At 43.9% G+C, this 57,671-nt stretch carries 60 protein-coding genes and 1 other RNA gene (2 of these 61 only partly in view); 54 read left to right on the forward strand and 7 right to left on the reverse strand.

The window, feature by feature from the left end; all coding sequences use genetic code 11:
* The 22 genes from J2736_RS12320 to rnpB form a co-directional block, all read left to right on the forward strand.
* On the forward strand, nucleotides 1–335 hold the 3' portion of the coding sequence (locus J2736_RS12320; protein ID WP_057314579.1) for a GatB/YqeY domain-containing protein. The gene continues 109 nt to the left of window position 1, outside the view; 335 of the gene's 444 nt are visible here — the last part of the coding sequence; its start codon lies off the left edge, out of view; it ends in the stop codon at nucleotides 333–335.
* Nucleotides 336–495: 160 nt separating this feature from the next.
* Nucleotides 496–1,161, forward strand: a complete 666-nt coding sequence (locus J2736_RS12325; RefSeq protein ID WP_310226914.1) for an NfeD family protein — start codon at nucleotides 496–498, stop codon at nucleotides 1,159–1,161.
* A 13-nt stretch (nucleotides 1,162–1,174) separates the two neighbouring features.
* On the forward strand, nucleotides 1,175–2,164 hold the full coding sequence (gene floA / locus J2736_RS12330) for a flotillin-like protein FloA (RefSeq protein WP_310226916.1): 990 nt from the start codon (nucleotides 1,175–1,177) through the stop codon (nucleotides 2,162–2,164).
* A gap of 17 nt (nucleotides 2,165–2,181) precedes the next feature.
* The gene (locus J2736_RS12335) at nucleotides 2,182–2,649 is read left to right on the forward strand and encodes a hypothetical protein (protein WP_310226918.1); all 468 of its coding nucleotides are present in this window, start codon (nucleotides 2,182–2,184) and stop codon (nucleotides 2,647–2,649) included.
* Nucleotides 2,650–2,825: 176 nt separating this feature from the next.
* Nucleotides 2,826–3,104, forward strand: a complete 279-nt coding sequence (gene yqfC / locus J2736_RS12340) for a sporulation protein YqfC (protein ID WP_310226920.1) — start codon at nucleotides 2,826–2,828, stop codon at nucleotides 3,102–3,104.
* 41 nt (nucleotides 3,105–3,145) lie between these two features.
* Nucleotides 3,146–4,339 carry a sporulation protein YqfD gene (gene yqfD / locus J2736_RS12345; RefSeq protein ID WP_310226922.1) on the forward strand — a complete coding sequence of 398 codons (1,194 nt, stop codon included), beginning with the start codon at nucleotides 3,146–3,148 and terminating at the stop codon, nucleotides 4,337–4,339.
* Between the two features lie 6 nt (nucleotides 4,340–4,345).
* Nucleotides 4,346–5,311, forward strand: coding sequence for a PhoH family protein (locus tag J2736_RS12350; RefSeq protein ID WP_310226923.1), 966 nt, complete (start codon nucleotides 4,346–4,348; stop codon nucleotides 5,309–5,311).
* A 40-nt stretch (nucleotides 5,312–5,351) separates the two neighbouring features.
* The gene (locus J2736_RS12355; RefSeq protein ID WP_310226925.1) at nucleotides 5,352–7,598 is read left to right on the forward strand and encodes an HD family phosphohydrolase; all 2,247 of its coding nucleotides are present in this window, start codon (nucleotides 5,352–5,354) and stop codon (nucleotides 7,596–7,598) included.
* 8 nt (nucleotides 7,599–7,606) lie between these two features.
* The gene (gene ybeY / locus J2736_RS12360; protein ID WP_310499109.1) at nucleotides 7,607–8,134 is read left to right on the forward strand and encodes an rRNA maturation RNase YbeY; all 528 of its coding nucleotides are present in this window, start codon (nucleotides 7,607–7,609) and stop codon (nucleotides 8,132–8,134) included.
* Nucleotides 8,134–8,838 carry a diacylglycerol kinase gene (locus J2736_RS12365; protein WP_310226927.1) on the forward strand — a complete coding sequence of 235 codons (705 nt, stop codon included), beginning with the start codon at nucleotides 8,134–8,136 and terminating at the stop codon, nucleotides 8,836–8,838. Before ybeY ends, J2736_RS12365 begins: the two co-directional genes overlap by 1 nt.
* Before the next feature lie 42 nt (nucleotides 8,839–8,880).
* Nucleotides 8,881–9,294, forward strand: a complete 414-nt coding sequence (gene cdd / locus J2736_RS12370) for a cytidine deaminase (RefSeq protein ID WP_310226929.1) — start codon at nucleotides 8,881–8,883, stop codon at nucleotides 9,292–9,294.
* A 6-nt stretch (nucleotides 9,295–9,300) separates the two neighbouring features.
* Nucleotides 9,301–10,200: a GTPase Era gene (era, locus tag J2736_RS12375; RefSeq protein WP_310226931.1), complete on the forward strand. Its 900-nt coding sequence runs from the start codon at nucleotides 9,301–9,303 to the stop codon at nucleotides 10,198–10,200.
* A 95-nt stretch (nucleotides 10,201–10,295) separates the two neighbouring features.
* Nucleotides 10,296–10,448: a YqzL family protein gene (locus J2736_RS12380; protein WP_310226932.1), complete on the forward strand. Its 153-nt coding sequence runs from the start codon at nucleotides 10,296–10,298 to the stop codon at nucleotides 10,446–10,448.
* A 46-nt stretch (nucleotides 10,449–10,494) separates the two neighbouring features.
* Nucleotides 10,495–11,244, forward strand: coding sequence for a DNA repair protein RecO (gene recO / locus J2736_RS12385; protein ID WP_310226934.1), 750 nt, complete (start codon nucleotides 10,495–10,497; stop codon nucleotides 11,242–11,244).
* A 177-nt stretch (nucleotides 11,245–11,421) separates the two neighbouring features.
* Complete coding sequence (locus J2736_RS12390) at nucleotides 11,422–12,237, forward strand: pyruvate, water dikinase regulatory protein (RefSeq protein WP_310226936.1); 816 nt, start codon at nucleotides 11,422–11,424, stop codon at nucleotides 12,235–12,237.
* A gap of 89 nt (nucleotides 12,238–12,326) precedes the next feature.
* Nucleotides 12,327–12,791: a YaiI/YqxD family protein gene (locus tag J2736_RS12395; RefSeq protein WP_310226938.1), complete on the forward strand. Its 465-nt coding sequence runs from the start codon at nucleotides 12,327–12,329 to the stop codon at nucleotides 12,789–12,791.
* A gap of 48 nt (nucleotides 12,792–12,839) precedes the next feature.
* On the forward strand, nucleotides 12,840–14,687 hold the full coding sequence (gene dnaG, locus J2736_RS12400) for a DNA primase (RefSeq protein WP_310226939.1): 1,848 nt from the start codon (nucleotides 12,840–12,842) through the stop codon (nucleotides 14,685–14,687).
* Between the two features lie 37 nt (nucleotides 14,688–14,724).
* Nucleotides 14,725–15,840 (forward strand): RNA polymerase sigma factor RpoD, encoded by a 1,116-nt coding sequence (gene rpoD / locus J2736_RS12405; RefSeq protein WP_028558036.1) that lies wholly within the window; start codon nucleotides 14,725–14,727, stop codon nucleotides 15,838–15,840.
* Nucleotides 15,841–16,049: 209 nt separating this feature from the next.
* Entirely contained in the window at nucleotides 16,050–16,790 is a 741-nt protein-coding gene (locus J2736_RS12410; RefSeq protein WP_310226943.1) for a hypothetical protein, read from the forward strand.
* Nucleotides 16,791–16,793: 3 nt separating this feature from the next.
* Nucleotides 16,794–17,558 (forward strand): tRNA (adenine(22)-N(1))-methyltransferase, encoded by a 765-nt coding sequence (locus J2736_RS12415; RefSeq protein WP_310226945.1) that lies wholly within the window; start codon nucleotides 16,794–16,796, stop codon nucleotides 17,556–17,558.
* Complete coding sequence (locus J2736_RS12420) at nucleotides 17,534–18,643, forward strand: Nif3-like dinuclear metal center hexameric protein (RefSeq protein WP_310226947.1); 1,110 nt, start codon at nucleotides 17,534–17,536, stop codon at nucleotides 18,641–18,643. The genes J2736_RS12415 and J2736_RS12420 overlap by 25 nt, the downstream gene beginning before the upstream one ends.
* Before the next feature lie 88 nt (nucleotides 18,644–18,731).
* Nucleotides 18,732–19,146: RNase P RNA component class A (gene rnpB, locus J2736_RS12425), an RNA gene on the forward strand.
* A 108-nt stretch (nucleotides 19,147–19,254) separates the two neighbouring features.
* Here rnpB and J2736_RS12430 read toward each other — a convergent pair.
* Entirely contained in the window at nucleotides 19,255–21,174 is a 1,920-nt protein-coding gene (locus J2736_RS12430) for a S8 family peptidase (protein ID WP_310226949.1), read from the reverse strand.
* A 179-nt stretch (nucleotides 21,175–21,353) separates the two neighbouring features.
* Here J2736_RS12430 and J2736_RS12435 point away from each other — a divergent pair, with 179 nt between their 5' ends.
* The 9 genes from J2736_RS12435 to J2736_RS12475 all read left to right on the forward strand — a co-directional run bounded on the left by J2736_RS12435 (nucleotide 21,354) and on the right by J2736_RS12475 (nucleotide 29,479).
* Complete coding sequence (locus J2736_RS12435; RefSeq protein ID WP_028558040.1) at nucleotides 21,354–21,854, forward strand: YpuI family protein; 501 nt, start codon at nucleotides 21,354–21,356, stop codon at nucleotides 21,852–21,854.
* A 74-nt stretch (nucleotides 21,855–21,928) separates the two neighbouring features.
* Entirely contained in the window at nucleotides 21,929–23,023 is a 1,095-nt protein-coding gene (locus J2736_RS12440; RefSeq protein ID WP_310226952.1) for a glycoside hydrolase family 15 protein, read from the forward strand.
* Between the two features lie 44 nt (nucleotides 23,024–23,067).
* Nucleotides 23,068–23,289, forward strand: coding sequence for a DUF1540 domain-containing protein (locus tag J2736_RS12445; protein ID WP_397340570.1), 222 nt, complete (start codon nucleotides 23,068–23,070; stop codon nucleotides 23,287–23,289).
* A 22-nt stretch (nucleotides 23,290–23,311) separates the two neighbouring features.
* Nucleotides 23,312–23,713: a hypothetical protein gene (locus J2736_RS12450; protein WP_310226954.1), complete on the forward strand. Its 402-nt coding sequence runs from the start codon at nucleotides 23,312–23,314 to the stop codon at nucleotides 23,711–23,713.
* A 340-nt stretch (nucleotides 23,714–24,053) separates the two neighbouring features.
* Nucleotides 24,054–25,346 carry a hemolysin family protein gene (locus tag J2736_RS12455; RefSeq protein ID WP_310499111.1) on the forward strand — a complete coding sequence of 431 codons (1,293 nt, stop codon included), beginning with the start codon at nucleotides 24,054–24,056 and terminating at the stop codon, nucleotides 25,344–25,346.
* A gap of 121 nt (nucleotides 25,347–25,467) precedes the next feature.
* On the forward strand, nucleotides 25,468–26,178 hold the full coding sequence (locus tag J2736_RS12460; protein ID WP_310226956.1) for a lytic transglycosylase domain-containing protein: 711 nt from the start codon (nucleotides 25,468–25,470) through the stop codon (nucleotides 26,176–26,178).
* Nucleotides 26,179–26,343: 165 nt separating this feature from the next.
* Nucleotides 26,344–27,522: a cysteine desulfurase family protein gene (locus tag J2736_RS12465; protein WP_310226958.1), complete on the forward strand. Its 1,179-nt coding sequence runs from the start codon at nucleotides 26,344–26,346 to the stop codon at nucleotides 27,520–27,522.
* Nucleotides 27,519–28,727 (forward strand): tRNA uracil 4-sulfurtransferase ThiI, encoded by a 1,209-nt coding sequence (thiI, locus tag J2736_RS12470; RefSeq protein WP_310226960.1) that lies wholly within the window; start codon nucleotides 27,519–27,521, stop codon nucleotides 28,725–28,727. Before J2736_RS12465 ends, thiI begins: the two co-directional genes overlap by 4 nt.
* A gap of 71 nt (nucleotides 28,728–28,798) precedes the next feature.
* Nucleotides 28,799–29,479 (forward strand): TerC family protein, encoded by a 681-nt coding sequence (locus J2736_RS12475; RefSeq protein WP_310226961.1) that lies wholly within the window; start codon nucleotides 28,799–28,801, stop codon nucleotides 29,477–29,479.
* 23 nt (nucleotides 29,480–29,502) lie between these two features.
* On the opposite strand, the gene J2736_RS12480 is transcribed toward J2736_RS12475, so the two are convergent.
* Nucleotides 29,503–30,708, reverse strand: coding sequence for an MFS transporter (locus J2736_RS12480; protein ID WP_310226963.1), 1,206 nt, complete (start codon nucleotides 30,706–30,708; stop codon nucleotides 29,503–29,505).
* A 166-nt stretch (nucleotides 30,709–30,874) separates the two neighbouring features.
* On the opposite strand from J2736_RS12480, the gene J2736_RS12485 reads away from it, so the two are divergent.
* The 6 genes from J2736_RS12485 to J2736_RS12510 all read left to right on the forward strand — a co-directional run bounded on the left by J2736_RS12485 (nucleotide 30,875) and on the right by J2736_RS12510 (nucleotide 34,930).
* The gene (locus J2736_RS12485; RefSeq protein ID WP_310226965.1) at nucleotides 30,875–31,417 is read left to right on the forward strand and encodes a hypothetical protein; all 543 of its coding nucleotides are present in this window, start codon (nucleotides 30,875–30,877) and stop codon (nucleotides 31,415–31,417) included.
* Between the two features lie 164 nt (nucleotides 31,418–31,581).
* A complete protein-coding gene (typA, locus tag J2736_RS12490) occupies nucleotides 31,582–33,423 on the forward strand; it encodes a translational GTPase TypA (RefSeq protein WP_310226967.1) in 1,842 nt (613 codons plus the stop codon).
* Nucleotides 33,424–33,570: 147 nt separating this feature from the next.
* On the forward strand, nucleotides 33,571–33,849 hold the full coding sequence (locus J2736_RS12495) for a YlaH-like family protein (RefSeq protein WP_310499112.1): 279 nt from the start codon (nucleotides 33,571–33,573) through the stop codon (nucleotides 33,847–33,849).
* 16 nt (nucleotides 33,850–33,865) lie between these two features.
* A complete protein-coding gene (locus tag J2736_RS12500; protein ID WP_310226969.1) occupies nucleotides 33,866–34,309 on the forward strand; it encodes a hypothetical protein in 444 nt (147 codons plus the stop codon).
* Complete coding sequence (locus J2736_RS12505; protein WP_310226971.1) at nucleotides 34,306–34,587, forward strand: hypothetical protein; 282 nt, start codon at nucleotides 34,306–34,308, stop codon at nucleotides 34,585–34,587. The genes J2736_RS12500 and J2736_RS12505 overlap by 4 nt, the downstream gene beginning before the upstream one ends.
* 199 nt (nucleotides 34,588–34,786) lie before the next feature.
* On the forward strand, nucleotides 34,787–34,930 hold the full coding sequence (locus tag J2736_RS12510; RefSeq protein ID WP_310226973.1) for a hypothetical protein: 144 nt from the start codon (nucleotides 34,787–34,789) through the stop codon (nucleotides 34,928–34,930).
* A 40-nt stretch (nucleotides 34,931–34,970) separates the two neighbouring features.
* On the opposite strand, the gene J2736_RS12515 is transcribed toward J2736_RS12510, so the two are convergent.
* On the reverse strand, nucleotides 34,971–35,519 hold the full coding sequence (locus tag J2736_RS12515) for a YhcN/YlaJ family sporulation lipoprotein (RefSeq protein WP_397340575.1): 549 nt from the start codon (nucleotides 35,517–35,519) through the stop codon (nucleotides 34,971–34,973).
* Nucleotides 35,520–35,632: 113 nt separating this feature from the next.
* On the opposite strand from J2736_RS12515, the gene J2736_RS12520 reads away from it, so the two are divergent.
* Nucleotides 35,633–36,964: a PhoH family protein gene (locus tag J2736_RS12520; RefSeq protein ID WP_310226975.1), complete on the forward strand. Its 1,332-nt coding sequence runs from the start codon at nucleotides 35,633–35,635 to the stop codon at nucleotides 36,962–36,964.
* Nucleotides 36,965–37,007: 43 nt separating this feature from the next.
* Here the strand turns inward: J2736_RS12520 and J2736_RS12525 are convergent, their stop codons facing one another.
* The 3 genes from J2736_RS12525 to J2736_RS12535 form a co-directional block, all read right to left on the reverse strand.
* Complete coding sequence (locus J2736_RS12525) at nucleotides 37,008–37,511, reverse strand: hypothetical protein (RefSeq protein ID WP_310226976.1); 504 nt, start codon at nucleotides 37,509–37,511, stop codon at nucleotides 37,008–37,010.
* Nucleotides 37,512–37,536: 25 nt separating this feature from the next.
* Nucleotides 37,537–38,634: a hypothetical protein gene (locus J2736_RS12530; RefSeq protein WP_310226978.1), complete on the reverse strand. Its 1,098-nt coding sequence runs from the start codon at nucleotides 38,632–38,634 to the stop codon at nucleotides 37,537–37,539.
* 100 nt (nucleotides 38,635–38,734) lie between these two features.
* The gene (locus J2736_RS12535; RefSeq protein ID WP_310226979.1) at nucleotides 38,735–39,703 is read right to left on the reverse strand and encodes a hypothetical protein; all 969 of its coding nucleotides are present in this window, start codon (nucleotides 39,701–39,703) and stop codon (nucleotides 38,735–38,737) included.
* A gap of 91 nt (nucleotides 39,704–39,794) precedes the next feature.
* On the opposite strand from J2736_RS12535, the gene J2736_RS12540 reads away from it, so the two are divergent.
* Nucleotides 39,795–40,925: a class I SAM-dependent methyltransferase gene (locus tag J2736_RS12540; RefSeq protein WP_310226981.1), complete on the forward strand. Its 1,131-nt coding sequence runs from the start codon at nucleotides 39,795–39,797 to the stop codon at nucleotides 40,923–40,925.
* 32 nt (nucleotides 40,926–40,957) lie between these two features.
* Here J2736_RS12540 and J2736_RS12545 read toward each other — a convergent pair whose 3' ends face one another.
* Nucleotides 40,958–41,188 carry a DUF2626 domain-containing protein gene (locus J2736_RS12545; RefSeq protein ID WP_028558057.1) on the reverse strand — a complete coding sequence of 77 codons (231 nt, stop codon included), beginning with the start codon at nucleotides 41,186–41,188 and terminating at the stop codon, nucleotides 40,958–40,960.
* Nucleotides 41,189–41,578: 390 nt separating this feature from the next.
* Between J2736_RS12545 and J2736_RS12550 the strand changes: the two genes are divergently transcribed.
* The 15 genes from J2736_RS12550 to J2736_RS12620 form a co-directional block, all read left to right on the forward strand.
* Entirely contained in the window at nucleotides 41,579–42,232 is a 654-nt protein-coding gene (locus J2736_RS12550; protein WP_310226983.1) for an RsfA family transcriptional regulator, read from the forward strand.
* Nucleotides 42,233–42,322: 90 nt separating this feature from the next.
* Nucleotides 42,323–43,276, forward strand: coding sequence for a ketopantoate reductase family protein (locus J2736_RS12555; RefSeq protein WP_310226985.1), 954 nt, complete (start codon nucleotides 42,323–42,325; stop codon nucleotides 43,274–43,276).
* A 13-nt stretch (nucleotides 43,277–43,289) separates the two neighbouring features.
* Nucleotides 43,290–43,691, forward strand: a complete 402-nt coding sequence (locus J2736_RS12560) for a DUF3397 family protein (RefSeq protein WP_310226986.1) — start codon at nucleotides 43,290–43,292, stop codon at nucleotides 43,689–43,691.
* A gap of 399 nt (nucleotides 43,692–44,090) precedes the next feature.
* Nucleotides 44,091–45,779 (forward strand): peptide ABC transporter substrate-binding protein, encoded by a 1,689-nt coding sequence (locus tag J2736_RS12565; RefSeq protein WP_310226988.1) that lies wholly within the window; start codon nucleotides 44,091–44,093, stop codon nucleotides 45,777–45,779.
* Between the two features lie 95 nt (nucleotides 45,780–45,874).
* Nucleotides 45,875–46,807 carry an ABC transporter permease gene (locus tag J2736_RS12570; protein WP_310226990.1) on the forward strand — a complete coding sequence of 311 codons (933 nt, stop codon included), beginning with the start codon at nucleotides 45,875–45,877 and terminating at the stop codon, nucleotides 46,805–46,807.
* 3 nt (nucleotides 46,808–46,810) lie between these two features.
* Nucleotides 46,811–47,743: an ABC transporter permease gene (locus J2736_RS12575; RefSeq protein ID WP_310226991.1), complete on the forward strand. Its 933-nt coding sequence runs from the start codon at nucleotides 46,811–46,813 to the stop codon at nucleotides 47,741–47,743.
* Between the two features lie 13 nt (nucleotides 47,744–47,756).
* Complete coding sequence (locus J2736_RS12580; RefSeq protein ID WP_310226993.1) at nucleotides 47,757–48,794, forward strand: ABC transporter ATP-binding protein; 1,038 nt, start codon at nucleotides 47,757–47,759, stop codon at nucleotides 48,792–48,794.
* Entirely contained in the window at nucleotides 48,787–49,761 is a 975-nt protein-coding gene (locus J2736_RS12585; protein ID WP_310226995.1) for an ABC transporter ATP-binding protein, read from the forward strand. Before J2736_RS12580 ends, J2736_RS12585 begins: the two co-directional genes overlap by 8 nt.
* A gap of 156 nt (nucleotides 49,762–49,917) precedes the next feature.
* Nucleotides 49,918–51,552 carry a bacillithiol biosynthesis cysteine-adding enzyme BshC gene (gene bshC, locus J2736_RS12590; RefSeq protein ID WP_310226997.1) on the forward strand — a complete coding sequence of 545 codons (1,635 nt, stop codon included), beginning with the start codon at nucleotides 49,918–49,920 and terminating at the stop codon, nucleotides 51,550–51,552.
* Between the two features lie 11 nt (nucleotides 51,553–51,563).
* Nucleotides 51,564–52,826 carry an adenosylhomocysteinase gene (locus J2736_RS12595; RefSeq protein ID WP_310226999.1) on the forward strand — a complete coding sequence of 421 codons (1,263 nt, stop codon included), beginning with the start codon at nucleotides 51,564–51,566 and terminating at the stop codon, nucleotides 52,824–52,826.
* A 542-nt stretch (nucleotides 52,827–53,368) separates the two neighbouring features.
* Nucleotides 53,369–54,439: a DUF4349 domain-containing protein gene (locus J2736_RS12600; RefSeq protein WP_310227001.1), complete on the forward strand. Its 1,071-nt coding sequence runs from the start codon at nucleotides 53,369–53,371 to the stop codon at nucleotides 54,437–54,439.
* A 124-nt stretch (nucleotides 54,440–54,563) separates the two neighbouring features.
* Nucleotides 54,564–55,001: a division/cell wall cluster transcriptional repressor MraZ gene (mraZ, locus tag J2736_RS12605; RefSeq protein WP_056612672.1), complete on the forward strand. Its 438-nt coding sequence runs from the start codon at nucleotides 54,564–54,566 to the stop codon at nucleotides 54,999–55,001.
* Between the two features lie 69 nt (nucleotides 55,002–55,070).
* A complete protein-coding gene (gene rsmH / locus J2736_RS12610) occupies nucleotides 55,071–56,021 on the forward strand; it encodes a 16S rRNA (cytosine(1402)-N(4))-methyltransferase RsmH (RefSeq protein WP_310227005.1) in 951 nt (316 codons plus the stop codon).
* A 19-nt stretch (nucleotides 56,022–56,040) separates the two neighbouring features.
* Nucleotides 56,041–56,502, forward strand: a complete 462-nt coding sequence (locus tag J2736_RS12615) for a septum formation initiator family protein (protein ID WP_310227007.1) — start codon at nucleotides 56,041–56,043, stop codon at nucleotides 56,500–56,502.
* A 15-nt stretch (nucleotides 56,503–56,517) separates the two neighbouring features.
* Nucleotides 56,518–57,671, forward strand: partial view of a penicillin-binding transpeptidase domain-containing protein gene (locus J2736_RS12620; RefSeq protein WP_310227009.1) — the 5' portion only. It continues 1,135 nt past the right edge of the window; only the first 1,154 of its 2,289 coding nucleotides appear in the window; the start codon lies at nucleotides 56,518–56,520; its stop codon lies off the right edge, out of view.

Consider the following 57,671-nt stretch of genomic DNA (forward strand, 5'->3'; position numbering starts at 1 on the left):
AGATTGATCTGAAAAGACCCTTAGACGACAATGAAGTGCTTGATGTTCTAACTCGTGAGATCAAACAGCGTAAGGATTCCCTCCAAGAATTTACCAAGGCAGGTCGAGATGACCTAGCCGACAACCTGAGCGCGGAACTTGTTATTCTAGCTGAGTACATGCCGCAACAGCTTTCTGAGGAAGAAGTGAAAGCCATTGTACAGCAGACCATCCAGCAAATTGGTGCTTCTTCCAAAGCGGATATGGGCAAAGTGATGACGGCATTGATGCCTCAGGTTAAAGGACGCGCTGATGGTAAACTTATCAATCAGTTAGTTCAACAACTATTAGGTTAACACCAAATATGTTTTGTGAAGATCGAGTGGATTTTTCTGCTCGGTCTTTTTTCCATTTTATGGAGCAATATTAATTATTCTAATGAAATTCCGAAACAGTTCATAAACTAATACGTACATATCTATGGATAAGAAAGTTTAGGGGAAGGAGTGAACGACGATGTTTCTTGATAACTTATCTGAGTTTCTGACCCACCCTGTTACCGCAACCGTCTTACTGGTAGTTGGCATTATTGGTATTGCGCTTGAACTGTTATTTTTCAGTAGCGGTTTGCTGGCCCTAGCTGGTGTTGCTGGTTTTGGTTTATACTTCTTGGGCTTCTATTTAGCTGGTTTTGCAAGCTTTGGTGATTTAACTGTATTGGCCATTGGTTTAGTCCTATTAATTTTGGAATTAGTGGTTCCCAGCTTCGGCATTCTCAGCGTGTTAGGTGCGATCTGCCTATTCGGCGGGGTAATGATGGCGTCCTCGGATCCCAAGGAAGCAGCCTATATGCTGGTCATCGCGTTGCTTATCGCTATCGTGGTCGTGATTGCTGCCATCCGGAGATTCAAGAACCGCGGTATTTGGAATCGCTTTATTCTGAAGGAACAATTAACGACCAGCAAGGGCTTCACATCGAATCCAGATCAATCCTACTTGATCGGGATGACAGGTGAGGCTGTAACGCCGCTGCGACCAGCGGGTACGGCCCTCATTCAGGGAGAACGCGTAGATGTCGTTACGAATGGGAATTTTATTTCTGCAAACAGGGCCATTGTTGTCGTAGAAGTAGAAGGGGTACGTGTTGTAGTTAAAGAAGTGGATAACCAACATAACAATTAGGAGGAAACATACAATGACGATTGAACCAGGCTTATACTTGGTGCTGCTCGCAGCCATCATTATTATCGTGTTATCGATTTTACTAAGTGTTGTTCCAGTTATGCTTTGGATATCTGCACTAGCTTCCGGAGTAAGAATTAGTATTATTACCTTGATTGCCATGAGACTCCGTCGAGTTACACCTAGTCGTATCGTAAATCCAATGATTAAAGCAACGAAAGCGGGTATTGACCTTAGTGTTAACCAATTGGAAAGTCACTATCTAGCAGGTGGTAATGTTGATCGTGTTGTGAACGCATTAATTGCTGCACATCGAGCCAAAATTCACTTAGAGTTCGAGCGCGCGGCGGCCATTGATTTGGCGGGTCGTGATGTGTTGTTAGCCGTTCAAATGAGTGTAAATCCACGCGTAATCGAAACGCCTAACGTCTCAGCAGTTGCGAAGAACGGCATTGAAGTAAAAGTTATTGCAAGGGTTACGGTTCGTGCGAATATTGATCGACTCGTCGGTGGTGCGGGGGAGGAGACTATTATTGCCCGCGTCGGTGAAGGGATTGTTACAACGGTAGGGTCAAGCGAATCACATAAGGACGTTTTAGAAAATCCAGACATGATCTCACGTACCGTGTTAGGTAAAGGTCTAGATGCGGGGACAGCTTTTGAAATTCTGTCCATTGATATTGCGGATGTAGATGTAGGCAAAAATATTGGCGCCCATTTGCAAACGGAGCAAGCCGAAGCGGACAAACGAATTGCGCAAGCGAAGGCAGAGGAACGCCGGGCGATGGCGGTTGCAGCAGAGCAAGAAATGAAAGCGCGAGTCGTCGAGATGCGAGCTAAGGTTGTTGAGTCTGAGTCACAGGTGCCGCTTGCTATGGCCGAGGCACTTCGCAATGGCCAATTAGGCGTGATGGATTATATGAACCTCAAAAATATTGAATCCGATACACAAATGCGCTCCTCATTAGGCAAAATAAACGACGGAAAACCTGAGAAGGAATAAGGTTACGAGGTGATGGAATGGAAGCGCTAATCGTATTCTTATTTAAGAATTGGTATTTGGTCATTATTGCATTAACTTTTTATTATCAAATTCAAAGCAGGCGCAAACGTGCTGCGGGTGGAGAAACCAGAACCAGAACGGGTATGCCAACCTTTGGCAATGGCCCAGGAGACGCTGGAAGGCCTGTAGAAGCGAAGACAGTACAAGCGGGACATATTGCTCAGCGGAGTCGACCTGAACGCACGAGAGACGAATTTAGTCAGTCTGGACTTGGAAAGTCAGTGGTGGCTCCTAAGCTGAAAACATCACCTTTCACGCCTCAGGTTACGAATAGTAGTGCAGCGGTGAGTTCTCCTATTTATTCGGATGAAATTTCCTCTTCGCGTATTTTTCCGGATCAGCCTAATCGTGAACAGGTGCTCCAAGGTGTCGTATGGGCCGAGATCCTAGGTCCGCCGCGCGCCAAAAAGCCATATCGCAGATAATCATTGATATGAAGCCCCTTTGCAGAAGAAGCAAGGGGGCTTTTTGTATTTAGCTGAGAAGGACAGCGCAGCCGTTTAGTCAGCATAAAAGCGGATTCTTCCGCATAATTTGGTAGAAAGTCTATGCGCGTTTACTGCATTCTTGATCTTCTAGTTAGAGGGGGTACTGCCCAGCTATGCGTCGCTTGACCCGCAAATGGAACCAGTTCACGGCCAAGATCCTTGATCTTCCCCAAGATGTTGTACAGGATTTGCCGCGAATCACGATGATCGGCAACGTACAGCTATATGTTGAGAATCACCGGGGCGTACTGCATTTTTCTAGTGAAATACTGAAGTTGGAGTTAGCGAAAGGGACGTTGGAGGTTTGTGGCCAGCGGTTGGTTATTAGGGCGATTCTTTCCGAAGAGGTATTCATCGAGGGTGTTATCGATCACGTGAAATATATGCCATAGAAAAGTAATTGGTAGTGTGAATGAGAACTGGAGGCTGAGTCATGAAACAATCCCTATTCATTGCCCGTTTGCGTGGCTATGTACGCATACAAATTAGAGGCAAGGACTGCGAAAGGTTGATACATCCCATGGTGGAGGGCGGTTTCTCCATTTGGGATATTCAAGCTGGCAAAGACGGGAAGCTGGAGCTGTATATCCTCATTAAGGATTTCTTTCGACTTCGGCCGCTCTTGAAACGGACAGGCTGTAGAGTACACGTGTTAGAAAGATTTGGACTGCCCTTTTTTATGGATAAAATCGGTAAGAGAAAAGTGTTGTTTGGTGGATTTGCTGCTTTCATCATCAGCCTCTATGTGCTGACCTCTTTGGTGTGGCAGGTGACGGTGGATGGCAATGATCGTATTGAAGCTAAGGACATTTTGCAAGCAGCATCTAAACAAGGTATTCATAAGTTTCAGTGGAAATTTAAGCTGGACAAGACTGAGGATTTATCTCGTGCGATTCAGCAGGAACTGCCAGATGCGGCGTGGGTCGGTGTTGAAATTCGCGGTACACATATTACGATAAAAGTGGTTGAGGCGACCATTCCGCGCAAAGAACCTTTAAAAAATCCGCGCAATATCGTGGCTGCCAAAAGTGCGTTGGTTACCGAAATTCAATCTGTGAAGGGAAAGCCGATGGTTAAGCCGAATACCTATGTTCGCAAAGGGGCAGTTTTAATCTCGGGTACCATTGGTGATGAGCAGAATAGTCAAGTCGTCGTTGCAGATGGTAAGATAAGAGGAGTGGTCTGGTATACCTCCCGAATTGAGGCGCCACTTACGAAACAGTATAAAGTCTATACAGGTGAAACTGTGCATCGCAGCTATCTTGTTTTTGGGACAAGGGCTCTCCAGCTTACTGGTTATGGGAAGGCCCAATTTGAACATTTTGAAACGATACCTGAACGAAAAACACTGGCTTGGCGCTCATTTTCACTTGGACTTGGATGGCTGCATGAGAAGGTGATGGAGGTTAATTTGGTCGAAGAGCCGATGGAAGCGGCGAATGCCGAAAAGGTTGGCATCGAGCAGGCTAGAGCCAAATTACTAGCGGCAGCAGGCGAGGATGCAAGGATCGTCGGAGAAAAAATTTTGCATGAAAAAACAGAGAATGGTAAAATTTATATAGACGTTCATTTTGAGGTCGAAGAGAATATCGCTGAAGAACAACCAATTGTGACACAAGGAGAATGAGGCCTGTTGATAGAAAATGCGCAATCTGTAAAAATTACTTTGAAAAATCCGGCTGAGGGACTAGCTTTATTTGGGCCGCAGGATAAATTCTTGCATGTCATCGAACGGGAAATTGATGCTCAAATCTTTACGCGCGAAGCCGAAATAACGATTCAAGGCAGGGCTGCGGAAGTGAACTCACTTCAGCAGCTCTTTGAAGTTCTTTTGCAGCTAATCCGCAATAATTACACAGTAACAGAGCGAGATGTGCTCTATGCCGTTGAATTAGCGAAGCAAATGAAGGCAGAGCAATTATTGGATCTGTTTAAAGGTGAAATTACTACCACGCACAAAGGGAAGCCGATTCGTGTCAAAACGATTGGACAGAAAAAATATGTAGAAACGATTAAGAAGAAGGATATTGTTTTTGGAATTGGCCCAGCAGGAACAGGCAAAACCTATTTAGCTGTTGTTCTAGCGGTGACTCGTCTGAAGGAAGGTGCTGTTAAACGCATTGTTCTTACGCGTCCAGCCGTAGAAGCAGGGGAAAGTCTCGGGTTTCTACCAGGGGACTTGCAGGAAAAAGTTGACCCTTATTTACGCCCATTGTATGATGCTCTTAATGATGTCTTAGGGCCTGAGCAAGTAGCGAAGTCACTAGAACGCGGACTCATAGAAATTGCCCCTTTAGCCTATATGAGGGGGCGTACATTGGACGATTCATTTATCATCCTGGATGAGGCGCAGAACACAACTCCTGAGCAAATGAAGATGTTTCTGACAAGGCTTGGTTTTGGTTCTAAGATGGTTATCACAGGCGATGTAACACAGATTGATTTACCACGAGGCAAGTCATCTGGATTGGTTGAAGCGTCTCGTATTCTAAGTGGGATTGAAGAATTGGGTTTTATTCATTTTGATGAGGGTGACGTTGTTCGTCATTCACTCGTTCAGAAGATCATTGTTGCCTATAACGCTGAATCGACTAAGTAAAGATGCTAGTTTGGCTAGATAGAGAGGAATGACCTCCGTAATGAAAAATGAAGTGCAAATGAAAGGCAAATTTCATTACCGGCTGAGCGGATGGAAATACAATACGGGCTTAAGAATACTTTTGTTTCTCATATTAGGATTGATATTCTACGCGACCTTGTATGAGAAGCTTGTTCCACAAGTTTTTGATATTACACTGGGTATGAAGAGTGAGAAGACGATCTATGCACCGGAACAGATTGAGAACGCTGTCGCGACGGAGCAAGCCAAAGAAGATGCTGCGAAGCGCGTCCCACCTGTCTATCAGATCGTTAACCTCAAGAATGAAATCATCAGTGATGCCATTTTTGATAAATTATCTCAGATCAATGCAGATGAAGAAGTGAAGTTCGATGATAAGGTGAGTATTTACCGTCGTGTCATTCCACAATTGATTAGTGAGTTGACGAATGATACCATCAAAACCCTACGGAATAGTGGGCAATATAACGATTTGTTACTTGAACAAATTCAACTTGGTTTGTCGGATCAGAAATATCCGCTTCCTGAGGAAATTTATTTTAAACTGCCGCGGTTGACCAAGGAAGATTTAGCGGATATGCGTACTGTGACGAAAGATATTGTTACCAAGCTGATGATTGAAGAAATCTTGGATGCAAAAACAGCCAGGGCTAAGGTTGCAGAAATGGTGAATACGTCTACGCTAGCGAAGAATACTTCCCGTGAAATGGTAACCGAGATTGCCAGAACTTTAATTACGCCAAATAAATTTTTTGATCAAAAAGGCACTGATGATGCCAAAGGGCAAGCAAGAAGCAATATGAAGACTGTTTATATTAATAAGAATGATGTGCTGGTCAAATCTGGCGATGTCATTACGGAAGAAATATATACACGGTTGGAAAAGCTTAAACTGTTAAAGGATAAGGCGAATCATTTGCCGCAGTTTGGCCTTGTTATTCTTTGTGCTCTGTTATCATTTGTTATCTTTATGTTCGTTAGACAGAGTAACTTGCAGGTCAAATACAATAATTCGCAGCTGGTCATGCTTGTTTTGATCTTTTTAATGAATATCGCTGGCATGAAAATCATTTCACTGCTGCAGAATTTCGACTATCCTTTCATTGGGTATTTGGCTCCTACAGCTCTTGGAAGTATTTTGATCGCGATCTTGTTGGATGCACCGCTTGCATTTATTTCATCGGTTTTATTCTCCATAATTGCGAGCATTATTTTTAATGCTGAGCACGATGCGCTATTCGATTTCCGATTTGGCTTAGTCAGCTTAGTTATTTGCTTTAGCGGCGTGTTTACGATTCAACGTGCTAGTCAACGTGCGACCATTTTAAAAGCGGGCCTCATGATCGCTTTCTTCTCCATGTTAACCATAACGGCGATGCTGTTGATGGAAGATCATTTTCAACAAAGAGAAGCATTGATGTCCCTGTCTTTTGCTACAGCTGGCGGACTAGTTACGGTCGTATTCGTCATTGGATTGCTTCCGTTTTTTGAAGCTTCCTTCGGGATTCTTTCTCCGCTTAAGCTTGTCGAGCTTTCAAATCCCAATCATCCCTTACTGCGTAAGCTGCTCACGGAGACACCTGGCACGTATCATCATAGTGTGATGGTAGGCAACTTGTCCGAAGCGGCGGCCGAATCTATAGGTGCAGACGGGTTACTGTGCCGTGTAGGATCGTACTATCATGATATCGGTAAAACAAAGCGACCAAGTTACTTTATCGAAAATCAAACGAATATTGAAAATCCGCATGATCGGATTGATCCGAATTTAAGCAAGTCCATTATTATCGCGCACCCGCGTGATGGTGTTGATATGTTGAAGGACTTCAAAATGCCGAAACCGATTCGCGATATCGCTGAGCAGCATCATGGAACAACGCTACTGCACTATTTCTATCATAAAGCGAAGAAACTAGCTGAAGAAGAGAACAGTGAGAAAGGGATACGTGAAGAAGATTTTCGATATCCAGGTCCTAAAGCGCAATCGAAAGAAGCGGCAATTGTGGGAATTGCAGACAGCGTAGAAGCGGCTGTACGTTCATTACGCAACCCTACGTTGGAACAGATCGATTCCATGGTAACCAAGATTATCAAATCACGGTTAGATGATGGTCAGTTCAACGAATGTGACCTCACGCTGAAAGAGCTTGATAAAATAGCGAAAACATTGAATGAAACCTTGCTAGGGATTTTTCATTCGCGAATAGAGTACCCAGGTGAAATTACGGGTAAGAAGCCAGGAGATAAGAAGGAGGGCAATTCCTAATGGCAAGTGTGGATTTAACGTTAGCATGGAGCAGTGAACAAGAAGAGAAGGAAATCACACCTGCGTTCATTGAGAAGCTTGAAGAACTTCTTAAACTTGCAGGTGAGATTGAAGGCATTACCGAAGGAGAGGTTGCTCTTACGTTTGTTGACGATGAGACGATCCAAGATCTGAATAAACAATATCGTAACTTAGATAAACCGACGGATGTCCTTTCTTTTGCAATGAGTGAATTTGGGGATGACGAGATTCAGATCAATTATGAAGATGACAGCGAGGATTCCGAAGGTGAACTCCAAGAAGGTGAAACCGTATCGGAAGCGTTCATTGAGCCGCTTGGCGATATTATTATTTCCGTACCGCGTGCTATCGCGCAAGCGGAAGATTATGGTCACTCGGTAGAACGCGAGTTAGGTTTTTTGTTTGTACATGGATTCCTACATCTTATTGGGTACGATCACCAGAGTGAAGAGGAAGAAAAAATGATGTTCGCTAAACAGGAGGACATTTTGCAGAGGGCAGGCTTGACGCGATAATGTCGAGCGGCTTCCGTAAATGGCGCAGAAGTTTTCGGTATGCTTATGAGGGAATTAAGTACGCACTAGATACGCAACGTAATATGAAATTCCATTTTTCCGTTGCGTTTCTTGTTTTACTAGCAGCGCTGTTCATCCATTTGTCCAAAACAGATATTTTATTTATCTTATTAGCGGTAACTCTCATGATTGTTACGGAATTAATTAATACGGCTGTGGAGAAAACGGTGGACCTGGCGATGCCAGACCGACATCCCTTAGCCAAAATTGCGAAGGACGTCGCCGCGGCGTCCGTATTGGTGTCTGCCATGTTTGCAGTCGTTGTGGGTTTAGTTGTTTTCTACGAGCCCATCGATCAGCTGCTGCGACATGCTAGGCTCCAAGAGACACCGCTATCTGCAGGTGCGATATGGATCTTAATTGCACTTGTCATGCTGACGGTGATCGTTATTGAGACTCGCTTTTCAGATAAAGGCAAATTAGTGCGGCCTAGTTTATTGACAGCTATTGCTTTTGCAATTGCCACAGTCATTTTGGTCATTGTGACCGAAACGATCGCTGCGTTACTTGCGTATACGCTGTCTATTATTATCTTAATTGTGTTATATGATAAAAAAACAAGGCCATTTCCAGCACTCTTTTTGGGGGCGATGATTGGTATTGTGGTGACGCTCCTCGCTTTTACCTGCTTAAACATGCTATAACTTAACTATTACTTACTATTTCTTATAAAAGGGTGGATGGCTATGAATCCGCAAGAACTCATTGATTTCGCTAAAGAAGCGATGAAACGAGCCTATACGCCTTATTCCAACTTTCAGGTCGGTGCCGCGTTATTGGACGCGAATGGAAACGTGCACCTGGGCTGCAACGTCGAGAACGCTGCCTATGGACCGACGAACTGTGCCGAGCGAACTGCGTTATTCCGCGCTATTGCCGATGGGCATCCAAGAGGATCCTTCCAGGCAATCGCGGTAACTGGAGATACGGAAGGACCGATTTCGCCATGTGGCGTATGTCGACAAGTATTAATTGAACTGTGCGAACCGGAAATGCCTGTTTATTTGAGTAATGTCAAAGGAGCTTTCGTTCAAACGACGGTAGCTGCTTTATTGCCAGGCGCTTTTACAACAAAGGATTTGCACACAAATGGAGGATAAGTAGAAGTGGCAAAAAAAGAATTTAAGTCAGGGTTTGTCGCGATTATCGGACGGCCGAATGTCGGGAAATCAACACTAATGAACCAAATTATCGGACAAAAGATTGCGATTATGTCAGATAAGCCTCAAACGACTAGAAATAAGATTCATGGCGTGTATACCTCAGAGAATGGACAGATTGTATTTCTAGATACGCCAGGGATCCATAAACCTACATCTAAACTTGGTGATTACATGAGTAAAGTTGCTCATGGAACTCTTGGAGAAGTCGACGCGGTATTATTCTTGGTCGATGTAGTAGACGGTATTGGTGGTGGAGACCGTTATATTATCGAGCAGTTGAAACATATTGAAACACCGGTTATTCTCGTGTTGAACAAAATTGATTTGGTACAGCCGGAAGCGCTGCTTGCCATTATTACGAATTACAAAGATTTGTATAATTTTGCTGAAATCGTACCTGTATCCGCGTTAAAAGGGAACAATGTGACGACACTTTTGGAGCAAATCATTCGCTATTTGCCAGAAGGACCGCAATATTACCCGGCGGATCAAATTACCGATCATCCAGAGCAATTCGTATGCGCGGAGCTCGTTCGGGAGAAGATTTTGCATATGACACGAGAAGAAATTCCTCACTCCATTGCTGTTCAAATTGAGGATATGCGTGTTGAGCCGAATGGTATCGTTCATATCTCAGCTGTCATATTCGTGGAACGTGAATCACAAAAAGGCATCGTGATCGGGAAGCAAGGTGCATTATTGAAGGAAATCGGGAGACAAGCCCGTCGTGATATTGAAACACTCTTAGGTTCCAAAACGTTCTTAGAGTTGTGGGTGAAAGTCAAGAAAGACTGGAGAAATCAAGACAGAGTTCTTCGTGATCTTGGTTTCCGTCACGAGTAAACAGAATTTCCTGAGAGTACCAGTTTTTACATCGCATAGTGAGGCGGTCAATGCACATCCTATGAACATCACGTTCGATGGGGAGGATGCTGAACATGAAAGATTTTTCGTGGACGTATTTTTCAAAGACCGGTGATGTGGACGCCTACCTGCTGTACAAACAAGTAACGGGAGAACCTGGCATGGATTCAGAAGTAGAAGAAGAGGATTTAAGTAACGAAGAGCCGCTCGATGGACTGAATATGTGACAGCAAGGTTTTGATTGCTTAGAGCGGCATTCATGGGGGAAGCTACTTGCTGCATAGCGTTCAAGGTATTGTCATTCGTAGCATGGACTACGGTGAAGGCAACAAGATCATTCGTTTATTCACCCCCGAGCTGGGGAAAGTTGGCGTAATGGCTCGTGGTGCGAAGAAACTGAAGAGCAAACATGGCGCCGTTACGCAGCTGTTTACGTACGGCGATTTTGTTTTTTTTAAACAACGGGGTCAGATGGGATCTCTCAACGGCGCTGAGATTATTGAAGCCCATCATGCTTTGCGTGAAGACTTACACAAGTCGGCGTATGCCTCTTATCTGGCTGAAATGACGGATCGCATGCTGGGTGATGAAGAAGGTAATAATTACCTCTTTGAGCAGCTGAAAGCAGGATTAATGGCGATTGAGGACAATAAAGACATGCAGATCGTCACGCATCTCTACGAAATGAAGATGTTCGATTTAGCAGGATACCTTCCTGTAACGGATGCTTGTGTGGCTTGCGGTGAAACGGATGGTATCACCGCATTCAGTCCGAATCTCGGCGGCACCATATGCCGGCGTTGCCGCTTCAAGGATGTCTCGGCGATTGCGATTGGTGAGGGGACTCACAAGCTGCTAAGACTTTTTCCGAGGATGGATATGAGAAGGTTAGGCGCGGTTCAAGTTAAGGAAGAGACGAAAGAGCAACTTAAGCAGTGTATGCGTGCTTACATGGATGTACATATTGGCGTACAATGGAAATCAAGAGGATTTATTGAGCAGATGGAGAAATACAATATTTAAGAGGTACTGGTTCATTTGACATGCAATTCCTCCTTTGATATGATGTGGTGGAAAACACCTCGCCCTTGTGCTGACCGCATATCGGTGAGGTTTTTCTCATGCTGTCGTTCTGATCTGTTGTTCTTTACATACAAATGCTAGTGTAGGGTCTTGTCCCTGCTGAAAGGGGTTAGGAATATGGAACATTCACAACCTACTCGTGTTTATGTCGTTTCGGATTCTGTTGGTGAAACAGGAGAATCTGTCGTCCGGGCAGCTGCCATGCAATTTCATCCTGTGCCTGTGGAAATAGTGAGAGCCCCGTTTATTCATGATTTTGAAGGGATAGATAAAGTCATCAATGGGATTAGAACGCATGGCGGGATTGTTGTATTTACCCTGGTCATTCCAGAGCTCCGGGATGATTTGATTGCCAAAGCGAAGCAGTACGATATTCCTTTTATTGATTTGCTAGGCCCTGTAGTTACAACACTCGGAAACGCACTTCGCCAAGAGCCGCGCAGACAACCAGGTATGATTCATCCTTTGGATGAGGATTATTTTAAGAAAGTCGAGGCCGTCGAGTTTGCGGTCAAATACGATGATGGGCGCGATTTTAGCGGCATTCAAAAAGCGGATATCATTCTTCTTGGCGTATCCCGTACATCCAAAACACCGTTGTCCATGTATTTGGCACATAAAAGATTGAAAGTGGCCAACGTACCTTTGGTCCCGGAAATGCAACCTCCAGCAGCTATATATACCGTGCCCAAAGAAAAGATTATTGGCTTGCGCATTGACCCTAATAAATTAAATGTCATTCGTCAAGAACGCCTTCGAACACTTGGTCTTGCAGAAAATGCAACCTATGCGAATGTAGAACGTATTAAAATAGAACTGGATTTTGCTGATAAAATTATGAGTAAAATCGGTTGTGTGATCTTTGATGTATCCAACCGTGCTGTTGAAGAAACAGCCAGTCTAATCATGGATCACATCGAACATCGATCATAAGCTTTTATGTTCTGGCTTGCAGGATTTTTTGTAAGTCCATCGTATATAATAGTACGGTGAGATTTCTTAATAAAGGCAGGGGCTGACACTTGCATGCAAGAAATATTATTGTTGATGCCGATGCTTGTCCAGTAAAGTCGGAAATCGAGCAGGCGGGTAGACAGTTTGGTGTACAAGTTATACTCGTTGCTTCTTTCGATCATAAGATGAAGCAAAACCCCGGTGTAAAGGTAGTTCAAGTAGATCGGTCCGATCAATCTGTCGATTTATATATTGCCAATCAGATTCGGTCAGGTGATATTTTGGTAACACAAGACTTCGGACTCGCGGCATTAGGTCTCGCGAAGGGTTCGATTTGTTTGACGAATCGGGGGCAGGAATACACCGATAGTTCGATCGATTATCTGTTGGAACGCCGTCATGCTTCCGCCAAAATGCGAAGAAATGGCAAGCATACGAAAGGGCCAAAACCTTTTACAGAGATGGATCGTAAAAATTTTCTACATGGTTTGACAAATCTTTTAGAAAAATTGCAGGAAATCGAAAATAAGTAGCGAATAGTAATTAGTCGGAAAAGCGACCTGAATTGTAGGTGGATAAAAATGAAGTACGGACGCATACCTGAAGAGGTTATTGAGGCTGTACTGAAGCGCCATGATATCGTAGATGTCATCGGCAGGCACGTACATTTGAGCAAACAAGGGCATTATATGAAGGGGCTTTGTCCTTTCCACTCCGAGAAAAGTCCTTCGTTCACTGTCACGCCAGAGAAACAAATTTATCGTTGCTTTGGGTGTCAAGCAGGCGGGAACTTAATTCGATTCATCATGGAAATAGAGGGCCTGAGTTTTGCCGAAGCTATCACGAAGCTTGCAGAAGATGCGGATATCCCTATTACTTGGGAAGAAGTATCAGAGGAGCAGAATGAACAGCAGCAAGAAAAAGCGACCTTAATTAAAGCTTATGAGTTTGCCGCGAAGTTCTACCATTATGTTGTAGGTAATACCGAACAGGGCAAAGCAGCTAAAGGATATCTAACCTCAAGAGGCATCTCTGATAAGCTGATTGACACGTTCCAAATTGGTTATGCACCTGTCATGTGGGACACGCTCGTGCAGCAGCTACAGAAACGAGGGTTTGATTTAGCCCTTATGGAAAAAGGCGGATTGATTTCTGCCAAACATGAAGGTCATGGCTACGTGGACAAATTCCGCGAAAGGATCATGTTCCCTATTTGCGACTCTACAGGCAAAGTCATTGCATTTGCCGGAAGAGCGATGGGCGATGCACAGCCCAAATATTTAAATAGTCCCGAATCTGTGCTTTTTAATAAAAGCAGAACTTTGTATAATCTGCACCTCTCAAGGCCGAATATGAGAAAGCTTCAGCAAGCCGTTATCTTTGAAGGGTATGTGGATTTGATCAAAGCTTGGGAAGCGGGCATCACGAATGGTGTTGCGACGATGGGAACAGCATTAACGAAAGAGCATGCTGCCTTATTGAACCGCAACGCGGATGAAATCGTCATTTGCTATGATGGAGATAATGCTGGACAATCCGCTGCTTATAAGAGCATCCCTTTGTTGGAAGAAGCGGGAAGCAGGGTTACGGTTGCGATGCTGCCAGATGGCAAAGATCCAGACGATTACGTTCGTCAATATGGGGTTGACCGATTCGCTCGGGAGATTATTGGAGCTTCCGTGCCATCGATGAAATATAAGCTCTTATATATTCGCAAAAATTTTAAATTGCACGAGGACGGTGACCGATTACGTTATCTGCAATCCGCTGTAAAGTTAATTAGTCAGTTGCAATCTCCGATGGAACGCGAACATTATCTCAAACAGTTAGCTTCAGAGTTTCCCGATTCATCCTATGAAGCCATGAAGTTAGATCTCCATGAAATCTTATTGCAATCGGAAAAAAACCGACCAGATGGGGATAATAAACCAATTCTGTGGAATAATGTTATGAATAATGGGAGACCAGCGGAACGAACAAGGAAAAAATCGCCTACCTTACTGCCTGCCTATCATAATGCAGAACGCTTGATTTTGGCCGTAATGATGCATGATCGTGATGTGTGTGCGCATGTTGAAGCGCAATTAGGCGACCAGTTTAATGTTGAAGCTCACGCAGTCTTAGCTGCTTATTTATATGCTTACTACGCTCAGTATTTAGAGCCCGATGCAAGCCGATACATTGCCATGCTGCAAGACGAACAGCTGGAGAGCTTGGCAAGCTCCATCGTAATGATGGGAGCAGGCCATGGAATGAACGAACAAGTGATTGACGACTATATTCGCCAAATTCGCAAAGTTCCAATGCAAGAAGAAGTTGAACGTAAGAAAGAAGAACAAGCTCGCGCAGTACGCGAGGGAGACCATCTTAAAGCTGCGCAAATTGCAATTGAAATTATTGCCCTAGAAAAACGGTTGAAGTCATCTTAGCTAAACTGGCATGACTAGGGAGGAGGGAGTCCGTACCATGGCGAATGATCAGCGTACAGAATTAGAGACAGAATTGACCCTGGACCAGGTGAAAGACCAACTTATAGAGCAGGGGAAAAAACGGTCCTCACTAACTTACAAGGATATCATGGAGAAATTAGCTCCCTTCGATCAGGATCCTGAACAAATCGATGAGTTCTTTGAACAACTTTCCGAGCAAGGTATTGACGTGGGGAACGAGTCGGATGAAGATTCGATGAATCCTGAAGAAAACGAGCGCGATGAATTTAACTTCGATGATGACCTGGCTTTGCCGCCGGGGATTAAAATTAATGATCCAGTTCGGATGTATTTGAAAGAAATTGGTCGTGTGCCGCTTCTTTCCGCGGAAGACGAAGTGGGACTTGCCAAACGTATTGAAAATGGGGATGAAGAAGCGAAGCGTCGTCTTGCTGAAGCAAACCTTCGACTCGTTGTTAGTATTGCCAAACGCTATGTAGGTCGCGGCATGCTTTTCCTGGATTTGATTCAAGAAGGTAATATGGGTCTTATTAAGGCTGTTGAAAAGTTTGACCATACGAAGGGTTACAAATTCAGTACCTATGCGACTTGGTGGATTCGTCAAGCGATTACTCGCGCGATTGCAGATCAAGCGAGAACGATTCGGATTCCGGTACATATGGTCGAAACAATTAATAAATTAATTCGTGTTTCTCGTCAATTGCTGCAAGAATTGGGGCGCGAACCTACGCCAGAAGAAATTGCGAAAGAGATGGATTTAAGCACGGATAAAGTTCGTGAAATCATGAAAATTGCGCAAGAGCCTGTTTCCTTAGAAACGCCGATTGGTGAAGAAGATGATTCGCATTTAGGGGATTTTATCGAGGATCAAGAGGCACTAGCGCCAGCTGATGCAGCTGCGTACGAGCTTCTGAAGGAACAGCTTGAAGATGTTCTGGATACGTTAACTGAGAGAGAAGAGAATGTGCTTCGGTTGCGTTTCGGGCTTGATGATGGACGTACAAGAACATTAGAAGAAGTAGGAAAAGTATTCGGAGTTACAAGGGAACGGATTCGTCAGATTGAAGCAAAAGCATTGCGGAAGTTAAGACATCCAAGCCGTAGTAAACGTTTGAAGGACTTTTTGGAATAAAATCGCTAGGAGTGGGCCCTGCCAAATTCGGCGGGGTCTTTTTTTGTGATTTTCCACAGAATTGACTAAAATCTGAGCATTGAATCACCGATAAAGAAGCTAGGATGGTGAGCAAATAGATGGATGCTGAGAGAAGAAAAATTATTGTTAGAGAAATCGATCATTGGCGCCGGAGCAAATTGCTTCCTGAGCATTATTGCGATTTTCTTATGAATTTGTATGTGGATGATATGACGCCTAAACCGAACTCACTTCTAGGTGTTTCGGCAACAACAGTAACAAACAGTAATTGGAAAATATGGTTGTTGGGTTTAGCGGTTATTGCCGCTCTTTCCTTATCTGCTCTTAATTTTAACTCTTTTGGATTGCCAATGCAAATTGGTATTTCCGCACTTTTTGTCATGATTTGTTATGCGGGAGCATACAGACAGTTTAGTCGTACGCCTGTTGTTTCATATGTCTTATGTGGTGTAGCATCTGTTGCCATATTATTATTAGGGCTACATATTATGGATCTGTCGGATGTTCAAAATTCGATTACGTATATTGGTTATTTAGCTTTTTGCAGTTGTATTTGGTTATTAAATGGTTTAGTTGCTCGCATGGCTATTTTTCAAATTTGTGGATGGTTCGGGTTAGTTGGGACGTACAGTTGGTTGTTAATGCAAAAGCTGGAGCATCCATCTTGGTTTTCGCTTGAATTAAGTTGGATTCCATTGAGTGTTGTACTCATATGGATGGCTTGGCTTGCACATCATACGAATAAACAAGCGGCTAGCGTGCTCATGCTAGTAGGAGGCTTAGCTTGGTTTCTACCAGAAGCCATGACGTTTATTGTTGATAATGAACTGAGCGCACGCCTCATTCAAATTTCCTTTACAGCAAAATTAGTTTCAGTAGGCGCAGCATTATTTCTGCTGCGAAAAAAATGGGTAGAGTGGGTAATGTAGCATATGGTTAAATTATCGAAACGACTTCAAATGATCGCGGATCGAGTCCCAGTGGGTTCCAAGGTAGCTGACATTGGTTCTGATCATGCGTTATTGCCAACTTATTTGGCACAACAGGGAATTATTGTTGCTGCAGTGGCAGGGGAAGTGAATCCTGGTCCCTTCGAGGCTGCACAGAGACAAGTACTTGAAAGCGGACTATCTAAGATCATTCAAGTAAGATCTGGCGATGGACTTGCTGTTATTGAACCTGGCGAAGTGAATGTCATTACGATCGCTGGCATGGGTGGGAGCTTAATGGCGAGCATCCTGGAAGCAGGCAAATCTAAGCTTGTTGGTGTTGGGCAATTGATTTTGCAACCGAATGTCGGTGAGGAACATGTTCGTCGTTGGCTATTGCATAACGGTTGGAAGCTAGATTCCGAGACGATTCTTGAAGAAGATGGAAAGATCTATGAAGTTTTGACAGCGTCACTTGCTGGCAGCGAAGAAATAGGCGCTTTAGGCATGCTGTATAAAGAGCGTTCTCTTCCTGACGGTGTTCATGTTTCAAGTGAGCGTTTGCAACAAATGGGGCCTTATTTGATTAATGAAGCTCCAGAAGTTTGGTTTATCAAATGGGAAAGTGAACTTAAAAAGCTTGCCATGATCGTCGATCAACTGAAGTTATCAACAGCTGAAGCTTCCATTGCGAAGGCAGAGCAGGTCAGCCAAGAAATACGTGAAATAAAGGAGGTACTCGCTTGCTTGCAAAAGGTCAAACGGTAATTCAGCTATTCGAACAGCTGGCTCCAAAGCATTATGCGATGGCAGATGACAAAATTGGCTTGCAACTAGGCTCCCTTCAAAAAGACATTACCAAAGTACTTGTTGCACTAGATGTCACAGATGCAGTGGTTGATGAGGCAATTGAAGCGGGTGCCGACCTGATTATTGCGCATCATGCCATTATTTTCAGACCTCTCGCTCATCTTCAGACGGAAACGCCAGCAGGCCGATTATATGAGAAATTAATCAAAAATGATATCGCTGTTTATATTGCCCATACGAACCTGGATGTGGCTGAAGGCGGTGTTAATGATTTACTGTCGGAGCAGCTTGGGTTAACAGATTTGACTCACCTAGAAGATGTGCATACGGAGAAGTTGCAGAAGCTTGTCGTCTTCGTGCCTGAGACTCATCATCAGGTTGTGCTGGATGCCCTTTTTAAGGCTGGAGCAGGGGGCATTGGCCAATACAGCTCCTGCAGCTTTAATATCCCCGGGACGGGGACGTTCCTGCCTCAGGAAGGGGCGAATCCGTTTATCGGGGAAGTTGGTAAGCTAGAACGCGTACAAGAGGTACGCGTGGAAACAATCGTAACCGCGAGCGTTCAGCGCAGAGCGGTTCAAGCGATGTTGAAGGCCCACCCCTACGAGGAGGTGGCCTATGACCTCTACCCGATGGATCTCAAGGGTAGAGTGTTCGGTTTGGGCCGCGTGGGCAAGCTGCCCGCGGCGATGACACTTCGCGAGCTCACGGAGCACGCGAAGGTTGTGTTCGACGTGCCGACGGTCCGCGTCGTCGGCGATCTAGCACGGCCCATCCGCAAGGTGGCCGTGCTGGGGGGCTCAGGCGGCCGCTACATGCGGCACGCCATGTTTGCTGGCGCCGATGTGCTCGTCACCGGCGACATTGACTACCACACCGCGCACGATGCGCTTGCGGCGGGGCTGGCTCTGCTCGACGTTGGGCACAACGTCGAGAAAATCATGAAGCGAGGTGTCGCAGATTACCTCGCTGCGCAGCTGGCTAAGACGGATACGCAGGTCATCGCATCCGCCATCAATACCGAACCATTCCAATTCATGTAGAGCAGGGTTTCTGCTGCCTCTGAAAAAGAAGGAAATGTTCAAGTGTTGTAATTCGAAGTCATACCTAGTATACTAGCCTATGCAATGGAAAGTTTGACAGACAATCGCTGGTTATGGGTAAGCCATAGCGAGAGGAAAGTCCGGGCTCCATAAGGCAGGGTGCTGGATAACGTCCAGTCAACGCGAGTTGAAGGATAGGGCCACAGAAATGGACCGCCGATGGCTTGAAATATAGCACAGGCAAGGGTGGAACCGTGGTGTAAGAGACCACGAGGTTCTATGGTGACATAGATCCTGGTAAACCCCACTTGGAGCAAGACCTAATGGAACGCTAGTTGCTTTCGAGGCAGCAGTCTTCGCCTGAGACGCGTTCGGGTTGGTCGCTTGAGCTGTGTAGCAATGCACGGCCTAGATAGATGATTGTCGCTTCAATAGTGGCAGGGGAGCAGACGCCCGTTATGACCACTGGAAGTACAGAACCCGGCTTACGGCAAACTTTCCAAACAGTCGGTTACCCGCACAGCTATGGCTTTGCGGGTATTTTATTTTAAGTAATGTAGAATGAAAAACCCTCCATTCCCACATATGGGATTGAAGGGTTTTTATATTTTTTACTTCTCAAGCCCCAAACTACCCGCATACTTCTTTGGAACCAAATGCAATTGTCGTGCTAAATCCTGTGGCCAGTAAGACATCGGAGCCGTCTCCTGCTTCGCCATTTGAATCGCTTTGACAACATCAATTAACCCATAACCAAAATATTTATCGTGCCCTTCATCACCTAAGTCCATTGCTGACTGTCGCATGATTTCGTAAACGTCCGTATTTTTCAAGTTAGGGTTAGCGGAACGAATCAACGCGGCCAGTGCAGTCACATGCGGACTAGCCATAGAAGTGCCGGATAAAGCCGCATATTGGTTGTTGGGATACGTACTAGCAATTGTAACCCCAGGCGCAGTGACATCAATATAGTCGCCGTAATTCGAGAAGGGGGCTTTCTCATTATGTGAATCGCTGGCAGCCACCGCGAATACTTCAGGATATGCAGCAGGGTATCCAGGCTGTTCTGTATTATCGTTCCCGCTTGCCGCAATTAGCGCAACGTCTCGATCATAAGCATACTGTATCGCATCATGTAGAAAGCCTGAATCTGCATAATTGCCAAGGCTGAGATTCATAACTTTAGCCCCGTGATCCGTAGCCCAAATGATGCCTTGAGCTACCGAATACGTGCTGCCTGCTCCAGTCTGATCAAGCACTTTTACAGGCAAAACTTTATTAAACCAAGTCATTCCAGCAACACCAAGATTATTGTTCACTAAGGCGGCGATTACGCCAGTTACATGTGTACCATGTCCAACATCATCCTGCGGATTATCATTTCCGCTTATGACATTGTAACCAGGAAGAAGTTGACCTTGCAGATCAGGATGCTTCAAATCAACACCTGTGTCCACAACGGCTACAATCACGTCATTTGCGCCGCGGTTTAATTGCCAGCCTTGAATGGTTTCGATCAAAGGCAGGTTCCATTGGTAACGTTGATACAAATTATCATTTGGCATAAAACTCGAGGAGACAGGTGATTGATTCGTATCAGATTCGCTGTGACTAGTGTTTGAACCCGTCTCATCATGATCCCCAAAGTAATTATTGGTCATATAGAGAAAATGAGGCTCAACATAAGCGACATTCCATTTACTAAAATAGGTAATCAAAGACTTGGCATCCATACTATTTGTCCGGAATACATACGTATACCCGAGCTTTTGCGCGGAGATGGCATTAATTTCATTCTTAATTTGTTTCAGTTGAGCTTCGGATGGATCCGATTTGAAGCGTACCACCACTTCATTTTGTTGATAATGACTAGTTCCTTGGTTATCTTCGGGATGATCGACGACTTTTTCTTTTAACGTATTGGTCTCGACAGCTTTTGTTTTCCAGCGATTCTCATTGGGATATGGCTCAAGTCTTAAATTTTTCATTTGATGATCGGTCACATGCGCAAGCACGTCTTGATGAATGACCCCAATTAGCGAATCTTGGCCATTTGTTGATGGTGTTCCTTGAACGAAATATACTTGCTGTCCAGCTCCAAATTTAGGCGACTGGTAATGCTTGCCGCCATCTACGGCAGATTTAGCTTCTTTCAAATAGGTTGCCGCTTGGTCTTTGTGCTCGGCAGGCAGTTCACCTGACTTGATGCCTTGTTCCCATGTTTGGCCACGTTTGGACCATACGATTACCTCCATTTTCTCATGGTGATTCCGCATGTTTTTCAGCACATTGGTTACAGGCTCACCACTATCGATCTGACCAAGCATCGTCGTATAATCGATGGCACATTGACTTCTGCATAGTTCGTCTGTGAGTTTCACATCCTGTTCTAGCAGTGCAAGCTTAGACGATGTTTCATACTTGGCACTATAAACCTCAGGTCCTGGTTTAGTGCGTTGTGGAGGCTGTGCAGGGTACAGAAGCACCCCTAATCCAAGTACAACCGCAACGGTGGAGAGATAACGCCACATAATCAAGCCCTCCTTTTGTTTGTAGAAAAAGGCCAACTCGTAAATGAAAAACAAATCAACTACAAGTAGGGTTAGGCGAGCGGTAATCTTTTATACATGGCAACAGGTGTTTTACATATACCACTTCGCGATAATTTATGGTAGGATAGAAGTAGCGCAATTATAGGAGGTCTTCTTACATGGCTGTTTTTAATGTGAAAAATGTTTGTGATTCCACGCGTACTAAGCTCAAAGAAACGACGGCCAAAATGGAACTGTTTCTTAATCAACATTCGCTCTCACTGTTAAATGTGGAAAATGATCCAGCAATGGACGAGTTTTACCGCGGGTATTTACAGGACACTCGTCATCTTCTCGTATTTTGTGAAGTGGCTTATGAGAAATTGGGCGTTAGCTTGAGACGTCCTACTTTTAATGTTGATTTTTCCGAAAAAGTGCTCTATGAGGTATATCATACATGTGTTAATACCTTCTTCTATCCTAAGAATGAGTGCTATTCTGAAGACGGTCGCTATGCTTACACTGGACAAGATGCGATTCGTTTCCGCAAAAAACCTTCACGCGAAGTACGTGACTTAACTATCGAATTGTCTAAGGTATTTGAAGAGCTTAGGGAAGACCTGGCATACTATGAAACAGATTACATCACACAGCGCCGTATGCAAGGCGAAAAAGTGTAACACCAACTTAACAATGAAACCTACAAAGGGATGCGATCACCGCATCCCTTTTCATATAGAGGGGGAAAACTTATATGGAGCTAGAACAATTAGTCAACGTTAGCAAAGAAATCATTAAATTGAATCAACATCCTAGCGGAGGCTATGTGGCTTCTCCTCTTTTTCCTCCCTATTCCTATAGTTGGCTCCGAGATGGTACGTTTATTGCCAATGCAATGGATCGTGTGGGAGAAACGAAAAGCGCGGAGCAATTCTATCGCTGGGTATATCGTGTTCTGAAGGATAAGCGTCCGCGGGTATCAGAGCTCCTACGCAAGCATGAGAATAGAGAATGGATTGACCGATCTGAGTTTCTAGGGACGAGATATCAGTTGGATGGTAGAGATGATCATTCGGAGTGGGGTCATTTTCAACTGGATGGATATGGCACTTGGATCTGGGGACTTGCCGAACATATTCGCATAACGGGGGATTCCTCGCTTCTAGAAGAGTTCAGAGAGAGTATAGAACTGACGGTAGACTATATTATGGCGTTCTGGCATTATCCGAATTTCGATTGTTGGGAGGAATATCCCGATTATGTCCATCCAGCAACGTTGGCTTGCTTATATGGCGGTCTGAAGGCGCTAGGTGAGCTGGAAGCACGTCCAGACTTAATAGAGCGAGCGGAGCTCATCCAACATTTTATACATACCCATGCCGTCCATGAAGGGCGCTTCGTAAAGTCTATTCATTGCATTAACGAAGTCTGGCAACCTGCTCATTATGGGGTTGATGCAAGTCTAATGTGGCTAGCGTTACCATTTGGGGTTTGTGAACCCAATGACCCTCGCATGCTAAGAACGGTTCAAACAATAGAAGAGGAGCTCAAGCATGGCGGAATTCAACGCTATATGGAGGATACATACTACGGAGGAGGTGAGTGGTTACTACTGACTGCCTGGTATGGATGGATGCAGGCTGAGCTTGGGAATCAAGCAGAAGCAGAGCGTTCGTTGGCATGGATTGCAAGCAAGGCTGATGACCTTGGACGCTTCCCTGAGCAAGTAGACGATCATCTCCGAGAGCCTGACGTTTATGCGGAATGGATCGCCAGACATGGTCAACCAGCACACCCCTTGCTCTGGTCACATGCCATGTTCTTGGTCTTATCTGACAGGCTTAGCTGAGCATAGATCACTCCTGCAGCGGGCAAATTGTTAAGGGGGTGATAATGATGCCAGCAGTCAAGTGTGCAGTAGCCAATTGTGAATATTGGACACAAGGTAACAACTGTCATGCGGACACGATCATGATTGAAATTGATCAGCACGCGAATGCGGATTACAATGTCGAATTTGCTTCAGAGGAATCGTTTGATACTACGCATCATGATTCTGCGACAAAAGCGGCTAATACGTGTTGCCACACGTTTAAGCCTGCGACCAAACATTAGGTATGTGTAACGCGGAGGTAGCATGAATAAAGAGGACAGTTCTTTAGACAATGCCACCAAGGAGCGATTCCAGAAGAGTCAGCTTCATATCGAGAGCGGACTCCATGCCCAAGAAGAATATGCAGCTGAGATTGCTGTACCTCATAACAGAGGAAGCAGGCGGAATGAACCTGCCTCGACCGTTTCTGATGAGGAAGTCGCTGAGCTTGTAGAAGCTGTAACACGCAACAAAGCGGTGGGATATGTTGCCCTGTTTGTTGCTCTGGCCTCGTTATTTGTATGGCCGGTTTTACTTGGGATTTCGGGTATTATTCTCGGTGTGATCGCTTTTGTAATGGGAAATAAGAGCATGGGCTCTTGGTCCGTTGCACTTGGTATTATTGCCGTAGCCGCTTATTTTTTATTGATTCCCTATTATTCATAAGTTCACGAAGCAAGCTGAGTAATCAGCTTGCTTTTATTTTTTTATGAAAAAAAGCTGAAAAATAGCTCAAGAAGACCATTATTCATGTGTAATAGCGCAATAAGGGCTCATTTTAATGTGTTTACGCCCATTTGCTCGTACTATTTGGCTTCAAGTGTCATATTCGCACCTTTGAATGATTACAGTATTATTATATAATGAGTAGTGATATTTAATCTTATTAAAATCGAAAATTAAGGGAGGTGTACCTACTCTCCTAGGTGCAGCAATTGGCACTTGTTAGGGGATAGGTAAGGTATTGGAAGATCCTTTGCCCGAAACGTTAATCAGTTTTCTGTTAATGTTTGGACTAGTGTTGTTAAACGGTTTTTTTGTTGCTGCTGAATTTGCAATGGTGAAAGTGCGTGGAAGTCGGATTGAATCGCTTGTCGGTGAAGGCCGGCGAAATGCGAAGTTTGCGCAAGGCATTATGAATAATCTAGATGCTTACTTAGGTGCTTGTCAGTTAGGAATCACACTTACTTCATTAGGACTCGGTTACGTAGGTGAACCGACGTTCGCCAAGATTTTGGAGCCATTATTTGCCCCATTGGGATTGCCTGATTCTGTGTTTCACACCATTACTTTTATTATTGCATTTTCATTAATGACGACACTTCACATTACGTTAGGTGAACAGTTTCCTAAAACGTATGCGATTCGTAAAGCAGAGCAAGTTACCTTGCTTTCTGCAGGACCCATGGTATTATTCTACAAAATGATGTACCCGTTTATTTGGACGCTGAATGGCATTTCCAACTGGATGCTTCGCCGAGCAGGGATTGAACCTACAACGGAGCATGAATCTGCACATACGGAGGATGAAATTCGAGTCCTTATGCAGGAGAGTCACAAAAACGGACTAATTGATAACACAGAGCTCACGCTTGTTGATAATATATTCGGATTCGCAGAGACGACGGCTCGAGAAATTATGATTCCCCGCACAGAAATGGAATGCTTATATGCAGGACTTTCTTATGCAGAGAACTTAGCTATCGCCATCAAAGAGATGCGGACGCGATATCCTGTGTGTGATCCAGATAAGGATAATATTATCGGTTTCGTTCACATTAAGGATTTGCTGAAGCCAGATGCCAACCTCAAGGGCATTAAGAAAATTATTCGGCCGATTACGACCGTACCAGATTCCATTCATATCAGTGATTTGCTCAAAATGATGCAAAAGCGCAAAAGTCAAATGGCTTTACTTATTGATGAATATGGCGGTACGTCAGGCTTAGTAACGTTAGAAGACATTATGGAAGAGATTGTTGGGGAAATCCAAGATGAGTTTGACGAGGAGCGCCCAACAATTGAAATGAAAGATGACCATACCTTCTCCATTGATGGACTCTTGTTAATTGACGAAGTGAATGAATACTTCGGACTTGAAATTGAGTCGGATGATTATGATACAATCGGAGGGTGGATTTATTCTCAAACCGAAATTCCCCCTAGTCGTAATCAGCAGGTGAGCTACAATGATGAATTTATGTTTATCGTGGAAGAAACCGATCACTTGCGCATATCGCGTGTTACCGTGAGAAGAGCAATAAATGATAATGAAATGCTTCAACAAAATATTTCTTGAAAGGCTAGAGGGGCGGTCGAGTGACTGCCCTTTTTTCCTGCCTTTGGAAGAAAAGACTAGTCGTCAGGGCTCAAAACGTGTACAATGAGAACAATGAAAAAGTAAAAGCGAGGTCTGAGCGATGAACAGCATCACGAATACGCAAGCCATTGATCCTAGAGTGTTGAAGGAGCTGCTGCAGCTTCAGACCATGAGTAAAATAAGTCTTTTCTCAGATGACACATCATCAGCGAATTCTGATGGTACTAGTGACTTTAGTGAATTATTGAATACATTGATGGGACAAGGTATTGGTACTGGAACTGATGTTCTAGATGCAACTGAACTGAATCCATCGTTAAGTAAACTGCCAAGCGCACTAGGCGCTTTGAATAAATCCTTTACACCATTACAATCTACATTACAAACAACTTCTGTTGATCAATTTGAAGGACTAATTGTACAAGCTAGTCAGAAATTTGGCGTTGATTCTTCTTTGGTTAAAGCTGTTATTCAACAAGAGTCATCTTTCAATCATACAGCGGTTTCATCAGCAGGTGCGAAGGGATTAATGCAGCTTATGGATGGAACAAGCAGTGGTTATGGGGTAACGAATCCGTTTGATCCAAAACAGAACGTTGAAGCCGGAACGCAATTCCTAGGCAGCTTGCTTAAGAAATATAATGGCAATGAAGGCGTTGCACTTGCCGCTTATAATGCAGGTCCAGGTCGTATTGATCGTTTGGGGATTAAGACGGATCAGGATCTGGCGAGTAAACTTCAGTTCTTGCCAAAAGAGACGCAAGCATACGTCTCGAAAGTGCTCGGTCATCGTAACAATTTTGCTCTGTAATTGGTGAAACAAGGGGCTGATCTTCGCATGAATGATGCGGAGATCGGCTTTTCGCATTTTAGCTGACTTACTTGAGTTCTTAGTGGTTATAGGCTTTAATAGTGAAAGGCATCTTAGCTTGTATAGATGAAGTAGTTTATAGGTATGAAGGGGAATCTGCAGAACATGCTTTATATGGATTACGCGGCAACGTCGCCGCTTTATGATGAAGTGATAGATACGATCGCAGAAGTGATGAAATCTCATTATGGCAATCCATCCTCGATCCATCGATTAGGTGTGGAAGCTGAAAAACTTCTGCAGAGTGCGAAGGAGGTCATTGCCTCCGCAATTGATGTAGCTGCGAGTGAGATTATTTGTACGTCTGGCGGGACGGAAAGTAATAACTTAGCAATTAAAGGTGTAGCCTACAACTATCAACAACGTGGCAAACATCTGATTACGACACAAATCGAGCATGCTTCAGTGAAGGAAGTTTTTGCCGAATTGGAGCGGGAGGGTTTTCGTGTTACCTATTTACCCGTCTCGAAGACAGGAAGAGTTCGGTTAGAGGAGCTTCAGGCTGCGATTTGTGAAGATACCATTCTAGTCAGCGTCATGTATGTAAATAACGAGGTCGGCACCATCCAACCGATTCAAGAAATAGGTCGTCTTCTTGCTGGGTATCCCAAGATCATGTTTCATGTGGATGCCGTACAAGGTATTGCGAAACTCCCTCTGCTTCCTAAGGCCTGGGGAATCGATCTCTGCAGTGCATCAGCACATAAATTCCGAGGGCCGAAGGGCGTTGGTTTCTTGTATCGGAGGGCTGGTGTACAGCTCAAACCATTGCTTGCTGGCGGGGGGCAAGAATACGGCGTGCGCTCCGGTACGGAGAATGTCCCTCTAATTGTAGGTATGGCGAAAGCGCTGCGCATGAGTATGGATAATCAAGCAACGAAAATGACGCATAAATACAAGCTTAGTGAGCAATTGCGAGCGGGTATTGCCGCAATTCCAGAACTCGGATTAACGGTTTCTGATGCGGAACAAGAGCTGTCTCCTCATATTGTACATTTTGCTTTTGCGGGGATGAAGGCGGAGGTGGTCGTACACGCATTAGAGCAGAAGGGGATCTTCATATCAACTAGATCCGCGTGCACATCCGGGGAATCAGAACCGAGTGAGGTCATGCTTGCCATGGGCATAAGTCGAGATTTAGCTTCCAGCGGTTTGCGAGTAAGTATTTCTGATGAACATCGGATGCAAGATATTGAGCTGTTTTTTCGCTCGTTACAAGAGGTGGTACAGGAGCTTGCTCCCATGAGAAACCCATCCGTTATCCAAAGGGGGAAGCGAAGATGAAACCGGATTGTCTAATCCTACGGTTTGGCGAAATGATGCTGAAAGGTAAAAATCGCAGCCGTTTTGAAAGAAGTGTTATGATTCAAATTCGTAAAGTTTTGAGTTCTTTTCCGGATGTTAGGTATATTCCTGAATTTGGACGCGTATATGTGGAGCTAGGGGGTGCCGCTTATGAACAGGCTTCTGCTGCTTTACAGCGTGTTTTCGGACTTGCATCCTTCAGTCCAGCTTACCATGCGCCACTAGACTTGCAAGTGATTCAAGAAACAGCGCTGAGGATGATGCAGTCCCTACCTAAACAACCAGCGACCTTTAAGGTAACTGTGCGCAGAGTGAATAAAGCATTCCCGCATGATTCTCAGCAAATGAATTATTTAGTAGGCGGCTATGTGCTTCAAGCTATTCCGGGGTTACAGGTAGATGTTCGAAAGCCTGAAGTAGAGCTGAGAGTAGAAATCCGAGAGGAAAAGGTGCTTTTATACGTAGAAGTAATAGAAGGGGCTGGGGGATTCCCATCTGGAACTAGTGGTAAAGCGCTGCTCATGCTTTCTGGAGGTATTGATAGCCCTGTAGCGGGTTGGTTAGCGATGCGGAAGGGTTTGACGATGGAGGCGATTCATTTCCACAGCTACCCCTATACCAGTGAGCGTGCCAAGGATAAAGTCATTGAGCTTGCGCATCAGTTAGCAGGCTACACAGATGTTATTAAGCTTCACATGGTGTCCTTCACAGAGGTTCAAACCTCAATTCACCGTGCATATCAAGATAATCTGCTTGTCACTCTCATAAGGAGAGCGATGTATCGAATTGCAGAGCGAATTGCTGAACGAGAAGGGCTAGGAGCCCTGGTTACAGGTGAGAGCTTAGGCCAAGTTGCTAGTCAGACTCTGCCAAGTCTACATGCCATTGGGCGTGTGGTGACACTACCGCTTCTACAACCGTTGATGATGATGGACAAGCAAGAAATTATTGGCCTTGCGGAATCGATCGGAACGTTCCCGATTTCTATTCTACCTTATGAAGATTGCTGTTCCTTATTTCTGCCGCCGTCACCGAGCACGAATCCTAACCTCAGTCTGGTGGAGAAGCTAGAGAATAGCATGGGTTTTCTAAATGAGCTTATAGATAAAGCAGTTTTAGAAACAGAAACTATTGAAATCGTTCATGGACAATTGAAAAAGGAATCCAATGCCCATTTATTCTAACTCTTCTCTGCAGCTGTGATCACCGCTATTCCAATCACTTGCTCTCCATGTTCGACAGGAGGACGTGAAGCATGATTGATGCGCTTTTATTATTTCTGCAAATAATGTTAATTAATATTGTCTTGAGTGGCGATAATGCAGTTGTTATTGCTCTAGCAAGCAAAAATCTGCCGCTTGAACAGCGAAAGCTTGCGATTTGGTGGGGGGCGTTTGGAGCTATCGCCTTACGGTTAGTTTTAACGCTTGTTGCAGTAAGTCTACTCTCCGTTCCGTTTATTCAAGCCGGTGGTTCTATCTTGCTCTTGTGGATAGCCATTAAGCTTCTTACGGATGAAGAGGGGCATTCCAACGTTAAGGAAGCTTCAACGCTTGGTAAAGCGATATGGACCATCATTGTTGCGGATTTCGTCATGAGTCTGGACAATGTTCTAGCGATTGCAGCCAAAGGAAATGGCAATAATACCGTTATCATTTTAGGAATTGGTTTGAGTATTCCGATCATTATATGGGGAAGTACCCTCGTCATGAATTTATTGCAGAAATATCCGATTCTGGTTTTTATCGGGGCAGGGATTCTAGGTTACACGGCTGGGGAAATGTTTGTTAAAGATGAGAAAATGATTGATTGGCTATTGCATGATTATGAGTTTCTACATGTTTGGATCCCTATCATGGCAACCATTGTTGTCGTCGCGGCAGGTGGTATCGCCAAAGGTTTACGGCTGTTTCAATTCAAGACAAGGAATGAATGAATGTTAAGCACACTGACCATAGGTCAGTGTGCTGTTTTTTTTGACCATACCAAAGACCAGAATGACCAGCCATAGATGATTAGGAATAGCACGATTAAGACGGTTGAATATCTATACATAATGGCGTAGCTGCCACTCCAATTGGCAAGTGCTCCAAGTGCTAAAGCGCCCAAGCCAATGCCCAAATCGTTGGCGGAGAAGAACGTACCGTTGGCGGCACCACGCCGCTCAGGGGAAGATCGCTGAATCGTCCAAGCCTGTAGGGCGGGTTGTATTGAACCAAACCCTACGCCATAGCAGAGAGCTGCAATCGCCAGGCTAGCATTGGATTGTGCATACGAAAGCAGCAAGAGTCCACTAATCGTAAATGCCGCGCCAGGCAGCAGTACCCACGCAGGACCTTTGCGATCAAATAGTACACCCGTGATGGGACGGACGAGCAGGACCATACTGGCGTTGCAAAGAAAGAACAAGCCCACATTCGGGATATGGGCTTCTATGCCGTATAAGGTGATGAAGGTAACAATGCCGCCGTAACAAATAGCGGTACAGAGGAGCAACGCAGAAGGGAGAAGTGCGGTCTGTTCCCAAAGGCGATCTACAAATCGAATACGAATGTGAGCTTTTAATGGTGGAAGGGGCTTTGGATATGTAATAAAAAGCGAACTGAATATAGATAACAAGGCAAGTAGGGTTGAGACTAATAAAACATAGGAAAATCCCAAGGATTGCATAACCCATAGACCCGTGAGAGGGCCGACCGCCATGGCTAGGGTATTTGATAACCCGTAATACCCCATGCCTTCACCTCGCCGCTCTGGAGGGATAATATCGGCGATCACAGTTCCCAGAGAAGTCGTCGATAGCCCCCAACCGATCCCATGAACAAAACGTGCTGCTAGAATTAATGTGACTGCAGCGATATAGGAGTATCCGGCAATGGTAAGTGCACATATGGTTAAGCCGACCAGAAGGACATGTTTTCGACCTAATCTGTCTAGCGCTCTTCCAGCAAAGGGGCGTGTAAGAAGAGAGGAGATAGTGAAAATGCCAATGACGAGGCCTACCTGCACGTTGTCCCCACCTAACATTGAAAGATGTGTAGGGATCGTTGGGATAAGCATTTGAAAGCTGAAGAAAAGAAGTAAATTAGCAAGCGAAGTAATCAAAAATGCTTTCGTCCATAGTGGTTTCCTTTGTGTTTTGTTGCCAGTAAAAGTGTGCGCCATGATTCCTCCCCAATTGAACAGCTGACACACGTTGACCGCTATGCAAAAGGCCTCCGTGCGTGCCTTAGTATACCCAGTCAATTGGAATTGAACGCACGGAGAAGTTACGATTAACACCTAGCAATTTCGGGAGAGGTGAGATAAAATAATTGTTGAAAGGTGTCGATTGTGGGTTATCATAACAAGTTTGAGCCTTCACCAGCCTACATTTAAAGGAGGGATTCCCATCGCTAGAAATAGCTACTCCATTGGTATTTTATTTATTGGATTGGCCGTCTTATTGCTGTTAGGTAAGTTGGGATTTTTCCAAGTATTAGTTTCCTTCTTTTGGCCGCTTGTACTTCTCGTACCTGGCTTGTTGTTTCACTTCTTGTATTTCAATCGTAGATTACCAGCAGGCGTGCTTGTCCCTGGCGGCATCTTGACTACTTATGCACTTTTATTTTTCTTTTGCAATATATTTGGATGGAGTTCAATGAGTTATTTATGGCCAGGCTTTATCTTAGGGCCAGCGATCGGTTTATACGAACTTCATTTATTTGAAAGAGGCAGTGATCGCGGCATTTGGATCGCAGCAATGGTATTAGGAGGCGTTTCAGTAGCCCTGTTTGCTTTGACCATCCTAGTGAAATTAGGGATTTATGTAATCGCTTTGATCCTTGTCATTGCTGGACTTTCCATGATTTTCCGAAAGCGGAGATTGTGGTGATCTCGCCTCTTTCCAGTGAAAAGTTTTGAATCCTGTGCCTTTTATCTTGCATAATGTCGAGAAACTGCGTATACTAAGGGTAAATGTCAAGCGTCGGCGCTTATGTCCGACGCTTGTTTTATGAACAGAGACGAAAATTATAGGGTAGAGAGGGTTTGACATTCATGCATGCAAGAGACAAGATTCGCAATATTGCCATCATCGCGCACGTTGACCACGGTAAAACAACACTCGTAGATAAATTGCTTCAACAGTCCGGAACATTCCGCGATAACGAGGCTATTCAAGAAAGAGCAATGGATTCTAATGATCTAGAGAGAGAACGCGGTATTACCATCCTTGCCAAAAATACGGCGATTAACTATAAAGACTATTTGATTAACATTGTAGACACACCAGGACATGCTGACTTCGGTGGAGAAGTTGAACGTATCATGAAAATGGTAGACGGCGTATTGTTGGTTGTTGATGCTTTCGAAGGTACAATGCCACAAACAAAGTTCGTTTTGCGTAAAGCACTTGAAAGCAATCTTTCCCCAGTTGTCGTTGTTAACAAGATTGACCGTCCGAACGCGCGTCCGCAAGAAGTTGTTGACGAAGTTCTTGATTTGTTCATCGAGCTTGGTGCAACTGACGAGCAACTTGATTTCCACGTTGTATATGCATCCGCATTGCAAGGGACTTCAAGCCTTGATCCAGAGAAACAAGATGATAACATGGAAGCTATTTATGAAACAGTCGTACAGCACATTCCAGCTCCAACGGAAGATGTTGAACAACCATTGCAATTCCTTGTTACATTGATGGATTACAATGAATACTTGGGTCGTATCGGCGTAGGCCGTGTGAACCGTGGTAAAATCCGTCAAGGTCAAACGGTTGCCGTTATGACACGTGAAGGCGGACAAAAACAAGCTAGAATCGAAAAACTTTTCGGATTCAGCGGTTTGAAACGTATTGAAATTGAAGAAGCAGCTGCGGGGGACATCATTGCCATTGCAGGTATCAAAGATATTAACATTGGTGAAACAGTAGCAGATCCTACGAACCCAGAAGCTTTGCCAGTCTTGAAAATCGATGAGCCAACGCTTCAAATGACATTTATCGTGAACAACTCGCCATTCGCGGGTCGTGAAGGTAAATGGGTTACTTCCCGTAAAATCCGTGAGCGTCTATACAAAGAGCTTGAAACAGACGTTTCCCTTCGTGTTGAAGATACAGACAGCCCGGATGCATTTATCGTATCTGGCCGCGGTGAGCTTCACTTAGGTATTTTGATCGAAAACATGCGCCGTGAAGGCTTTGAATTACAAGTTTCCAAACCAGAAGTTATCATTCGTCAAATCGACGGACAGAAAATGGAGCCGATTGAGCATTTAATCATCGACGTTCCAGAAGATAGCATGGGTTCCGTTATGGAGAGCTTAGGTTCACGTAAAGCTGAGATGGTCAACATGATTAACAACGGCAGCGGTAACGTTCGTTTAGAGTTCAAAATCCCAGCACGCGGTTTGATCGGTTACAGAACGAACTTCTTGACACTAACGCGTGGTTACGGAATTATGAACCATGCATTCGACAGCTACGGCCCTTACCAAGGAGCTGGCGTTGGCGGACGTCATGAAGGCGTACTTGTATCCAGCGAATCTGGTGTATCCACACTTTACGGAATTCTTTCTGTCGAAGATCGCGGTATCTTGTTCGTACATCCACAAACAGAAGTTTACGAAGGCATGGTTGTTGGTGAGCATACACGTGATAATGATATCATCGTTAACATCTGTAAAGAAAAAGCAGTAAACAACATCCGTTCCGCGAACAAAGAAGAAACAGTGAAAATGAAAACACCTCGTTCGTACTCTTTGGAGCAAGCACTTGAGTATCTGAACGATGATGAGTATTGTGAAATCACACCGAAATCTGTTCGTATCCGTAAAAAGATCTTGAACAAGAGCGAGCGCGAGCGTGCTGAGAAGAACCGCAAAATGGCTGAAGCTAACGCATAATTCACAAAGTATTCGAATAAAGGGAAATGTCGGCTTTCCAGCCGCATTTCCCTTTATTTTATTGCGATTTTAAGGGATAATGAAGAATGACTCATCTTAGGTGACTTAACTTAATTAATGAAATGGAGTGTATATTCGTTGACTGCCTTGAATGAATGGTTTGCTAATCACCTCTTTATCACGTATCTATTAATCTTTGTGTTCATGTCCTATGTGTATAATAAAGTGTTTCGTACGCGCAAATTGCCTGTCCTCAAAACTGCGCTTATTTATGTGCTGCTAGCGATTGGATCTGTCATGTTGCTCGTATTTCAAATTGTAGGGCTGCCTATCGTTCTTTGTTTGGCTGTGGCTATTTCACTCATGTTTATGGTGAGAATTCGCTATTTTATCGAAAAAAGAACGGGAAAACGACCTACATCATAGTTAGGAGCTATAGCTTATGACCCTATACTGGATTACGCCTATTCTCAGTTATTCGCCGCTTGTCCTAGGCGCAGAGCGAATCATGTGTCAGCCAGATGCCGAATTTGAAGCATTTCGTCAGCTTGCTGGCCGGCAACACCCCAGATTACTTGCGATGTTCAAATCCAGTTTGCTGCTGAGCGATGAGGAAGAAATGTGTGGGTCAGAGCTCGTAGAATTAGATTTAACGCATGAAGGTGATATTGTGTTTGATGGCGAACCTTTTCATCTTTCCCATTGCGCAGAAGCCTTTCTGGACCGTTTGTTGAATAAGCGAGAGACTAAGGCTTTGGTCATGGCGATGGATGAACAAAAGGAAGTTTGCTATGAAATGCATGAAGGTTGGATAAAGCAGTGGTTAACATGGATGGATGCGGGATATGATATCGTTCTACTAAGAGAGGATGGACGCTTTCGATGAAACTAGGGGATGCTTTTTTCAATTGGTTGCAAATGCATATTGTGTCGGAGGCTCGTCCTTCAGATGAAGCGGCGAAAGAAACGTTGGATTTTTTCGCACTTATTTTAGTTGAAGATCATGGGATTAGTAAGCTAGAAGTACTGTCAATTGAGGATCCGATGAAAGTTTGGATTGGCTACGAACAAGAAGGGGAATATCATAAACATTGTTTCGATCGCGAGAGTGTGGAAAAGCTGTTGGATGATATTAACTCGAATCCGATTTACAATAATCAGTAGTCGTTTAACGCTGTGAACGACAAAATGATTTACGGACATATCTTTAATAAATCAACGTACACTAAATGTATATCTGGGCAATAAAGGAGTGCCCGCTTAATTGAAAATAGATACATAATGGTGGAACGCTTGGCACTCGCTATGCTATACTGTAAGTGTAAGGAGCGTTTTCAACCACCTAGTAGGAGGCGCAAACGATATGGCTGAACTTCAAACAGCTGCACCGATGCAATGGATAGATAGCGCCCACATGATCATTCAAGCTGAATATGCGAAAGCTTGTGAGAGCCGAGTTGCCCTTTTTCCCCTCGGTCAAGTTTTTGATGCGATAAAAAAAGCCTAGATCTGCGTATGCAGTCAGGCTTTTTGTCATCTTCAGTGATTTAACGGGTTGGAACCTGCGGGCTATTCCCATTAGGGCCTGCATTATCGATATCCGGATCATTGCGAATATCACGGGGCAGTTGAGGCATTACACGACCAACAATATCAGCCATTTGTTCTGCAAAGCCTGTGATCGGTCTTCCTGCTTGAATGTTATCCCTGATGTTGCGCAAGCGTTGATCTAGATCCATATCCGCAGTGACGATCGCATTCACGCCGTAAGGATCCTTCTTCAGAGCCTCCGCAACCGAGTATTTCACGGTTCCGACTTTGGCGCGATCAAGCTCCTTCTTAAGGTTAATGCCTACGACTGCTGTATTGCCAAAGACCACGCAATGCGCGCTTTCGACTTGAGGGATACCCAATGCTAGGTTTTCCAAATGCGCTGCAACTGCTTTAGAATCTTTGATTTCAAGCTTTTGCGGAGCAATTTGTTGAACTTTTACTTGTCTTTGATTCGTATCTTGAGAGGGGGCACCACTTTTCGGCGCTTGACTGCAGCCTACCGCGAGGATCAATATCAGTCCGTATACGTATATTAGTCTCACCAGAATCGTTCCCTTCTTTCCTTGAATCTCGCGTTTAGTTTGTCCTGTACGGTTAGGTTGTATGTACGAATATAACCAATGATCTAACGCCAAATCTGGGAGGGGACACACCAATGAAAAAAATTTACGTGTTAGATACCAATGTACTGCTTCAGGACCCTAATGCTTTATTCGCATTTGAAGATAATGAAGTGGTCATACCCGCCGTGGTGTTGGAAGAAATCGATTCTAAGAAACGAAATGCGGATGAAATCGGTCGCAATGCTAGACATGTTTCGAGGTTGCTAGACGGACTAAGAGCCAAAGGTAATTTATCCGATGGCATCACACTTGGACATGGCGGCAGCATTAAAGTGGAACTCAATCATCGCAGCTTTGCGAAGCTGCAAGATACGTTTGCTGAATTAACCAACGATAATCGCATTCTAGCGGTTGCATTGAACTACCATCTGGAAGAGCAAGAGAATGACGAGGCTCGACCTGTTGTTATCGTTAGTAAGGATACATTGGTCCGAATTAAGGCGGATGTACTTGGTATTCCGGCACAGGATTATTTAACAGATCGGATTGTAGCTCAAACCGACATGTACACCGGCTATATCACACTCTTTGTTCATCCTTCCATCATTGATGAATTTTATTCGTATCGCTTCTTGACCGTTACTTCACTCAATCTAAGCTATATGCTGCATCCTCACGAATTTGTGATTCTGCGTGATGAGCTCGGTTCTTCCAAGTCTGCATTGCTCAAAGTTACACCAGATGCCAAAAAGCTTGAGCCGCTTTACATGAGTAATGATCCCATCTGGGGAATTGCCGCGCGGAATGCGCAGCAGCGAATGGCTCTTGAGCTTCTGCTCAATGACGATATCCCGCTCGTCACCCTAACTGGGAAAGCGGGTACAGGTAAAACGCTGCTTACGTTAGCTGCGGGGCTCATGAAAATTGAGGATGATCGTAAGTACAAGAAGTTGCTGATTGCTCGTCCGGTCGTCCCGATGGGCAAGGATATTGGTTACCTGCCTGGTGAAAAAGATGAAAAGCTGCGCCCTTGGATGCAGCCGATCTATGATAATTTGGAATATTTATTTGATACCAAAAAACCAGGTGATATTGAAAAAATACTAGCTGGTCTAGGCAGTATTCAAGTAGAAGCGTTAACTTATATCCGTGGCCGGTCTATTCCTGGGCAATTTATTATCATTGATGAAGCCCAGAATCTTTCTAAGCACGAAGTGAAAACCATCGTATCACGCGTTGGAGAGGGCAGTAAAATCGTTCTCCTAGGGGATCCGGATCAAATTGATCATCCCTACCTAGACGCTTCGAGCAATGGGCTTACGTATGTGGTAGAACGCTTTAAACAGGAAGGGATTAGTGGACATATCACGCTTGAGCGCGGCGAACGCTCGCACCTGGCCCAATTGGCTGCTGATCTGCTATGAAATAAGAAAAGCCCACATCGGCCGATGTGGGCTTTTTGCTGTGTTAGCGCAATATTTCTATGCTGCAGCGATAAGCTTTGGCAATGCCATGCATGAGCTCTTCGAGCTGTCGATCAACCACGTAGACATCGTGTTCTCCGTCCTTGTACTGCGCGATGAGGTGCTCTTCAACCTGGCGTGCAGCTTGATCGACTTCCGCAGACGGACTGTTGGCAGTGAACCGGAAAGGGATCACGATTTTATCATACAAATAGTTGCGGTCAGCGCGGCTTGTAAAACCGTAGTCACTAAATAGATCTGTCAATTCTGCTTCATCATCAAGCAAACGCAAGTCCATCAGCGTTGTTTCAATGTTGAATTGTGCCATTACCGCAAGAACGGCGCGTTGTTGCTCTTCGTTACTAACAATCAGCAATTCTTTATCGCGATCGAATAATTCGACCTTACCTGCGAGTGCTTTTACGATTTGAGCATAAAAGCCAGGTATTTTTCCGTCAGGCAGATCCATCATCAGACCTATTTTGAATTCCATTTTGTTATTCCTCACTTTTCCATGCATTATCCCTACTAGTTTACAGAGATAATTTAAGTTTCACAACTGCCACACCTTTTTTGGTCTCGACACTAAGGACGTCGAGGAAGCTGGCCACTTTTTTCGGAATAAAGCCCAGTTGGAATTCTTTCGTAAAGTCTTCGATGGTGGTGTCTGGCAGCTTGAATTCATTGAATTCTAAATCATCGACGACGAATCGAACTTCATTCATTCCATCTGTGGTGGTAAGCAGGGTGAAGTTTCCGGAGATCGCAATCTGCAATCCGCCTTTTTTGCCTGTTGCCACCATAGAACCATCGTTGAATTCAAAATTCAGCGATTGCAGCAGCTCGCTTTTAGAATGAAGATAGGCATTGAAATCTGCATCCGTCAGGCTGATGATAGGTGTTTTGGAAGTGAAATTGATATATTTGGTGTCTTTCATTAGGAATTGCGGCAAATCATGGAACGCCATAGATAAATGGTCCAAGTAGTCCCTCGCCAGAGGCAAGCCTTCTTGCTTCCATTGATCATTTAAACTCTTAATTTGGCTCGCTATGACCTGAGCTTGCGCACTGACAGCTAATTGTTTGTCCAACTCTTCTTGAAGCTTAACGAGTCTTTCACGCTGCTGTAGAAATTTCTCTTTGGTAACTTGCAGCTCTGTCCGAGAATTGGCTAGTTCCGTTTGCAGCTTAGTGAGCTGCTCAAATGAATCCGTGAACTTCGCGAGTGAGCGATGGTCATTCGTGATTATCATTTGTAAATATTCGAACATGCGCAAGACATCGGTGAAAGAATTGGCCGCAAAGAGCAGCATCCAGATCGAATCGCGATCGCCTGTATAGTAAGCTCTTAATACTTTACCTGCATGCTTACGAGTCGACTCAACGTTGCCGCTCTGTTTCACGATATCTTGTTCGTTCTGTTTGATTTGATCACCAATTTTGGCATCCTGATCGTTAAGCCGAGCAACTTCTTTATCAATCTCAAAAATAGTTAGACCTTTCTGGAGCAACTCTTTGGCTTCGTCTTGTGGAGATTTGGTTTCTTCAGCCAATGCGGCTCTGTAAGGCAATGTGAGTAGTGTAAGCAAAACAATGGATAACAGCAGCGCTGTGAGTTTCTTAGCATTCATTGATGGTATTCTCCCCCTATGAATAGATTATCATATTTCTATTAAATGAAGCACAAAAAAATACTTACCTTTGGGGAAAGGTAAGTATTAGACCTTGTTCCTATTTTTTAGATGAAGGTGTTAACAGCTTGAGAATATCATCAAAACTCTTTACTTTAGAAGGAATTTCTTTGGTTAGAGGTGCATTTTGATTGATCGCATCAAAGGTTTGATGAAGTTCAATATGATTATCGAGGGCTTTACCATCTATCGTCACTGTGAATGTAATATCCAAGGCCTGATCGCGAATAAACCCCTGGTCATCAATCGCAATCTTCATGCTGCTTGGCACCTTAAGTGCAATGGAGGCTGCGCCATTTTTCTTGAGTGCATCTGCTTTATCCCCTGAAATAAGGCCATTCGTTTGTAATGTGCCAATGAAATCAGGCAGCTTGGCTTGAAGTTGTGTGTTGACATCTTTGACATTTTTCGTTGTCAGATCAACTTGAATAGATTTTGCTGAAGTACCGTCAGCTAGTTTAATCGGATCTTTAGCTTGTTTGAACCATTTGGCATCCATACCTTCAAAAATTAATTTTGTAAGTGCCGTTGTAACTTGAGGCGTATTTTTTAAAGTGTCCGCTTTAAGTGGACTGGCTGTGGTTCCGTTCATTTTTTGCAAATCAATCGCGTAAAACTCGTCTGCCGTCTTATTTAAGGCTGGCATATTAAAATACAATTTGCTATCTTTAATGAGAATTGGCAAATCGATAGGGGATGTTGAGCCCTTAGGCGTTATACGTAAGTCTGTTTGATATTGGAGTGGATCTAGCTGGCTGATGCCCTTCCACGTAATCGTGCTCTCTCTGATTAAAGATAGCAAACCATTGGTAAGCGGGTTAGCTGATTTCATTAAACCATCCGAAATAGCGAGAGTTGTACTTCCCTCAAACGTATAAGATTTCATTTCTGATTGTTTGTTAACGGATTGTTGAAACGCTTCTTTAACTTGCGTGTTATCCGTACATGCAGTCAAGGAGACTAGGCTGATTGCTGTTATTGCTGTTAAGGTCATCCATTTCTTAGTCATGCTGGGCTGTCTCTCCTTCCATAATCCTTTATCATTATAAGGGTTTCCTATTCATTTGTCTGTAAGTAAAGAACTGGGGGGGTTAGTTATTGTGAATCAACTAGGTCACACAGGTGTAATAACAGCGTTAAAAGAGCGAATTAATTCAACGGTGAATCAACGAATTACTTTTCGAGACTATATGGAAATATGCTTATATCGGGATCCTGGCGGTTATTACCGCAAAGAACAAATAAAAATAGGGAAGCAAGGGGATTTCTATACGAGCTCGTCCATTGGCACTATCATGGGTGAAATGGTTGCTGCCTTCCTATTAAAACAACTTCATGGTGAGGCTAGTCAGTCATCATGTATTGAAGTGGTTGAATGGGGAGGGGGGAATGGACGTATGGCCCTCCATGTCCTGAATGAATTACGACAGTCTAACCCTGATATCTATAACCGAGTCACGTATACCTTAATTGAATCGAGCGCTTTCCATCGCCAGTTGCAAAGAGAAATGCTGATCGAACATGTGGAACGAATTCGTTTTATGGAAGAAGCGGCATGGTTAAGTGAGGGGCCGGCAGAAATGGTCTATGTTTTAGCCAATGAACTGCTGGATGCATTTCCGATTCACCGAATTCAATACAAGGACCAAGCGTTCCTAGAATCCTACGTTCACTGGCAGGAGGAAGAACCGAATTTCCAAGAAATCTGGTTGCCTCTTGAGTCAGGACGCATATTAGACTATCTGAACACACTAGAAGTTCAATGGCAGGACGGGCAGATTAGTGAAATGAATCTAGAAGCTGTAGATTGGTATGATCGACTTGCAGGACGAATCGTAAGCGGCTGCGTCATTGCTATTGATTATGGTGACGTAGCGGAGGAGTTATATGCCTCTCATCGGCATCAGGGGACATTGATGTGCTATCGTAACCACGAAGCGCATGGTAACCCCTTCATCAACCAAGGTGAGCAGGATATCACAGCTCATGTCAATTTTAGTTTATGTCAAGCTGCCGCGGTTTCCAGTGGATTTGAACCCTACCTGCTGCAGACGCAGCGTCAGTTCTTAGTGGAGCAGGGCATTTTGGAGCAGCTGCAAAATCATTTTGATCCGAATCCTTTTAGCGAAGTATCAAAAAGGAATCGTTCGATTCGACAATTGCTGCTTAGCGACGGAATGAGCGAATTGTTTAAAGTGTTTATCGCAATTAAAAAAGGTGAATCGGCATAAATGCCGATTCACCTTTTCGTTTGTCGTTTGTCTTAGATGGACATTTTGAAAAATGACCAATACGTAAATCCGCTGAAAGAGATAATCATATATCCCCAGAACAACAATATGTAGGTACGTTCTGACAAGCGCATATAGCCTAGAATGACGAATACGGCAGTTTGAAAAAAGAAAATCAGAGACATAGGTATCATATCGCCAGCTAAGCTCATTAGTGCGATAACAAGTGTCCAAAAACCTAGAACCCGAAACATGCGATCCATTCTCGTTACATCCCCCTCTCGTACCACGTTGCACTTTAACTACAACACATTATACCGTTTGATCCAAGTGGTGTAAACCGTCAAACGGTGACGAAATTCAAAACATTTCATCATATAGTCGTAGTATTCCTTTTTATACGAATCCCATGTATGAGTGTCAAAAAATTTGGCAATACCATTTAGTATCAAATAGATTCTATGAACTCTAGTACGGGCATAGAAATAGTAATAATGGCAACGAATCAATTAATACCTGTCTGACTAATTGATTCTTCTTTATGATGTATCCGCGGGTAGGAGAGAATTTGATCAGGGAATCGAAGCTCCCAAAAAGAAGAGACTTTGCTCTCCGACCAAAGATCCCTATATTATGTTAGGAGGTTTGGCCTTATGTCGGCAATAAGACAAGATGCATGGAGCGATGAAGACGACTTAATTTTAGCGGAGTTGACATTACGTCATATCCGAGAAGGAAGTACACAATTATCTGCGTTTGAAGAAGTTGGGGAGCGCATTGGACGTACTGCGGCTGCATGTGGGTTTCGTTGGAACAGCTTTGTTAGAAAGAAGTATGAAGCAGCCATTCAAATTGCAAAAGCGCAACGTCAGAAGCGTACACAGATGAAAAAGCACGCACCTGTTTCCATTTCCGGATCATCTTCAATTGGTTTACTTGATAGTCCAGAGGTATCCACGGGTAAAAATGAAGTATTTACAGAAGAAACGCTCTCTATAGATGCGGTAATTCGTTTCTTGCGGCAATGGCGCAGCACCTATCAGGATATGAATCGTCATATTAAAACGTTAGAAAAAGAACTGCAGGATAAAGAGGACGAACTCGATAGACTTGGCAGAGAAAATAATAAGTTAAATAAACAAGTAAATGAAGTTGAAACCGATTATCGTGTTGTGAATGATGATTATAAAGCGCTTATTCAAATTATGGATCGTGCTCGGAAAATGGCCTTTTTAGTTGAAGAAGAGGAAGAAGAGAAGCCGCGATTCAAAATGGATGCCAACGGTAATTTGGAAAGAGTAGAGTAAGGGAAGCAAAGCCACCGATCAAGGGGAACCTTGGTATGTGGCTTTTTTGCTGTATAATATAAGTTACATGAATCAAAGGGTGGTTATGGCATGCATATTATGGTTGTTGGAGCGGGCTCGCTAGGGCTTCTTTTTGCCGCTAAACTTGCGTCTCAATGTTCGCAGTTAACGATGGTAACTAGGACTACGGAACAAGCCAGTGAATTGGCTGAGCAAGGGATTAAGTTAGAAGGGGAAGCGTCGCAAACAGCGAAGTCCACGAAATCAATCGTATATAGCAGCTATCTCGAGGAAACAAGGGAGGACATCATCCCGAATGAGCGGCAAGTCGATTATATATTTCTGATGGTGAAACAAACTGCGATTACTGATGAACTTGTCACCTATCTTCGTCATCAAATGACAGATCAGACCTTTCTCGTTTGTTTTCAAAATGGGATTGGACATGAACAAAAACTAAGCCAAGCTATCGCATACGATAAGCTATTATTTGCCGTTACAACAGAGGGGGCCAAACGAAATGGGCTTCATTCGGTCCGTCATACAGGGCGGGGAATCACCTATTTTGGGGTTATAGAATCAAATAAGCAGCTTACTCCAAATAACCAACATATTTTTTTCGTGCAGATGTTGAAATCAGCAGGATTTCGTGCAGAATTGTCGAACAACATGGAAGTCAGAATTTGGAGCAAATTAGTCATCAATGTTGTCATCAACCCGTTAACTGCCATTCTACGTGTGCCTAATGGTGATTTGCTTCGTTCTGAATGGAGTCGTTCCCTTATGCAAGATCTATATGAAGAAGCACTCAAATTGGCGAATCTCAAGAGGATTGCGCTGCCAGATAAGCTCTGGGACACAATTCTAACGGTGTGTGAAGAGACGAAAACGAATCATTCTTCCATGTTGCAGGATATTGAAGCTGCGCGACAGACGGAAATTGATTATTTAAATGGTAGATTAGTAAAGGTGGCTGAAGAATGGGATCTGGTGCTCCCCACGCATGACATGGTGTATAGAATGATAAAAGCGATAGAAAATTAAGAGGTGACTCTTCTTGCTGAATGGATTCGTTAGTCTATTATCTACCTTATATGCAGTGCTGGCTGTGGCGCCATATCTAACATTCGCTCTATTTTGGTTTATCATCTTTCTGATTCTCAAGGATAAAAAGATGACCACGAGGTTTACTATGGATATTACAACCTTGTTTCTACTAGGATCTGTGTCCTTAATGTGGAACAAGCTTTTTCATACGCAATTTGGTTTCTGGTTAATTGTTCTTATCTTGTTAATTGCCTTTGGTATTATTGGAGGTTATCAAAATCACTTGAAGGGGGAGACTAATTTAATCAAAGTAGGCAGGCTTGTATGGCGTCTTAGCTTTGTGGGATTATCGGCCCTTTACATTCTGTTGTTTGTTGTGCATATCGGCAAAAACTACCTTTTTTCGACATAGTTCACATAGAATGGAACTGAATTTACCTAACATTGGATATTTTGGGGAATAAATTAGTGTTTCTTTGTAATATTTCTTTGAGATTTGTAGAAAATAACAAACAAAATCGTCTAGATTTTATTGACCGATGGTTGTATAATTAAAAACCGTGAGAGTAAATTTTTTTACTAGTTATTTAGTCGCAGGTAAATTAATTGTGGACAAACTCATTGTATATGTTATAATTCCTTGCGTAGACTCTAGTAATTTTTTTTACCAGAGGTTCAAGTGATATAACATGACATTAAAGAAACGGTTTCATTGGTCTCCGGGTTAAAGGTGTAAGGTTTATGTGAATAAAGCTGACAAAACACCTAACCATAGATGTCTAGACATACATATTTTAAAGGAGGAGTTAATATGAAAGCGACAAAATGGGTTACTACAGCAGTAGCATTAACGCTTATGGGTAGCGTAGCAGTAGGTTGTGGCAAAAGCGAAGAAACACCAGCGGTATCTCCAACAGATGGTACTAAAGGTACAACTGCTCCAGCAGCTTCTAACAAACCTCAAGAAATTAAAATTAATTTCTCTGCTGAGCCTCCAATTATGGACAGCTCCAAAGCAACTGCAAATGCTGCTTTTACTTTTATTAGCGCATTTAACGAAGGTCTGTATCGTACAGATAAAGACGGTAAAGCAGTAGCTGGTCTTGCAAAAGATATGCCTAAGATTTCTCCTGATGGTTTGACGTACACGATCGATATTCGTGATAACGCGAACTGGTCTGACGGACAACCAGTAAAAGCACAAGATTTCGTTTATTCTTTCAAACGTACATTAGATCCTGCTACAAAAGGGCAATATAGCTTCGTAGTGGCTTGGATAAAAGGTGGAGAAGCTGTAACTAAAGCGAAAACTCCTGAAGATGTTAAAAAAGCACAAGACGCACTAGGTGTTAAAGCAATCAACGACAAGCAAATCGAAATTAAACTAGAAAAACCAGTTGCTTTCTTTACGCAAATGCTTGCGTTTGGTACTTTCTTACCACAACGTGAAGATTTCGTAACAAAAGCTGGCGACAAATATGGCGCAGAAGCTGACAAAGTTATTGGTGCTGGACCGTTCATTTTGAGCAAATGGGATCATGGCCAAACACTTGAGCTTGTGAAAAACGAAAAATATTGGGATGCTGCTAATGTGAAATTAACAAAAGCAACGATCAATATCGTTAAAGACACAAATACAGGACTTAACCTATATGAAACAGACGCGGCTGATTTGACTGAAATCAACCGTGACCAATTAACTTTGTACAAAGGTAAACCAGACAACCTGCCTAAACCAGAGTTGACGAACTCATACCTGATGTATCAAGTGAAAAAACAACCAGCTCTTGCTAACAAAAAGATCCGTCAAGCGCTTGGTATGGCAATCGATCGTCAAGCTTATGTAGATACAGTACTTGCTAATGGTTCCGTAGCTTCCACTGGTCTAGTACCAGGTGGTACTTCTGACGGTGCTGGCGGCGAATTCCGTAAAACAGCTGGCGACACACAACCGAAGTTTGATGCTGCTAAAGCAAAAACTTTGCTTGCTGAAGGTTTGGCTGAGCTTGGTCTGAAAGAACTTCCAAAAATGAAAGTGAACGCGGATGATACAGAAACTGCGAAAAAATCACTTGAGTTTATCCTTGCACAATGGAAACAAAACCTTAACTACGTAGCTGAAGCGAACCCAGTTCCTCACGCATTGCGTATCGAGCTTTCCTCCAAAAAAGATTTCGACATCGTTCTTTCCCTATGGGGCGCAGATTACAACGATCCTATGACGTTCTTGGATATGTGGGTAACTGGCGGCGAGTTTGACGAAGGCGACTACAGCAACCCTGAGTACGATAAACTTGTAAAAGGTGCTCAAACAGAAACAGACGTTACAAAACGTGCTAAAGCTTTGGTCGATGCTGAGAAAATCCTTATGGATGATCAAGGTGTAGCGCCATTGTACTTCCGTACACGTGCTTACTTGAAAAAACCAACAATTAACGGTTTGATTCTTCCTTCGTTTGGACAAGAGTGGGAATTGAAATGGGCTTCCGTTGGTAAGTAATCTTCATGTAGTTTAAGCAGAAGGGGCCGTTCGCACCTCGTGGGAGCGGCCCCTTCTAAGTTTCTTGTTTTATATTTTAATAAAGGAGGAGCAATATGATTAAGTTCATTCTTCGCCGTTTCCTATATGCGCTTATTACATTATGGCTAATTGCAACATTCACGTTCGTCTTGATGAAAAATTTGCCAGGTAATCCTTTAGGAGAAGGCGCTGAGAAGATCCCGAAAGCTACGAGAGATATGTTGTTGAAGCAATATGGTCTTGATAAGCCGTTGTGGCAACAGTACCTAACATTCATGAACAATATCATTCATGGTGATCTAGGAGCTTCCTTTCAATTCCCAGCTCACAAAGTAACAGATATTATCAAACAAGCTTTCCCTTCATCCTTAGAACTTGGATTAATTTCAATTGCAATCGCAATTGTTGTTGGTTTGACTTTAGGGATTATTGCGGCCTTAAAACATAACAAAGCCGGCGATTACACAGCGATGTTCATTGCGATTTTGGGTGTTTCCATTCCATCTTTCGTGCTTGGACCGATGCTTTCTTATTATGTTGGTGTTAAGTGGGGAATTCTTCCTGCAGGTCTTTGGAAAGGTCCAGAGTACAAGGTTTTACCAGCTATTGCGTTGTCATTCGGTACAATTGCGATTTTGGCTCGTTTAATGAGAACGTCTATGTTGGATGTTTTGAATCAAGACTATATTAAAACTGCGAAATCAAAAGGTTTATCAACGATAACAGTTGTAGTTAAGCATACAATTCGTAACGCGATATTACCGGTTATTACGATAATTGGCCCAATATTTGTAAACGTCATCACAGGTACGTTAGTTGTTGAACAAATTTTTAGTGTGCCAGGTTTAGGGAAACACTTTGTATCATCTGTATACTCGAATGATTATACGATGATTTCTGGATTAACTATCTTTTACTCAGCAATTTTGATTGTCGTTATCTTTATTACTGACGTTGTATATGGCTTAGTAGACCCTAGAATTCGTCTTGGGAAAGGCGGGAAATAGTTCATGCAAACTCCAAATGAATCAACAGAGACTAACTTCAAGTTTGCTCCCGTTTCAAATAAATCTCTAACTGGTGAAGTTATTGTACGACCTTCACTTAATTATTGGCAGGACGCATGGAGACGACTTAGGAAAAATAGACTGGCTATGGCTGGCTTAATTATATTGGTAACTTTAATCGTACTTTCGATTATCGTTCCATTTGTTTCGAGCTACGATTATCAGACTCAAAATTTGAAGCTTAAAAATGCGGTGCCGAGCGGTTCGCACTTCTTTGGAACAGATGACTTCGGTCGTGATGTTTGGACACGTGTGTGGTGGGGTACTCGTATCTCCCTATTCATTGGTATTACAGCTGCATTAATTGATTTAGTCGTTGGTGTTATTTACGGCGGTATCTCTGCGTATTACGGCGGAAAAGTCGATGAAGTTATGCAACGCTCCATTGAGATTGTTTATGCGATTCCGTTCTTGTTGATTGCCATTCTATTGATCATGGTTATCGGCTCAGGGGTTTCGTCCATTATTATCGCCTACAGTATTACGGGGTGGGTACCGATGGCCCGGCTAGTTCGTGGACAAATGTTGACGCTCAAAGAGCAAGAATTCGTACTTGCTTCACGTACATTGGGAGCTTCTCCCATGAGAATTATTATGCGTAGCTTGATCCCGAATGCACTTGGTATAATTATCGTACAGATCACATTCGTTGTGCCATCTGCGATCTTTACTGAAGCATTCTTGAGTTTCATCGGTCTAGGAGTAAAGCCACCTCTGGCATCGCTAGGTAACTTACTGTCAGATGGTGCTAACTATATTCGGTTATATCCGCATCGCCTTATTTTCCCGACGATTATCTTCAGCTTGATCTTGTTGAGCTTCAATCTTCTCGGCGATGGGCTTCGTGATGCGCTAGATCCAAAAATGCGCAAGTAAGAAGGGGTGAATAATGATGAGCACCAAAGACAATTTACTAGAAGTAAAAGATTTGCGAGTTTCATTCCAGACTTATGCGGGTGAAGTTCAAGCTGTTCGCGGCGTATCTTTTTCTTTGAAAAAAGGTGAAGTGTTGGCGATTGTAGGTGAATCCGGCTGCGGTAAATCCGTAACGGCACAAACGCTCATGCGTTTAATTCCTACTCCGCCTAGTTATATAAAAAGCGGTTCTATCATGTTTGACGGAAAAGTGGACATTACCAAACTATCCAACAGACAGATGGAGAAAATTCGTGGCTCCGAAATGGGTATGATTTTCCAGGATCCAATGACTTCATTGAATCCGACGATGAAAATCGGCGATCAAATCACGGAAGGTTTGATTAAGCACGAAGGTTTGAGCAAAAGCGCAGCTAGAGAAAAAGCGATTGAAATTCTCAAGCTCGTTGGTATCAACTCGCCTGAAGGGCGTATTCATCAATATCCACATGAACTTTCTGGTGGTATGCGTCAACGTATTATGATCGCGATTGCTCTAGCTTGTTCGCCTAAGCTTCTTATTGCTGATGAGCCTACAACAGCGCTAGACGTTACGATCCAAGCACAAATTATTGATCTAATGAAGACGATCTCGGAGAAAACGGACTCTTCTATTATATTAATTACGCATGACCTAGGCGTTGTTGCCGATATGGCAGACCGCGTTGTGGTTATGTATGCAGGCAAAATTATTGAACAGGGCGCCGTAGATGAAATTTTCTACGAGCCACAGCATCCGTATACGTGGGGTTTACTTCGTTCAGTGCCGCGGTTGGATACGAACACGAATGAAGAGCTTGTACCGATTCCTGGTACACCGCCAGATTTGTTCGCTCCGCCTAAAGGGTGTGCATTCGCAGCAAGATGTCCATATGCGATGAATCACTGTCTGGAAGAAGATCCAGCTCATTCTGTGTTGTCTGATACGCATTCAGCAGCTTGCTGGTTGCTTCACCCTGACGCACCGAAGGTTGAACGTCCTGTAGGAGTGGGAGGTAGCAGTCATGTCTAAGTCAGCGGCTAAGTCTGATCAACCGATATTGCAAATTCGCAATATGAAGAAGCATTTTAATCTTGGAAACGGCAAGATTTTGAAAGCCGTAGACAATTTTTCAATAGAAATTAAACGCGGTGAAACATTTGGTTTAGTTGGGGAGTCAGGTTGTGGAAAATCCACAGCAGGAAGAACGATTATTAAACTTTATGACGCAACAGACGGCGAAGTCATTTTCGATGGTGAAGATGTTCATAAGCTGACTGGGAAAAAGCTGAAGGAATTTAATCGGAATATGCAAATGGTATTCCAAGATCCTTACGCATCCTTGAACCCGCGTATGACCGTTGGGAATATCATTGCTGAAGGTATTGATATTCACGGTTTATATAAAGGCGCGAAACGTAAAGAACGCGTGATGGAATTGCTTCGTGCTGTCGGCTTGAACGATGAGCATGCTAGTCGTTTCCCGCATGAGTTCTCCGGTGGTCAACGTCAACGTATTGGGATTGCCCGTGCGCTTGCGATTGAACCGAAGTTCATTATTGCCGATGAGCCAATCTCCGCATTGGATGTTTCCGTACAAGCACAAGTCGTTAACCTTTTCAAAAGATTGCAAAAAGAAATGGGCTTAACTTACCTATTTATCGCGCATGATTTGGCGATGGTTAAGCATATCTCTGATCGAATTGGAGTTATGTATTTGGGAAGCCTTGTAGAGGTGACAACGTCTGACGCGCTTTATGCGAAGCCTTTACATCCGTATACACAATCACTGCTTTCGGCGATTCCGATCCCGGATCCAGAAATTGAACGTACGCGCGAGCGTATTATTCTTCAAGGCGATGTACCGAGTCCGCTCAACCCGCCAAGTGGTTGTCCGTTCCGTACACGTTGTCCGCAAGCGATGGCGAAGTGTGCAGATTCCATGCCGCCTAGTAAAGAAGTGGAACCAAACCACTTTGTTGCTTGTCACTTATACTAATTCGCTTAGCCGCCCCGATTGGGGCGGCTTTTCATCATGCAAATCTCCTTACATAAATGTAATTATAATAAATACAGTTTTGACGATTTCAGGGCTACCGTGTACAATCAAAAGATAGTTGTTTTATTTGTTCTGAAGAGGAGACACTAGTCGCATATGCAAATGGAAACTTTTCATTGGAAGAAAAATCAAATACTGGCGGAAGATTATATAACGGGAAAAGGCAATGCAAAAGCGTTGTTTCCGTATCATTTTGGAAATGAAGAAGATTGGCAAGCTCGTGTCACTTGGTTGGATGGAGCTCAGGATGCACCGCATGTTCATCGTGAGCGTCTTGTAGAGGTGCTCGAGGCCTACAATAGACGCGTAGGGAATACAGAGGCGGCTTTCGCCCATATAGCGGCTCTTGGCGACAAACAGGCGCTAGCCGTAGTGGGTGGTCAGCAAGCAGGGTTGTTTGGTGGCCAGCTCATGATTCTGTATAAGGCAATCACGCTTATTCAATCCGCTCGTGAATGGAGTGCCAAGTTAGAGCGTCCCGTTGTGCCTATTTTCTGGATAGCTGGCGAGGACCACGATTTTGACGAAGTTAATCATGTTCATGTTCTTTCTAGCGCGCAGCAAATCGAAAAGTTGAAGGTAGATCATCCTACAGGAGGAAGGACTTCTGTGAGCCGCCTGCCATTAACCTCTGACGCGTGGGAAGAGGCTTTGAATAAGTTAGATCAGTCTTTGATGGATACGGAATTCAAAGCTTCTTTGTTAGACAAAATGCGTTCAGCTTCAGAAGGTGAAGCAACGCTTTCAGAGGCATTTGCTCGTTGGATGGCCATGCTGTTTGGCGAGTATGGGCTTGTATTGATTGATTCCGATGATCCTGCTCTCCGCGCGCTGGAATCTTCGATGTTCGAAGCCATTATTAGACAGAATGCGGCCTTAGCTGGCGCCTTGATGCAAAGTAAAGCTGAGGTTAGTCAAGCTGGCTACGGGATTCAAGCAGAGGTTCATGAGCAAGCAGCGAATCTGTTTGTTTTTGCAGAGGGAGCGCGACTGCTGCTTCAGCGCGAGGGTGATCAATTTTCGGATAAGAAACATATCGTAAACTACTCGAAAGATGAGCTTCTGGATAAAGCGATAACCACGCCTGAACAGTTAAGTAATAATGTAATGACGCGGCCGCTTATGCAAGAGTTTTTATTCCCGGTTTTAGCGACCGTTCTGGGTCCAGGTGAAATTGCTTACTGGGCACTAACGAAGCAAGCGTTTGAACATTTTCACATGCGGATGCCGATTGTCTTGCCGCGTATGGAATTTACATTGATTGAAGGCACGATTAAGAAACAGATGGACAAATATGAGCTCGCATTGACAGACGTTATTGAACGTTTTGACGAGAAGAAGCAAGCTTGGTTGGATGCACAAGATACGCTTCAGCTAAATGAGCGATTTGAGGATGTTAAAGCGTCGTTCTTGAACGCGTACGGTCCTCTAGTAGAGTCACTTAGTGTCATTAACCCTGGAGTGAAGAAACTGGGAGATACGAATCTGGCTAAAATCGTGGAGCAAATTGAATATTTGCATCATAAAGCTAGCGAAGCGTCTCACACGCAATTCGATGCGGCGATACGTCAGTTGGACCGTGTTCGACTCACGATATTTCCGTTAGCCAAGCCCCAAGAAAGAGTGTATAATGGGTGTGCTTATCTGAATCGTTATGGGAATGTTTGGCTACATACATTAATACAAACGCCGATACCCGTAGATGGCTTGCACCGTATCTATTATTTGTAGGAGGAACGAACATGACAACGGCAACAAACAGTATTGTAACAGACATGGCGTTAGCGCCAGATGGTCATTTGAAAATTGATTGGGTTCAAGCGCATATGCCGGTTTTGAATCGGATTCGTGAGCAATTTGAGAAAGAGCAGCCTTTTAAAGGCTTGAAAGTTACGATTTCCTTGCACTTGGAAGCCAAAACAGCTTACTTAGCAAAAGTCGTTCAAGCTGGTGGTGCGGAAGTTACGATTACGGGAAGTAACCCGCTTTCCACACAAGATGATGTTTGCGCGGCGCTTGTGGAAGATGGGATTACTGTATTTGCGAAATACAACCCAAGTCCTGAAGAATACAAAGAACTTCTTATTAAATCATTGGAATCCAAGCCTGATCTAATCATCGATGATGGTGGCGATCTGGTTTCACTCTTGCACTCCGAACGCAAAGACTTGGCTGTTAATGTTCGTGGTGGAGCAGAAGAAACGACAACAGGTATTCTTCGTTTGAAAGCAATGGAAAAAGACGGGAAGCTTGGTTTCCCGATGGTTGCTGTTAATGATGCTTACTGCAAATACTTGTTCGACAACCGTTACGGCACAGGTCAATCCGTTTGGGATGGTATTAACCGTACAACGAACTTGGTTGTTGCTGGTAAAACGGTTGTTGTTGTAGGTTACGGCTGGTGTGGTAAAGGTGTGGCTATGCGTGCAAAAGGCTTAGGCGCTAACGTTATCGTTACTGAAATCGATGCGATCAAAGGCGTAGAGGCTTACATGGATGGTTTCGCAGTCATGCCGATGATTGAAGCAGCTAAACTAGGCGACTTCTTCGTAACCGTAACAGGCAACCGTGATGTTATTCGTGGTGAACACTACAAAGTGATGAAGGATGGCGCGATTCTTTCTAATGCAGGACACTTTGATGTTGAAGTGAACAAACCAGAATTAGAAGCATTGTCATCTTCCAAACGTACGGTTCGTCGTAACATTGAGGAATATCAACTGACAGATGGTCGTAAAATTTACGTGCTTGCTGAAGGACGCTTAGTTAACCTTGCAGCTGGTGACGGTCACCCGGCAGAAATCATGGACATGACATTTGCGCTTCAAGCGATGTCCTTGAAACATGTGAATGATACCTACCAATCGCTTGGTAATACAGTTGTTAATGTTCCTTATGTACTAGATGAGCAAGTCGCTCGCTTCAAGTTGGAATCACTAGGTACTAGCGTTGATGCGCTATCTGATGAGCAAAAAGCTTACCTAGATAGCTGGGATGAGCACTAGAATTTGATCGGTAACCCCTTTAGTCCACTTGTGGAGTGAAGGGGTTTTATTTGTTGGGGAAGTTTTGCAAAACTTCTATTTGCTTAGAGTGAGTAGTTTAATTGGCGGCATTTGTGGCTAGTTGTCTGAATTAATGTATTTTATACAGTTAAATATATAAAAATGGGTTGTTTTGCGGGAATAACTGGATTTACTACAGCTAATTTTGCGGTATTCAATGGTATTGCTCTTATCAAGTGAAAATAACTGGATAATTTCCATCTAATCCCTATTTCCGCGGGTAATTCTCGGAAATAGATGTAGTTTTTCCAGTTAGATTGTGGAAAGGTTTGAACGGTTGCTGATCTTCTGTTCAAACAACCTCAACCTCAACCTCAACCTCAACCTCAACCTCAACCTCAACCTCAACCTCAACCCTCATTGCCCCTTAACATAGTTAACTACTTTATTTTCCTCGTCAGCCGTATCCCATGCAACTTAAGTCATTCACATTCCGTTTAGAGGGTGGATAACCTAAAAATGGAAATTGGGGGCATGGTAAAATGGGGGGTAAGACCAGAACAAGTTTAGCTTTGATGATTGTGCTGTGTTTGTTGACCGTGGGGGTGCTTGCTGGATGTAGTGCGTCCTCAGAGAGTAAAGGGGACACGTCTGCATCGTCGGCAAAAAGCGAGATGAACAGTGGGAAATCGTCCACAGTGACTACGGATCAACTAGCAGTCGCCAAAGATGCTGCTCCTGCAGTTGATGCGAAGGTAGCGCCTGTTGTAGGTGCAGCATCCGTCGGTAAGGCGGCTGCGCCCAACGTGGTCATGTCAGCGAGCGGGAACGATCAAGAGGCAGGCTTTAACCGTAAGCTCATTTATCGAGCGAATCTAGTCATGCCTGTTGAGGATTACGCGAAAGCACAAACCCAGCTGCGCGATCTCGTTGCATTAAGCGGCGCTTACATTTTGCAATTTTCGGAGAATGCGAATACGGGGGAAAAGGGCGGAACCTACACCATTAAAGTAGCAGCGAACGGTTTTGTATCCATGCTGGATGGTCTAGAGAAGATCAGCCCCGCGCTACAAAGAAATGTGCAAGGGCAAGACGTGACAGAAGAGTACGTGGATCTTAGCTCTCGTTTGACAGCCAAACAGCTCGTTGAAACGAGGCTGTTTAGTTTCATGGAAAAGGCTTCGAAAACAGACGATCTTCTGGCATTTTCGAACGAGTTAGCTAAGGTACAAGAGGCGATAGAGCAAATCAAAGGCAGAATGCGATATTTGGATCAAAATGTTTCGTATTCAACAATCGAGCTGCGCATGTATCAACAAACAGGCAAAAAGCCACTTCTTTCTGACCCGAATGAACTAACTTTAGCGGAACGCGTTGAGAAGGCATGGGGCTCAAGTCTGAATGTATTGGTCGCTGTCTTACAAGGAGTCCTCGTATTTCTGGCTGCCGCGGTGCCAGTTTTGGTGATTTTAGTCTTGATTGGCATCCCGATTTGGGTATACAGACGCAAGCGGAACAGGCATTTGAAGGAATTACGTTTGCAGCTAAAAGAACAAAATGATACTGGACGAGCACTTGATGTGACCGAACAAGTAACAAAAGGCACAGAATAGACCTAAAAAATGAAAAAAATTAATTAATCCTGCTAACTAAGCAGGATTTCTTTTATTTTTAGCGAATATTGATTCAAATGTGGTGGAAAGTGGTACAAAGTGGAGGGAAAGGGGGCGAGATGCTATGTTTATGGGTGAATATCAACATAGCATTGACGAGAAGGGCCGAATGATTATCCCGGCTAAATTTCGTGAAGCCCTTGGCGAAGCTTTTGTCATCACCCGTGGATTAGATCAATGTTTATTCGTTTACCCACAATCCGAATGGTTAATTCTCGAACAGAAGCTGAAAGCATTGCCATTAATGAAGTCAGATGCACGTGCCTTTACCCGTTTTTTCTTCTCAGGTGCAACCGAATGTGAGCTAGATAAACAAGGACGAGCCAACATTCCAAGCAATCTCGTCGACCATGCCAAATTAGAGAAAGATTGCGTCGTGATCGGTGTTTCTAATCGTGTGGAGATTTGGAGTAAGCAAGTTTGGGAAAGCTATGCCAATGAGTCTGAACAATCATTCAATGAAATAGCAGAGAAGCTGGTCGATTTTAATTTTGATTTATAGAAGTATCGTGTTTAAAAATAGGCTTATGAAGTCAGTTTTGCTAAGGCAAAACTTTTAGGAGGACAACAAGTGTTTCATCATGTGACTGTACTAAAAGAAGAATCTGTAGAAGGTTTACATATAAAACCTGATGGTGTTTACGTGGATTGTACAATGGGAGGCGCTGGGCATAGCTCACTAATCGCATCCCAATTAGGTCCCGATGGGTTGCTGATTGCCCTTGATCAAGATGATATCGCTCTGGCCAACGCGCAAACCGTGCTGGCTCCTTATCTGGATCGTGTAGCGATTATCAAAAGTAACTTTAGAGACATTGAATTAGTCTTACGTGGAGTTCCCAAGGCGATGCGGGATGGAAAGCCGCAAGTGGATGGCATTTTGTTCGATCTAGGCGTATCCTCTCCACAACTGGATGATGGTGATCGTGGCTTTAGCTACAACCAGGATGCTGAGCTGGACATGAGAATGGATCGCGACACATCCTTAACAGCCAAAATAATCGTTAATGAATGGCCAGCTGAACAAATAGCACGAATTCTATTTGAATATGGCGAAGAGAAGTTCTCAAGACGTATCGCTGGTGTGATTGTGGAAGCGCGAGCGAAGAAACCAATCGAAACGACTGGGGAACTCGTTGAGTTGATCAAAGAGGGGATCCCAGCGGCCGCTAGACGGACTGGAGGTCACCCAGCGAAACGAAGCTTCCAAGCGTTGCGAATCGCCGTGAATGATGAGCTTGGAGCGTTTGAAGAGGCGCTGCAGCAGTCGCTTAACTGTCTAGCTCCTCAAGGTCGTATTGCGGTGATAACCTTCCACTCGCTAGAAGACCGAATTTGCAAGCAATTTTTCGTTAAAAATGTGGAGAAATGTACCTGCCCGCCTGGGTTTCCAATGTGTGTGTGCGAAAAAGCTGGGGAGCTAAAATTAGTAACCCGCAAACCTATTTTACCTAGTGAACATGAACTGGAAGTGAATCAGCGAGCCAGATCGGCTAAGCTGCGTATAGCAGAAAAGCTTTAAACCAAGGGAGGAATAAGCGATGTCATCCTATATCCAAGGCAATTTGGCACTTGATCCTAAACGCAAACCGAACCCGCAACAGCGTGTAAAGATAAAAGAAACAACCAAAGTTGTTTATCGCAACTCCTCATTGCCTGCACAAGAAAAAATGCTTTATTTATTCACAGTCGTCCTATGTGTCATTGTTGCCGGTGTCATCATTTGGCGGTTTGCAGCCATCTATCAGATGAACGCGAACATTCTCAAAATGCAAGGTGAGATTCGTGAAATTCAGGCGCAGAATAGCGCCCTTAAGCAAGTAGTAGAGAAACTTCAAAGTCCTGATCGTTTAAAAGAGGAAGCTGTACGCCTCGGGTTTAATGTACAAGAGCAGAAGCAAGGTAATGTCGTAGCACAATCGACGACAACTACGAAATCGAAAACGAGTTCATCCACGGCTTCGACGAGTGGCAAAAATACGAAATCAGCTTCTAAACCGTAACAGGCAGGTACTCATATGACTAAAAAAATTAAGTTGCGTTCATTGCTAATCGGAGGGTTTTTTACCCTTCTTTTTGTTGTCCTTATGGTTAAAGTCTATTGGATTCAAGTGGTAGAGGCCTCTTGGTTGCTAGAGAAAGCCGAGAAGAGATGGGAAACGGATAAGGTGTTAGCGCCGGTTCGCGGGTCCATTTTGGACCGTAATGATAAGGTGCTTGCCGTAGAAGCGACTGCCTATACGATCGCCTTAAATCCTAAGGTAATCGATGCGTTACACATTACAGAGGATGTAACCCAAGGTTTAGCCGATATTTTGAAGGAATCTGAGGCGAAGCGTGCCGAACTGGTCAATAAGATCCGGGAAAGAGCAACGAAAAAAAATCTTGATGGTACAGATTTCGCTGCAAACGTAGAAGTGAGGAACGAAGGTTGGAAGATAGACAAAGAGAAAGCGGATCAAGTCCGTGTACTCATCACTGATCTTCAAACGAAGCTGAAATTGGGTTCTAGAGCATTGGTGGGAATTTCCATTTTGGAGGATAAGAAGCGATATTATCCAGGCGAAACCTTAGCCTCTCATATCCTTGGATATACGAACAAAGAAGGCGAAGCAGCACAAGGGATGGAGCTGAAGTTAAACGATACACTCAAGGGTGTTCCAGGAATGCTGAGCTATGAGAAAGATGGGAAAGGCGTGGAGCTTCCTGATGCCAAGGTAAACTTTAAGCCTGCTGAAGACGGCAATAATGTGAGGCTTACGATTGATAAAAACATTCAATTTTACTTAGAGAGTGCATTAGCTAAAGTAAATGACAAGTGGCACCCGAAAAGCTTAACGGCCATTGCAGTGGATCCCAAAACGATGGAAATTCTAGGAATGGCCAATACACCTACCTTTAATCCAAATACATATTGGAATTATGATCCACAGAAAGATTTTAGAAATGGCGCTATTTCTTCCAGGTATGAGCCCGGTTCTACCTTTAAGTTAGTTACCCTTGCAGGTGCTGTAGAAGAAGGGGTATTCAATCCAACAGAAACTTATCAATCGGGTGCGATTAAAGTGTCTGACCGTATTCTCCATGACCATAATCTTGTTGGGTGGGGGAAGATTACTTTTTTAGAAGGACTCAAACGGTCTAGTAACGTTGCCTTTGTAAAGCTGGGGAT

The sequence above is a fragment of the Paenibacillus qinlingensis genome (assembly GCF_031455095.1).
GTDB lineage: Bacteria > Bacillota > Bacilli > Paenibacillales > NBRC-103111 > Paenibacillus_E > Paenibacillus_E qinlingensis_A.

What these genes read in the sequence shown, in the direction of transcription:
- J2736_RS12530 (WP_310226978.1), bottom strand. Translation starts at nt 38,634, where the DNA reads ATGAATGCTAAGAAACTCACAGCGCTGCTGTTATCCATTGTTTTGCTT.
- bshC (WP_310226997.1), top strand. Translation starts at nt 49,918, where the DNA reads ATGCAAATGGAAACTTTTCATTGGAAGAAAAATCAAATACTGGCGGAA.
- J2736_RS12365 (WP_310226927.1), top strand. Translation starts at nt 8,134, where the DNA reads ATGTCGAGCGGCTTCCGTAAATGGCGCAGAAGTTTTCGGTATGCTTAT.
- J2736_RS12595 (WP_310226999.1), top strand. Translation starts at nt 51,564, where the DNA reads ATGACAACGGCAACAAACAGTATTGTAACAGACATGGCGTTAGCGCCA.
- J2736_RS12615 (WP_310227007.1), top strand. Translation starts at nt 56,041, where the DNA reads ATGTCATCCTATATCCAAGGCAATTTGGCACTTGATCCTAAACGCAAA.
- J2736_RS12480 (WP_310226963.1), bottom strand. Translation starts at nt 30,708, where the DNA reads ATGGCGCACACTTTTACTGGCAACAAAACACAAAGGAAACCACTATGG.
- J2736_RS12535 (WP_310226979.1), bottom strand. Translation starts at nt 39,703, where the DNA reads ATGACTAAGAAATGGATGACCTTAACAGCAATAACAGCAATCAGCCTA.
- J2736_RS12580 (WP_310226993.1), top strand. Translation starts at nt 47,757, where the DNA reads ATGATGAGCACCAAAGACAATTTACTAGAAGTAAAAGATTTGCGAGTT.
- J2736_RS12500 (WP_310226969.1), top strand. Translation starts at nt 33,866, where the DNA reads ATGACCCTATACTGGATTACGCCTATTCTCAGTTATTCGCCGCTTGTC.
- J2736_RS12550 (WP_310226983.1), top strand. Translation starts at nt 41,579, where the DNA reads ATGTCGGCAATAAGACAAGATGCATGGAGCGATGAAGACGACTTAATT.
- thiI (WP_310226960.1), top strand. Translation starts at nt 27,519, where the DNA reads ATGAAACCGGATTGTCTAATCCTACGGTTTGGCGAAATGATGCTGAAA.
- J2736_RS12545 (WP_028558057.1), bottom strand. Translation starts at nt 41,188, where the DNA reads ATGGATCGCATGTTTCGGGTTCTAGGTTTTTGGACACTTGTTATCGCA.
- yqfC (WP_310226920.1), top strand. Translation starts at nt 2,826, where the DNA reads ATGCGTCGCTTGACCCGCAAATGGAACCAGTTCACGGCCAAGATCCTT.
- J2736_RS12430 (WP_310226949.1), bottom strand. Translation starts at nt 21,174, where the DNA reads ATGTGGCGTTATCTCTCCACCGTTGCGGTTGTACTTGGATTAGGGGTG.
- J2736_RS12390 (WP_310226936.1), top strand. Translation starts at nt 11,422, where the DNA reads ATGGAACATTCACAACCTACTCGTGTTTATGTCGTTTCGGATTCTGTT.
- J2736_RS12585 (WP_310226995.1), top strand. Translation starts at nt 48,787, where the DNA reads ATGTCTAAGTCAGCGGCTAAGTCTGATCAACCGATATTGCAAATTCGC.
- J2736_RS12475 (WP_310226961.1), top strand. Translation starts at nt 28,799, where the DNA reads ATGATTGATGCGCTTTTATTATTTCTGCAAATAATGTTAATTAATATT.
- J2736_RS12555 (WP_310226985.1), top strand. Translation starts at nt 42,323, where the DNA reads ATGCATATTATGGTTGTTGGAGCGGGCTCGCTAGGGCTTCTTTTTGCC.
- dnaG (WP_310226939.1), top strand. Translation starts at nt 12,840, where the DNA reads ATGAAGTACGGACGCATACCTGAAGAGGTTATTGAGGCTGTACTGAAG.
- J2736_RS12520 (WP_310226975.1), top strand. Translation starts at nt 35,633, where the DNA reads ATGAAAAAAATTTACGTGTTAGATACCAATGTACTGCTTCAGGACCCT.
- J2736_RS12440 (WP_310226952.1), top strand. Translation starts at nt 21,929, where the DNA reads ATGGAGCTAGAACAATTAGTCAACGTTAGCAAAGAAATCATTAAATTG.
- J2736_RS12570 (WP_310226990.1), top strand. Translation starts at nt 45,875, where the DNA reads ATGATTAAGTTCATTCTTCGCCGTTTCCTATATGCGCTTATTACATTA.
- typA (WP_310226967.1), top strand. Translation starts at nt 31,582, where the DNA reads ATGCATGCAAGAGACAAGATTCGCAATATTGCCATCATCGCGCACGTT.
- J2736_RS12335 (WP_310226918.1), top strand. Translation starts at nt 2,182, where the DNA reads ATGGAAGCGCTAATCGTATTCTTATTTAAGAATTGGTATTTGGTCATT.
- J2736_RS12380 (WP_310226932.1), top strand. Translation starts at nt 10,296, where the DNA reads ATGAAAGATTTTTCGTGGACGTATTTTTCAAAGACCGGTGATGTGGAC.
- cdd (WP_310226929.1), top strand. Translation starts at nt 8,881, where the DNA reads ATGAATCCGCAAGAACTCATTGATTTCGCTAAAGAAGCGATGAAACGA.
- rpoD (WP_028558036.1), top strand. Translation starts at nt 14,725, where the DNA reads ATGGCGAATGATCAGCGTACAGAATTAGAGACAGAATTGACCCTGGAC.
- J2736_RS12410 (WP_310226943.1), top strand. Translation starts at nt 16,050, where the DNA reads ATGAATTTGTATGTGGATGATATGACGCCTAAACCGAACTCACTTCTA.
- J2736_RS12460 (WP_310226956.1), top strand. Translation starts at nt 25,468, where the DNA reads ATGAACAGCATCACGAATACGCAAGCCATTGATCCTAGAGTGTTGAAG.
- J2736_RS12435 (WP_028558040.1), top strand. Translation starts at nt 21,354, where the DNA reads ATGGCTGTTTTTAATGTGAAAAATGTTTGTGATTCCACGCGTACTAAG.
- J2736_RS12455 (WP_310499111.1), top strand. Translation starts at nt 24,054, where the DNA reads ATGTTTGGACTAGTGTTGTTAAACGGTTTTTTTGTTGCTGCTGAATTT.
- J2736_RS12575 (WP_310226991.1), top strand. Translation starts at nt 46,811, where the DNA reads ATGCAAACTCCAAATGAATCAACAGAGACTAACTTCAAGTTTGCTCCC.
- J2736_RS12465 (WP_310226958.1), top strand. Translation starts at nt 26,344, where the DNA reads ATGCTTTATATGGATTACGCGGCAACGTCGCCGCTTTATGATGAAGTG.
- J2736_RS12445 (WP_397340570.1), top strand. Translation starts at nt 23,068, where the DNA reads ATGATGCCAGCAGTCAAGTGTGCAGTAGCCAATTGTGAATATTGGACA.
- floA (WP_310226916.1), top strand. Translation starts at nt 1,175, where the DNA reads ATGACGATTGAACCAGGCTTATACTTGGTGCTGCTCGCAGCCATCATT.
- J2736_RS12600 (WP_310227001.1), top strand. Translation starts at nt 53,369, where the DNA reads ATGGGGGGTAAGACCAGAACAAGTTTAGCTTTGATGATTGTGCTGTGT.
- J2736_RS12505 (WP_310226971.1), top strand. Translation starts at nt 34,306, where the DNA reads ATGAAACTAGGGGATGCTTTTTTCAATTGGTTGCAAATGCATATTGTG.
- J2736_RS12325 (WP_310226914.1), top strand. Translation starts at nt 496, where the DNA reads ATGTTTCTTGATAACTTATCTGAGTTTCTGACCCACCCTGTTACCGCA.
- J2736_RS12415 (WP_310226945.1), top strand. Translation starts at nt 16,794, where the DNA reads ATGGTTAAATTATCGAAACGACTTCAAATGATCGCGGATCGAGTCCCA.
- J2736_RS12450 (WP_310226954.1), top strand. Translation starts at nt 23,312, where the DNA reads ATGAATAAAGAGGACAGTTCTTTAGACAATGCCACCAAGGAGCGATTC.
- J2736_RS12510 (WP_310226973.1), top strand. Translation starts at nt 34,787, where the DNA reads ATGGCTGAACTTCAAACAGCTGCACCGATGCAATGGATAGATAGCGCC.
- J2736_RS12565 (WP_310226988.1), top strand. Translation starts at nt 44,091, where the DNA reads ATGAAAGCGACAAAATGGGTTACTACAGCAGTAGCATTAACGCTTATG.
- yqfD (WP_310226922.1), top strand. Translation starts at nt 3,146, where the DNA reads ATGAAACAATCCCTATTCATTGCCCGTTTGCGTGGCTATGTACGCATA.
- J2736_RS12355 (WP_310226925.1), top strand. Translation starts at nt 5,352, where the DNA reads ATGAAAAATGAAGTGCAAATGAAAGGCAAATTTCATTACCGGCTGAGC.
- mraZ (WP_056612672.1), top strand. Translation starts at nt 54,564, where the DNA reads ATGTTTATGGGTGAATATCAACATAGCATTGACGAGAAGGGCCGAATG.